The organism is Streptomyces tuirus (assembly GCF_014701095.1).
Classification (GTDB): domain Bacteria; phylum Actinomycetota; class Actinomycetes; order Streptomycetales; family Streptomycetaceae; genus Streptomyces; species Streptomyces tuirus.
The window spans coordinates 3094070-3150570 of the sequence record NZ_AP023439.1; the positions used below are offsets into that span (position 1 = coordinate 3094070).

Consider the following 56501-nt stretch of genomic DNA (forward strand, 5'->3'; position numbering starts at 1 on the left):
TGTCCTCGGGCGGGCACGTCACGCTGCCGACGGACGCGGCGTACGTGGTGCACCCGCCGGTCGGCAAGTACGTCATCGGGCTCGGCGAGCTGATGTTCGGGTTCGACCCGTTCGGCTGGCGGTTCATGACGGCGCTGCTCGGCACGCTGTCGGTGCTGCTGCTGTGCCGGATCGGCCGCCGCCTGTTCCGCTCCACCTTCCTGGGGTGTCTCGCGGGCGCGCTGATGGCGGTGGACGGGCTGCACTTCGTGATGAGCCGCACGGCGCTGCTCGACGGCGTGCTGATGTTCTTCGTGCTGGCCGCGTTCGGCTGTCTGCTGGTCGACCGGGACAAGGCCCGTGAGAAGCTCGCCGCCGCGCTGCCGCTGGACGAGGACGGCCGGGCCCGGCCCGACCGGCACACGGCGGAGACGGCCCGCCTGGGATGGCGCCCCTGGCGCTTTGCGGCGGGCCTGATGCTGGGCCTGGCCATCGGCACGAAGTGGAACGGGCTCTACATCCTGGCCGCGTTCTGCCTGATGGCGGTGGTGTGGGACGTCGGTTCGCGGCGGGTCGCCGGTGCCCGTCACCCGTACGCGGCGGTCCTCAAGCGCGACACGGGCCTCGCGTTCCTCGCCACGGTCCCGGTCGCCCTGCTCACCTACGTCCTGTCCTGGACCGGCTGGATCCTCTCCGCGACGAACGGCTCCGGCGGCTACTTCCGCAACTGGGCCGCGACCGGCGGCAAGGGCGGCAGCTGGACGTTCCTGCCCGACTGGCTGCGCAGCCTGTGGCACTACGAGCACCAGGTGTACGAGTTCCACGTGGGCCTGTCCTCGCCGCACACGTACCAGTCCAACCCGTGGAGCTGGCTGGTCCTCGGCCGCCCGGTGTCGTACTTCTACGAGTCCCCGGCCCCCGGCAAGGACGGCTGCCCCGCCGACGCGGGCGAGAAGTGCGCCCGCGAGGTCCTCGCCCTCGGCACGCCGATGCTGTGGTGGGTCGCCTGCTTCGCGGTCCTCTACGTGCTGTGGCGCTGGTTCTTCCGCCGCGACTGGCGCGCGGGCGCCATCGCCTGCGGCATCGCGGCCGGCTACCTCCCCTGGTTCATGTACCAGGAGCGCACGATCTTCTTCTTCTACGCCGTCGTCTTCCTGCCGTTCCTGTGCCTGGCGGTGGCGATGCTCCTCGGCGCGATCATCGGCCCACCCCGCTCCTCCGACACCCGCCGCGTCGCGGGCGCCACGGGCGCGGGCGTCCTGGTCCTGCTGATCGCCTGGAACTTCATCTACTTCTGGCCGCTGTACACGGGCCAGGCGATCCCGATCGACGACTGGCGGTCGCGGATGTGGCTGGACACGTGGGTTTGATCGGTGTTCGGTCAAAAATCGAAACTCCCGTCCCCGTGGTAACCGCTTGCGCATAGAGTGCTCCCGGGATCGAGCTTTCTGAACGCGTTCAAAGGAAGCGCGGGGGGCTCAACGGGGAGGGGACCACCCGATGAACAAGGGGGTCAAAGCCGCCGTCATAGGCGGGGTGTTCGCGGTGATGGTGGGTGGGGCCGGGTACGGCACCTACAACGTCGTGAACGCGCTGAACGGTGGCGGGGGCGGCGCCGGCGGGGTCGCCTCGGAGAAGCGGACGGGGCCGCCCGGGGAGGACGAGGTCGAGGAGACCACCGCCAAGTTCTTCGCGGCCTGGCGGACGGGAGCCGCCGCCGAGGCGGCGTCGTACACGAACAACGACGCGGCCGCCGAGCAGCTGCTCGGCGCCTTCGCCGACGACGCGCACATCACCGACGTGAAGATCACACCCGGCGCGGCCCGCGGCACCACCGTGCCGTACACGGTGAAGGCGAAGGTCGCCTACGGCGGGAAGTCCGAGCCGCTGAGCTACAAGAGCGAGCTGAAGGTCGTGCGCGGGCTGACCACGGGACGGGCGCTGGTCGACTGGCAGCCGTCCGTCGTGCATCCCGAGCTGAGGAAGGACGACACCCTCGTCACCGAGCAGTCGGCCACGGCGCCCATCGAGGCCGTGGGCCGCGACGGCACCGAGCTGACGAAGGAGAAGTTCCCCTCCCTCGGCCCGGTCCTGGACGCCCTGCGCGACAAGTACGGCGAGAAGGCCGGCGGCAGCCCGGGCATCGAGCTGGTCATCCGGCACGAGGGCGACGGCGCCCCCGACACCCCGCTGCTCACCCTCGCCGAGGGCAGGCCGGGCAAGCTCACCACCACCATCAGCCCGAGCGCGCAGGCGGCGGCCGAGAAGGGGGTCAAGCGGTTCGCCCAGTCGTCGGTGGTGGCCGTCAAGCCCAGCACGGGCGAGGTGCTGGCGGTGGCCAACAACCGTACGGACGGCTTCAACGCGGCCTTCGAGGGCCAGGCCGCACCCGGCTCCACCATGAAGATCATCACCGCCGCGATGCTCATCGACAACGGCGTGACCTCGATGAACGGCCCGGCCCCCTGCCCCGACACCGCCGTGTGGCAGAGCCAGACCTTCAAGAACCTCACGACCATGAAGCCCAACGAGAACGCCACGCTCGCCAACAGCTTCCTGCGGTCCTGCAACACCGCCTTCATCAAGCTCATCGACGAGAAACCGCTCACGGACGCCTCACTGACCCAGGAAGCCGAGGAGCGCTTCGGTCTGGGGCGGGACAACTGGAAGACCGGCATCGTGTCGTTCGACGGCCGCGTCCCCGCGGTCGACGGGCCGGACCGGGCGGCGGGCGCCATCGGGCAGGGCCAGGTCCAGATGAGCCCCCTGAACATGGCGTCGGTCACGGCGACCGCGATCACCGGCGCCTTCCGCCAGCCCTACCTGATCTCTCCGGAGCTGGACGACCGGGAGCTCGCCCGGGCCCGGGGCCTGCGGTCGGGCACCGCCGCCCAGCTCAAGCAGATGATGCGGCTCACCGCCACGCAGGGCACCGCCGCGCAGGCCATGGCAGGACTCGGCGGCGACATCGGCGCCAAGACCGGTTCCGCCGAGGTCGACGGCAACGCCAAGTCCAACAGCTGGTTCACCGGCTTCCGGGGCGACGTCGCGGCGGCGGCCATGACGGAGGAGGGCGGCCACGGCGGCGACGCGGCCGGGCCGATTGTCGCAGCCGTGCTACGAACAGGTGGCTGATCTCACCTCAGCGGGACGGGACTCTAGGGTGGTGGCCGTCGTTTGATGAGACAGCTGAGGGCAACGGGGACCCTGGGGAATCGCGGAGGAACGAACAGCAGTGGGCAACAGGAGGCGCGTCGCCGAGCGACGGAAGACGAGACCCGCCGTGATCGGCGGGATGATCGCCGTGGTCGTCGTGGGCGCCGGGGCCGGTGCCTACGCGCTGTACGGCGGTGGCGCGTCCGCCGACGACGGAACGCGGGCGTCGGACGGGAAGGCCGAGGTGAAGACCGGCCCGCTGTCACGCGCCGAGGTCACCACCACTGCCCGCGCCTTCCTCACCGCCTGGCAGTCCGGAAAGATCCCCGAGGCCGCCGCGGTCACCGACGACCCCACCGCGGCCAGGCCGCTGCTCACCGGCTACACCAAGGACGCCCACGTCAAGGACGTCACCCTCACCCCGGGCAAGCCCACCGGCGACAAGGTGCCGTTCTCCGTCAAGGGCACGGTCTCCTACAAGGGCACCGACAAGCCGCTGGCGTATGACAGCGCCCTGACCGTCACGCGCCGCACCGCCGACGGAAAGCCCCTGGTCGACTGGCACTCCGCGGTCGTCCACCCGGACCTGAAGGACGGCGACGAGCTGGTCACCGGCGAGGCGGGCACGCCCCCGGTCAAGGCCCTCGACCGGGACGGCGGCGAGCTGACCAAGCAGAAGTACGCGTCCATCGGCCCGATCCTGGACGGACTGCGCGAGAAGTACGGCAAGGAGGCCGGTGGCAAGGCCGGTATCGAGCTCCGGGTCGTGCGCGGCAAGGCCGCCAAGGCGAAGGACCTCTCCGACAAGACCCTGCTGGAGCTGAGCAAGGGCACGCCCGGCACGGTGAAGACCACGCTGGACCCGGCCCTGCAGGCGGCCGCCGAGAAGCAGGTCGGGAAGAAGGCGCGCTCGTCGGTGGTCCTGCTGCGCGCGTCGACCGGCGAGATCCTGGCCGCCGCCAACGCCTCACCCAACTTCAACACCGCCTTCCAGGGCTCCCTGGCACCCGGCTCCACGATGAAGGTCATCACCTCGTCGCTGCTGCTGGAGAAGGGCCTGGCCTCCGCGGACAAGAAGCACCCGTGCCCGAAGTACTTCACGTACGGCCACTGGAAGTTCCAGAACGACGACAAGTTCGAGATCAAGGACGGCACCTTCAAGGCGAGCTTCGCCCGCTCCTGCAACACGGCCTTCATCAGCCAGGCGCCGAAGCTGAAGGACGACGACCTGACCAAGGAGGCCCAGCAGGTCTACGGCCTGGGGCTGAACAACTGGGCGGTCGGTGTGCCGAGCTTCGACGGCGCGGTGCCGGTGCAGTCGGCGGCCCAGATGGGTGCCTCGCTGATCGGGCAGGGCGGGGTCCGCATGAACCCGCTGAACATGGCGTCGGTGTCGGCGACGGTCAAGTCCGGCACCTTCCACCAGCCCTATCTGGTCTCCCCGGACGTGGACGGACGCACGCTGGCGAAGGCCTCGCGCACGATGCCGGCGAGCACCCTGTCCCAGCTGCGTGAGCTGATGTCGTACACGGCCAGGTACGGCACGGCCGCGGAGGCGATGGCCGGGGTGAGCGGCGATGCCGGGGCGAAGACCGGTTCGGCCGAGGTCGACGGGCAGAAGAAGCCGAACGGCTGGTTCACGGCCTACCGGGGCGACCTGGCCGCCGCGGGCGTCGTCCAGCAGGGCGGGCACGGCGGCTCCACGGCCGGCCCGCTGGTGGCGGCGCTGCTGAAGACGGGCGGCTGAACGCCGTAGCGCAGGGGGTCAGTGCGTCACGGGTTCCGCGGCGGCCATGTACGTCCGCCGCAGGAACCGCAGCAGCGCCTGCCGCTCGAACTGCACCACCGACACGCTCTGGGCGGAGTGGAACTCCACGACGACCTGCACCCGGCCGCACGGCCACACCCGTATCTCGCCGCTCCCGGTGGGGGATCGCATTCCCTCCTCCAGCAGATCGCGGCCGAAGATCCACTCATGTCCCCCGGTGCCGGGCAGGGTCATGCGCACCGAACGGGGATCGTGGTCGGGGTCGTACCTCAGGGTGACCGGAACCGCCTCCAGCTCGTCGACGAGCGGCACAGCCGCGTCCGAGACGATATGGGCTCGCGCGTACTGCTCGACTACGGACATCGGACGGCCCCTTCACCGTGCGCAATCCGGGTGGAAACTCTCCGTCCACCCTTCCTCCAATGTCGCATATTTTCCGTATTGCGGCTCTTGGGCGCGTATATCGAGAGTGAGATAAAACGATAGACGCGCTCTTGCAAACCATTCGCATCAAGCCACATCATCGAAGGGTGCATGTACCTGACGGATTCATCAACGCGCCCACCTCGGCCGCCACCGGCGTGATCGCCGCGGGCGCCGTCGCCGTGAGCCTGCGCGGCGCACGCCGCGAACTCGACGAGCGCACGGCGCCGCTGGCCGGACTGGTCGCGGCGTTCATCTTCGCCGTGCAGATGCTGAACTTCCCCGTCGCGGCGGGCACCAGCGGCCATCTGCTGGGCGGCGCGCTGGCGGCGATACTCGTCGGCCCCTTCACCGGGGTCCTGTGTGTCTCCGTCGTCCTGCTGATGCAGGGCATCCTGTTCGCGGACGGCGGTCTGACCGCGCTCGGCGTCAACATCACCAACATGGCGATCGTCACGACGGTCGTCGCCTACGCCCTCTTCCGCGGACTGGTGAAGGTGCTGCCCCGCACCCGCCGGTCGGTCACGGTGGCCTCGTTCACGGCGGCCCTGGTCTCCGTCCCGGCCGCCGCGCTGGCCTTCACGCTGATGTACGCCATCGGCGGCACCACCGACGTCTCCATCGGCAAGGTCGCCACCGCCATGGTCGGCGTGCACGTCCTCATCGGCATCGGCGAGGCCGTGATCACCGCACTCACCGTCGGCGCGGTCATCGCCGTACGCCCGGACCTGGTGTACGGGGCACGCGGACTGACGCGGAAGCTCAAGCTGCGGGTCGGCGGCGAGCTCGTCGACGCGCCCGGCGCCGAGCCCGCGCCCGCGCCGGTGGCCGCGCGGACCTCGCATCGCAAGGTGTGGGCCGGCGGTCTGGTCACCTCCCTGCTCCTGGCCGGATTCGTCAGCTTCTACGCCTCCGCCGATCCCGACGGCCTGGAGAAGGTCGCCGGTGACCACGGCATCGACAAGAAGGCCGAGGAGCACGCGGTGGCCGGCTCCCCGCTCGCCGACTACGGCGTCGAGGACGTCGACGACGCCCGCCTGTCCGGGGGGCTGGCGGGCGTCATCGGCGTGGGCGTCACGGTCGTCGCGGGCACCGGCGTGTTCTGGGCCGTGCGCCGCCGCCGTACCGACGACGCCTCCCCGTCGGAGACGACCAGCACGACGAGCGTCTGACATGGGCGCCGGGCACGCGCACAAGCTGTACCGGCACGGGCACTCGCCCGTGCACGGCCTGCCGCCGCACACCAAGCTCGCCGCCGTGTTCGCCTTCGTGGTGGTCGTGGTGTCGACGCCGCGCGAGGCGATGTGGGCGTTCGGGCTGTACGCCGCACTGCTCGGGGTCGTCGCGTACGTCGCGCGCGTGCCCGCCGGCTTCCTGCTCCGGCGGCTGCTGATCGAGGTGCCGTTCGTCGCGTTCGCGGTGCTCATGCCGTTCGTGGCGGAGGGCGAGCGGGTCGACGTCCTCGGCCTGTCCCTGAGCGTGAACGGCCTGTGGGGCGCCTGGAACGTGCTCGCCAAGGGCACCCTCGGCGTCGCCGCCTCGGTGCTGCTCGCGGCCACGACCGAGCTGCGCGAACTGCTCCTCGGCCTGCAGCGCCTCAAGCTCCCGCCGCTCCTCGTACAGATCGCGTCCTTCATGATCCGCTACGGCGACGTCATCACGGACGAGATGCGGCGCATGCGGATCGCCCGGGAGTCACGGGGCTTCGAGGCGAAGGGCGTCAAGCACTGGGGCGTGCTCGCCAAGTCGGCCGGCGCGCTGTTCATCCGCTCCTACGAGCGCGGCGAGCGCGTGCACCTGGCGATGGTCAGCCGCGGCTACGCCGGTTCCATGCCGGTCATCGACGAGGTGACCGCGTCCCGGGCGCAGTGGTCGTACGCCCTCGCCCTCCCCTGCGCCGCCCTCCTCGTCTGTCTGCTGGGATGGTCCCTGTGACTGCTTCTCTGGAGGTCTCCGGCCTCGCCTTCGCCTACCCCGACGGACACCAGGCCCTCTTCGGCGTCGACTTCTCGGTCGCGCGCGGTGAGCGGGTCGCGCTGCTCGGGCCGAACGGCGCCGGCAAGACGACCCTCGTGCTGCACCTCAACGGCATTCTGACCGGCGGCGCCGGCACGGTGCGGGTCGCCGGGCTGCCCGTGGACAAGCGGAACATGGCCGAGATCCGGCGCCGGGTCGGCATCGTGTTCCAGGACCCGGACGACCAGCTGTTCATGCCGACGGTCCGCGAGGACGTGGCGTTCGGGCCCGCGGCGGCCGGGCTGAAGGGTCCCGCGCTGGAGGAGCGCGTGGACCGGGCGCTGGAGCGGGTCGGCATGGCGGAGTTCAAGGACCGCCCGCCGCACCACCTGTCCTTCGGGCAGCGCCGCCGGGTGGCCGTCGCGACGGTGCTGGCGATGGAGCCGGAGATCCTCGTCCTGGACGAGCCCTCCTCCAACCTCGACCCCGCCTCGCGCCGCGAACTGGCGGACATCCTGCGGTCGCTGGACGTGACCGTGCTGATGGTCACGCACGACCTGCCCTACGCCCTGGAGCTGTGCCCGCGGTCCCTGATCCTCAGCGACGGGGTGATCGCGGCCGACGGGCCGACCGGCGAGCTGCTGTCCGACGAGGAGCTGATGCGGGCGCACCGCCTGGAGCTGCCGTTCGGTTTCGATCCGCGTTCCGTCCCGGCGGCCGCTGGCCCGTCCGTGACAATGGGCGCGTGACGAACGAGGAGAGCGACGGATCGCCGCTGCTGGACGAGCAGCTGTGCTTCGCGCTGTACGCCGCCCAGCGCGCGGTGACGGCGGCGTACCGCCCGTTCCTCGACGAGCTGGGCCTCACCTACCCCCAGTACCTCGTGCTGCTGGTCCTGTGGGAGCGCGGCGAGATCACCGTGAAGGAGCTGGCCGCGGCCCTGCGTCTCGACTACGGCACGGTCTCGCCGCTGCTGAAGCGGCTGGAGGCGGCCGGCCTGGTCCGGCGTGAGCGGTCGGCGCGGGACGAGCGGTCGGTGCTCGTGGCCGTGACGGGGCGCGGGGAGGAACTCCGGGAGCGCGCGGGGCGGGTGCCCGGCGCGCTGCTCACGGCGACCGGTCTCGACGCGGCGGAGACCGGGCGGCTGCGTGCCGAGCTGTGGCGGCTGGCCGAGCGGGCGGAGTCGGCGGCGGACCGGGCCCGCTGAGGGTTACCCCCGGTTTACACCCCCTGGTATCACCCATGCACTACCGGCCAGTACCTTGTGCACGATGTGTTTGTGCACACCTGGTTCCCGGGGGAGGACAACATGACTGACGGCCCCGCCGTCGACAGCCGCCCGACGAAGATCATGTACGTGGCGGAGGCCACCGCCCACGGCGGTCGCGAGGGTTACGTCACCAGCCAGGACGGCCAACTCGAACTCAAGGTCGCGATGCCCCCCGCGCTCGGCGGCGACGGCAACGGCACCAACCCGGAACAGCTCTTCGCGGCCGGTTACAGCGCCTGCTTCCACAACGCCCTGATCCTCGTGGGCAACCGCGAGGGCTACGACCTGGCCGGCTCCACGGTCGCCGCGAAGGTCGGCATCGGCCCCAACCGGCAGCGCGGCTACGGCCTCGCGGTCGCCCTCAGCGTCTCCCTGCCGGTCGTCGACCCGGACCTCGCGACCAGGCTGGTGGACGCGGCCCACGAGATCTGCCCGTACTCGAACGCGACCCGCGGGAACATCGACGTGACCATCCTGCTTGGCTAGGGGGGATCACCACAGGCACAGCGGTCATACGAGGAGTACGGACGTGGACGTGAACGGCACGGTCGCCGAGGGCTTCGAGCCGGTCAGGGAAGCGTTCCTACGGAACTTCGAGACGCTCGGGGACCGGGGCGCCGCGGTCGCCGTCTACCGGGACGGGCAGAAGGTCGTCGACCTGTGGGGCGGCACCAGGGACGTCGACGGCACGGCTCCCTGGGAGCGCGGCACCGCCCAGGTCGTGCGCTCGGCGACGAAGGGTGTCGCGGCGGCCGTACCGCTGTTGCTGCACCAGCGCGGGCAGCTGGACCTGGACGCGCCGGTGGGGCACTACTGGCCGGAGTTCAAGGCGCGGGGCAAGGAGCGGGTGCTGGTCCGGCACGTGCTGAACCACCGGGCCGGGCTGCCGGTCCTCGACCGGCCGCTCACCCCGCAGGAGGCCCTCGACCCGCTGCGGGGACCGGCGGCGGTCGCGGCGCAGGCCCCGGCCTGGGAGCCCGGCACCGACCACGGCTACCACGCGCTCACCTACGGCTGGCTGCTCGACGAACTGGTGCGGCGCGTCACCGGACAGGGCGCGGGCCAGTGGCTCGCGTCGCAGGTCACCGGCCCGCTGGGCCTCGACCTCTGGCTCGGTCTGCCGGCGTCGGAGGCCGGCCGCGTCGGGCGCGTGGGCCGCGTCGAGGGGGCCGAGCCGACCGGGGGTCTGCGGGCCCGCCCGAAGCGCTCGGTCACGGAGGCCTACGAGGACCCGGCCTCCCTGACGCGCCGGGCGTTCGCCGCGATCTCCCCGTTCCCGGACCAGAACGGCCCCGCCTACCGGGCGGCCGCCCTCCCGGCCACCAACGCCATGGCGACGGCGGACGGACTGGCCCGCTTCTACGCGACCCTGATCGGCGACACGGCCGGCTCCGCCCGCCTCTTCACGCCTCAGACGGTGGAACTGGCCCGGGCCGAGGAGTCGGCGGGCCCCGACCGGATCCTGGTGGTCGGCACCCGCTTCGGCCTCGGCTACATGCTGCACGGCAGCGCTTCGCCGCTGCTCACCCCGGGTTCCTTCGGCCACCCGGGCCGCGGCGGCGCCCTCGGATTCGCCGACCCGGAGACGGGGATCGCCTTCGGCTACGTCACCAACGGCTTCCGCAGGACGGTGACGGCGGACCCGCGGGCGCAGGGGCTGGTGCGGGCGGTGCGGGGAGTGCTGGGGCTGTAGCGGGTCGCTGTGACTCCGCCCCCTTGTGGGCCCTAGACGTGGATGGGGTGGGAGATCCGGCCGGACGCCTGGTCGATCTCCTCGTGGGCCTTGGTCAGCAACGCCATGGCGAGTTCGTTGAGTGCCCGGGCCCCGGCGATCTCCTCCCCGACGCGCGGCTGATTCGCGTCGGTCTGGTGCCGGCTGGCGTGCCCGTGCGCCCGTACCTCGCTGCCGTCGGGAAGGCGCACCATCGCGGCCGCCTTCGTGTGCTGGTCGTCCTCCGAGAACTCCATCTCGACGTGCCACCCCACGGTGGTGTGCATCATGACGATCACCTCCGGAACGCTTAGTTCCAGGGTGCTCCTCGCAGGGGCCGGCCGCACCCGTCTGACGGCGGCCTATCCGGCGTGCAGCATCAGTCCGATGCCGACCACCAGCAGCCCGGCCGCCGCGATCCTCGGCGCCCCGAACCGTTCCTTGAAGAACACGGCCCCGATCGCCGCGCCGACGATGATCGACGACTCGCGCAGGGCCGCGATGGGGGCCAGTTCGGCCTTGGCCTGCGCCCACAGGACGAGGGCGTAGGCGGCGACGGACAGCGCGGCGCCGATCAGTCCGACCCCGGCGAACGGCCGCAGCAGGGCGACGGTCCTCCCGCGCCAGTGCCACGCGGCGTACGCGGGGATGACGACCCCCTGGACCGCCATCAGCCAGGCGATGTACCCGAGGGAGGACCCTGAGGCCCGCACGCCCAGCCCGTCGACGACGGTGTACACCGCTATGGTCAGCCCGGTCGCCAGGGCCGCGCCGATCGCCGCCCAGTCGGGCCGCCGTCCGCGCAGTCCCCACAGGGCGACACCGGTCAGCCCGGCGCACGACAGGGCGATCCCGGCGGCGGCCCACCCGTCGGGCACCTCGTGGGCGAAGAGGGCGGCGAGCACGGTCACGACGAGGGGCGCGGTGCCCCGGGCGATGGGGTAGGCCTGCCCGAAGTCGCCCAGCCGGAAGGACTTCATCAGCAGGGCGTAGTAGGCGATGTGGACGGCGGCGGAGGCGAGCAGATACGGCCATGCCGCGGCGGCCGGGAACGCCACGAAGGGCGCGAGGGCCAGCCCGATCAGGACGCCGCCGCCCGAGATCAGCGCGAACCCGGCCAGCTTGTCGGTGATCTTGTGGGCGATGGCGTTCCAGCTGGCGTGGGTGACGGCGGCGAGCAGAACGGCGGTGGTGACCACAGGGGTCACGAGGTGCGCTCGCGCACGTCCACCAGGGTGCCGCCGGCGTGGGCGACGAGGTCCTCGGGGGCGATGGGGAACACGGCGTACGGCGTCCCGGCCGCGGCCCAGACGACGTCGTGCTCCAGCAGGGAGCGGTCGGCGAGCACGCGGGTCCTGGTCTTGTGCCCGAAGGGGGGCACGCCGCCGATGGCGTACCCGGTGGTCTCCCGGACCACGTCCACCTTGGCCCGGGTGACCTTGTCGGCGCCGAGCTCCTCGCGGACGAGCTCCAGGTCGACCCGGGAGGCCCCGTCCATGAGCACGAGCACCGGGACCCCGTCCGCGGCGAAGATCAGCGACTTGCAGATCTGGCTCAGCTCGCAGCCGACCGCGGCGGCGGCCTCGGTGGCGGTGCGGGTGGCGTCGGGGAACCGGCGGACCTGCTCCACGAGGTGTCCGAGCCCGAGCTCCCGCAGGGCTTCGGCGAAGCGGGGGTGGGCTCCGGAGTTTCCGGCGTCAGTGGCGGCTGTCGTCGTCATGCCCTGCACGCTAGCGGTACGTGTAGGAGACACGCGAGGCCGTTTCAGCTGGTGGTGTCCTCCGGCCGGACGTCCGCGAACTCCCACCAGGCGAGCGGCAGCCAGTCACCGTCGACGAAGCCGTCGACGGATCCGCCGTTGCCCCGGATGGCCACGCGGGTCCCGACCGGGTAGGTGGTGCCGGACAGCCCGGAGACCGCCACGAGAAGGGTGCCGATACGACGGGACAAAACCCTCACGTCCTTTCTCCTTTAGATGCAAATCGTCTCATCATGCACCAGCCTGGTATATGAGCCACGGCACAGACGGAGGTGCTTGACGATGAGGGCTGTCGTATACAAGGGGCCCTTCGAGGTAGCGGTAGAGGAAGTGGAGGACCCACGGATCCAACACCCGAACGATGTGCTCGTCCGGGTCACGTCAACGGCCATCTGCGGCTCCGACCTGCACATGTACGAGGGTCGCACGGCCGCGGAGCCGGGCATCGTGTTCGGCCACGAGAACCTCGGAGTGATCGAGGAGACAGGAGAGGGGGTCACCAGCCTCAGCAAGGGCGACCGGGTGGTCATGCCGTTCAACGTGGCCTGCGGGTTCTGCAAGAACTGTTCGGCGGGTTTCACGGGCTTCTGCCTGACGGTGAACCCGGGCTTCGCCGGCGGCGCCTACGGCTACGTCGCGATGGGGCCCTACACCGGAGGCCAGGCGGAGTACATCCGCGTCCCGTACGCCGACTTCAACTGCCTCAAGCTTCCGGAGGGCAACGAGAAGGAGACCGACTTCGTCCTGCTCGCGGACATCTTCCCGACGGGCTACCACGGCAACGAACTGGCCGACGTGCGCCCCGGTGAGTCGGTCGCCGTCTACGGCGCCGGCCCGGTCGGGCTGATGGCGGCCTACTCCGCGCTGCTGCGCGGTGCGAGCAAGGTGTTCGTGGTCGACCGGGTGGCGGAACGCCTCCAGAAGGCGCGGGAGATCGGAGCGATCCCGATCGACTTCACCCAGGGCAACCCGGCGGAACAGATCAAGGAGCAGACCGGCGGCGAGGGAACCGACAAGGGCATCGACGCCGTGGGCTACCAGGCACAGGCCCAGGGCGAGGACCGCGAGGAACCGGCGATCGTACTGAACTCCCTGGTCGACACGGTCCGGGCGACAGGTGCTCTCGGGGTGCCCGGCCTGTACGTCCCGAGCGACCCGGGCGGTCCGGACGAGCATTCCAAGCAGGGCATGCTGATGGTGGCCGTCGGACGCCTCTTCGAGAAGGGGCTCCGCATGGGCACCGGGCAGTGCAACGTCAAGCGGTACAACCGCCACCTGCGGGACATGATCATCGAGGATCGCGCGAAGCCCAGCTTCGTCGTCTCGCACGAACTGCCCCTCGACCAGGCGCCGGCGGCATACGAGAAGTTCGACAAGCGCGTCGAGGGCTACACGAAGGTGGTCCTCCACCCACAGGCGGCATAGGAGACCCGGCCGGGCCGGCCGTCACTCGGTGACGTACGCGAGGAACGACTCCCACGTGGCGGACGCGACCGTCACGTGGGGAGTCGCCGGGGTCTTGGAGTCCCGGACGTGGACCGCGGCGGGGGTGTGGGCGACCTCTAGGCAGTCGTTTATGTCGCTGCTGCTGCTGTAGCTGCTCTTGAACCAGTGGAGTTCCGGGGCACTCATAGTTCTCCCAGCTGCCGCTCGATGAAGGCCAGCGACTCCCTCGGCGTGAGAGCCTGTGCCCGGATCATTCCATAGCGCAACTCAAGGATGCGAAGATCCCGAGGACTTGAGACCGGGCGGCCGTTGAACGCGCCTTCGGAACGTCCGACCGCCGTGCCATCGGCGAACTTCAGCACCTCGATCAGGCCCTGGACTCCCGCGTGCTCCTCACGGTCGGTCGGCATGACCTGGAGCGTGACGTTCCTCAACTGCCCTATCTCCAGAAGATGTTCGAGCTGTCGCCGCAGGACCATCCTCCCACCGTGAGGGCGCTCCAGCGTCACCTGCTCCTGGACGAAACTGAGCGTGGGAGCGGGCTCCCGCTCGAAGACCGACTTCCGGGCCGCACGCGCGGCGACTCCCCGCTCGACCTCGCTCGGCGCGTATACGGGCTGGTGCATTTCGAACAACGCCCTCGCGTACTCCGGCGTCTGGAGCAGTCCGTGGATGTTGTGGTGGCTGTAGAGCAACATCTCCACCGCCCGCTCCTCCAGCTGCGCCAGCTCCCGCACCCGCTTCGGATACCGGGCCCTCTCCATGTCCTTCGTGAACGCCCGCAGATGCCCCTGGGCGTTCAGCACTTGGTCCGCCCTGTCCAGGTACTCCGGCCGGGGGATCCGCGCCCCCCGCTCCATCTTGCGGATCATGTCCTCGCCGTAACCGAGCACCTCGCCCAGCTCGGCGACCCGCAGGCCCGCCGCCTCCCGGCACACCTTGAGCAGCTTCCCCACCGCCTGGACCAGCGGCTCGATCTCGTCGCCCGGCTCGACATCCCAGCCGGCCTCGTCGACAGCCTCGTTCATGCCCCACCTCCATCGCGCAGCCGTACCCGCACAACGACCGGGACAGCCGAGACAGCACGAGACAAGCCCCGGACAGTAGCCATACGCAGACCCGCTGCCGCCGGTCACGGTGCGCCGACTCCGCCACGCTGAGTCACATGGACCAGGAGACCACCATCCGCAACCTCAGCCTTCTGCTCTCCCCCACACCTCGCGGGGCGCGGCTCGCCCGGCTCCTCGCCACGGAGCAACTCCGGTCGTGGGGAGTGCCATTGGACCCGGCCGGCCAGATCGTCGCCGAGCTCGCGGCCAATGCCGCCACTCACGGGCGCGTCCCCGGCCGGGACTTCCGGCTGACGCTCTACGTCGTCGGCCGCACCCTCCGTATCGAGGTCACGGACACGCGCGGTGACCGGCTCCCCCACCTCACCCGGCCGGCCCCGGACGCCACCACCGGCCGGGGGCTCCTCGTCGTGGCCGCCCTCGCCGACCGCTGGGGCGTGGCACCGGGTCCGCATCCGCGCAAGACGGTGTGGGCCGAAGTCGACGCGGCCATGTGACGGGCCGGTGAGGGCGCTCCGTCCCCACGGTGCCCTCACCGGCCGGTCCCTCCCGAGCGGTCAGACGCGGACCAGTTCCCTGTCTCCGTCGTCGTCGCCGGAGGCGGTGCGCAGGCCCTCGCCCTCCACGTCGACGTTGGGCAGCGCGCGGTCGAGCCACTTCGGGAGCCACCAGGCCGTGCGGCCGAGGAGGGCCAGGACGGCAGGGACGATGGCCATGCGGACGATGAACGCGTCGAAGAAGACCGCGATCGCGAGGCCGAAGCCGATCATCTTGACCATCGACTCGGACGAGCCGATGAAGCCGGCGAAGACCGCCATCATGATGACCGCGGCGGCGGTGACGACCCGCGCGCCGTGCCGGAACCCGGTGACGACGGCCTGCGCCGGCTTCTCACCGTGGACGTAGGCCTCCCGCATCCGGGTCACGAGGAACACCTCGTAGTCCATCGCCAGGCCGAAGACCACGCCGACCATGAAGATCGGCATCATCGACATGACCGGCCCGGTCTGCTCGACGCCCATCAGGCCGGACAGCCAGCCCCACTGGAAGACGGCGACGACCGCGCCGAGGGCCGCCATCACCGACAGCAGGAAGCCGAGGGCCGCCTTCAGCGGGACCAGGACCGAGCGGAAGACCACGATCAGCAGCAGGAAGGCCAGGCCGACGACCAGCACCAGATAGGGCACGAGCGCGTCGTTGAGCTTCTCGCTGACGTCGATGTTCATCGCCGTGCTGCCGGTGACCAGGACGGTGGCGTCCGTGCCGGCCTTGATGTCCGCGCCCGCGTCCCGGATGCCGTGCACCAGGTTCTCCGTGGTGATGGAGGAGGGCTTGGAGCCGGGGATGACGGTGATGGTGGCGGTGTCGCCGGCCTTGTTGGGCTGTGCCGGTGTGACGGTGACGACGTCTTTCAGGCCCTTGATCTCGTCGCCGGTCTGGGTGAAGACCGCCTTGGGGTCGTCGCTGTTCTTCGCGTCGACGACGACCATCAGCGGGCCGTTGAAGCCCGGCCCGAAGCCCTCGGACAGCAGGTCGTAGGCGCGGCGCTGGGTGGTGGAGGTGGGCTGGGAGCCGTCGTCGGGCAGGCCCAGTTCGAGGGAGGTCGCCGGGACGGCCGCCGCGCCGAGGCCGATGACGCCGAGCAGCAGGACCGCGAGCGGGCGGCGGACGACGAAGCTCGCCCAGCGGGTGCCCAGGTTGGGGCGCTCCGGCTTCTGCTTCGGGGTCCGGCCGAGGAGCTTGCCCTTCTCCCCCATCGGCTTCACCCTGCGGCCCGCGTAGCCGAGCAGCGCCGGGATCATCGTCAGGGCGATCAGCACCGCGATGGCCACCGTGCCGGCCGCCGCGATGCCCATCTTCGTGAGCATCGGGATGTTGACGACGGACAGGCCGACCAGGGCGATCACCACGGTCAGGCCCGCGAAGACCACCGCGGAGCCCGCCGTGCCGACGGCCCGGCCGGCCGCTTCCTCGCGCTCGCGGCCCTCGGCCAGTTCGGCGCGGTAGCGGGAGACGATGAACAGCGCGTAGTCGATGCCGACGGCCAGGCCGATCATCATCGCCAGGGTGGAGGTGGTCGTGCCCAGGTCCAGCGCACTGGCCAGGCCCGTGATCGCCGAGACGCCGATGCCCACGCCGATGAGCGCCGTCAGCAGCGGCAGCCCGGCCGCGACCAGCGAGCCGAAGGTGATGACCAGGACGACCGCGGCGACCGCGATGCCGATGACCTCGCTGGAGCCGGTGTGCGGCACGGCCTGGAGGGCGTCGCCGCCGATCTCGACGGTCAGCCCGGCCTTGCGCGCGTCCTGCGCGCTGTCCTCGAGGGCGTCCTTCGCGGCGTCGTCCAGTTCCATGCCGGAGACCTTGTACGACACCTGCGCGTACGCGATCCGGCCGTCCTTGCTGACGGCTTTCGCCTGGTACGGGTCGGTGACGCGGACGACCTCGGAGCCGTCGGACAGCTCCTTCACCGTGTCCTGGACCGTCGCCTTGTTGCCGGGGTCGGTCATCTTCTCGCCGCTCGGCGCCTTGAAGACGACGCGTGCGGTGGCCCCGTCGGCGCTGGTGCCGGGGAAGCGCTGCTCCAGCAGGTCGAAGGCCTTCTGGGCCTCGGTGCCGGGGATGGAGAACGAGCTGTTGCCCGCGGCTGGGGCACTGGCGGCGCCGACACCGGCGAGGGTCAGCAGGGCCACCCATATCAGGGCGACGAGGTGCCGCCGCCGGAACGAGAGCCGGCCGAGTTTGTAGAGGAATGTGGCCACGAGGGCGTACTCCCGGTCAGTCGTGGGATGTTCAGGGCAGGGGTGATCGGCCCGACGACGTGAGCGGATACGTCAGGTAGGGGCTGGCTCAGGGGACTAGTCGGTGGTGCGTACGCCGAGGGCGGGGAGGACCACGGCGTCGATGTACGAGGTGAGGAAGGCCTGTGTCGGTGGCTGGTCGTCGATCAGCGTGCGGGTCGCGAAGGCCCCCACGAGCATGTGCACGACGAAGTCGAGTGCCGGGCGGTCGGCGCGGATCTCGCCGCGGTCGACGGCCCGCTGCACCACCCGCCGGAACTCCTCCATCTCCGGCTCGATGAGCAGTTCCTTGAAGGCCTGGAGGAGGTCCGGGTTGGCGTGCACCGCCATGAACAGGCCCCGCATCAGCGCGGCGTTCTGCTGCATGGCGCAGTCGTCCTCACGTGCGGTGAGGGCATGCAGGTCGCCCCGCAGGGACCCGGTGTCGACGTCGGCGATGTTGCCCGGCTTGTTGTGCCGGATCGCCTTCGCCACCAGCTGCGGCTTGCCGCCCCACTGGCGGTAGAGCGTGGCCTTGCTGGACCGGGTGCGGGCTGCCACGGCGTCCATGGTGAGGGCGTCGTAGCCGACTTCCCGGAGCAGGTCGAGCACGGCCGCGTACAACTCGGCCTCACGCTCGGGGGTGATGCGACTGCGACGCGCGGCGGCGACCTCAGCCATCTCTCTCACCTTCCTGCTTCCGAACGACACTGTTTCGTACGCCACCAAGGTAGCGCACTCCGTCATAGAAACGAAACGGTTTCGTACGTGCGCTGGGTCACGGCCGTGGAATTGCCTGGACTTGCCCCGGTCCGTCCCCCGGCAAAGCATGAGGACGTGACCTATCTGCGCCTGCCTCACCTCCATGACGACCTGCTGTGCTTCGTGGCCGAGGACGACCTCTGGCTCGCCCCGCTCGACACGCCCGCCCGCGCCTGGCGGCTCACCGTCGACCGCACCAAACTGGGCCACCCGCGCTTCTCCCCCGACGGCCGCCACCTCGCGTACACGAGCTGGCGCAGCCTGGTGCCCGAGGTCCATGTCGTCCCGGTGGACGGCGGCCCGGGCCGCCAGGTGAGCCACTGGGGCAGCGCCGACACCCGGGTCTGCGGCTGGACCCCGGACGGCGAGATCCTGGCCGTGGCCTCACACGGCGAGCCGTTCTCCTACTTCACCTGGGCCTACAAGGTCGCCCCGGCCGGCGACCCGGGCCGCAAACTGCCCTGGGGGCCGGTCTCCGACATCCAGGTCGCCGACGTGGACGGGGAGCGCAGATCCCTCCTCCTCACCGGCACCCCGCCGCACGAACCGGCCTACTGGAAGCGCTACCGCGGCGGCGCCATGGGCAGGCTCTGGCTGCACGGCGAACGGCTGCTGGAGGGCATCGGCGGCCATCTGCACTCCCCCATGTTCGTCGGCGGCCGCATCGCGTTCCTCTCCGACCACGAGGGCGTCGGCAACCTCTACTCCTGCGCCCCCGACGGCTCCGGCCTGCGCCGGCACACCGACCACGACGCCTTCTACGCCCGGCACGCCGCCAGCGACGGCACCCGCGTCGTCTACCAGTGCGCGGGCGATCTGTGGATCGTCGACGACCTGTCGCCGGACTCCGTGCCGCACCGGCTGGACGTACGGCTGAGCGGGGCGCGGGCGGGGCGGCGCCCCTACCAGGTGGCCGCGTCCCGGCACGTCGACGGGCTCTCGGTCGACGAGACGGGGCGGGCCAGCGCCGTCGTCGTGCGCGGCAGCCTGTACTGGCTGACCCACCGCGACGGCCCGGCCCGCACCCTCACCGACACCCCGGGCGTCCGGGTCCGGATGCCGGAGATGCTCGGCGCGAGCGGGCGGGTGGCGTACGTGACGGACGCCGAGGGCGACGACGCCATCGAGATCGCCTTCCTGCCCAGGGCGAGCGGCGACCGCGCGCCCCGGCGGCTGGCCCCGGGTGAGCTGGGCCGGGTGCGCGAGCTGATCTCGGACCCCGACGGCGAGCGGCTCGCGGTCGCCTCGCACGACGGCCGGCTCCTCCTCGTCGACGTCACCGAGGACTCCGGAGGCGAGGTCACCGAGCTGATCCGGTCGATCAACGGGCCCGTGCGCGACCTCGCCTTCTCCCCGGACGGGGCATGGCTCACCTGGTCCCACCCGGGCATCGGACGGAGCCTGCGGCAGATCAAGATGGCCCGGCTCGCCGACCGGGTCGTCGTCGACGTGACCAACGGCCGCTTCGAGGACGAGAACCCGGTCTTCACCCGCGACGGCCGCTACCTCGCCTTCCTGTCCTGGCGCGGCTTCGACCCCGTCTACGACGTGCACACCGGCGACCTGTCCTTCCCGCTGGGCTGCCGCCCCTACCTCGTGCCGCTGTCCTCCGCGACACCCTCCCCGTTCGCGCTGAACCCCGAGGGCCGCCCGGCCGCCGGAGGCCTGGACCCGGTCGAGGACGACGACAACGGGGACAGCGGAGCCGTGACCGTCGAGGTCGAGGGGCTGGAGAGCCGCGTCACGCCGTTCCCGGTGGCCGCCTCCAAGTACTCGGCGCTGCACCCGGTCGCCGGCGGCGGGCTGGTGTGGCTGCGCTGGCCGATCTCCGGCGCCCTCGGCGAGACCTTCGCCAACCCCGACGACACCAGCGGCCGCCCCACCCTGGAGCACTTCTCCATCACCAAGGCCAAGAAGTCCGAACTCGCCCAGCACCTCGACTGGTTCGCGGTCAGCGGCGACGGCAGCCGGCTGGTGATCGTGGACGAGGGCGAACTGCGCGCGGTGCCGGCCAACGAGCCGGGCGACAGCGACTCCACCGTGTGGATCGACGCCCGCCGCATCCTCCACACGGTCGACCCTGCGGCGGAGTGGCGGCAGTCCTACGCGGAGGCCGGGCGGCTGACCCGGGCCTACTTCTGGGAGCCGGGCATGTGCGGCATCGACTGGGACGGGGTGCTGGACCAGTACCGCCCACTGGTCGAACGGGTCGCCTCCCCCGACGAGTTCGCCGACCTGCTCCGCGAGGTCCTCGGCGAACTGGGCACCTCACACGCCTACGTCACCGCCGCCCGGCGCAACGAGGGCCCGCCGCACTACCAGCGCCGGCAGGGCCTGCTCGGCGCCAACTTCGTACGCCGGGACGGCCGCTGGGTGGTCAAGCGGATCCTGCCCGGCGACTCCTCCGACTCCAAGGCCCGCTCCCCGCTGGCCGGCACGGGCATCCGGGAGGGCGCGATCCTCACCCATGTCGACGGCCGCCCGGTGGACCCGGACACGGGCCCCTATCCGCTGCTGGCCGGCGCGGGCGGCACGACGGTGGAACTGACCTTCGTCCCGGCCGAGGACTCGGCGCAGGGCCAGGGGCCACCGCGCCGGGTCGCCGTCGTCCCGCTCATCGACGAACGGCCGCTGCGCTACCAGGACTGGGTGGCCAAACGCCGTGCCGTGGTGCGCGAGTTGAGCGGCGGGCGCTGCGGCTACCTGCACATCCCGGACATGGGCGGTTCGGGCTGGGCACAGTTCAACCGCGACCTGCGCATGGAGGTGTCCCGCCCGGCGCTGATCGTGGACGTGCGCGGCAACGCGGGCGGCCACATCAGCGAGCTGGTCATCGAGACACTGAGCCGGACGATCGTGGGCTGGGACCTGACCCGCAACGCCCAGCCGGTGTCCTACCCCTCGAACGCGCCGCGCGGCCCGCTCGTGGCGCTGGCGGACGAGGCGACCTCCTCCGACGGCGACATGATCACCGCCGCGTTCAAGCTGCTGAAGCTCGGCCCGGTCGTGGGGCAGCGCACCTGGGGCGGCGTGGTCGGCATGACCGGCCGCCACGAACTGGGCGACGGCACGGTGATCACGGTGCCCATGAACGCCGCCTGGTTCGACGCGTACGGCTGGTCGGTGGAGAACAAGGGCGTCGCCCCCGACATCGACGTCCTGCGCACCCCGCTGGACTGGGCCGAGGGGCGGCACGCCCAGCTGACCGACGCGGTGGAGCTGGCACTCGGGCTGCTGGAGATCAACCCGCCCGCTACACCGCCGACCTACAGCGACGTACCGGACCGCTCCCGCCCGAAGCTGCCGCCCAGGCCCTGAACGCCCGGGCGGGACAAGGGAAAAGGGGCGCCCCGCTCAGGGGAGCCCCTTCCCTTCGGCACGCAACGTCAGGCGTCGTAGTCCTGGTCGAAGCGGTCCTCCTGGTCACGCTCACGCTCACGGTCGCGCTGCGGCTCGGAGTGCTCGCGGTCCCGCTGCGGGTGCGAGGGGTCCATGTCCTCGTCACGCCGGCGACCGCGGCCCTGCACCTGCTCGCGAGCCTGGTCCGCCTTCTGGCGGGCCTGGTTCTGCCACTGCTCGGACTTCTCCTGGAACTGGTCCTTCATACCCATGTGGGTTCACTCCCGTTGGGGGTGAGGGGATCTGGCTCGATCAGATTCACACGGGCCATGACGCTGCGCATGTCGATCACTTACGCAGCGTAGTCCGCTGCTGTTCGTCGGCCGCTCCGCCCGCTCCGACCAGGCCCGTGCGCATGCCCGTCAGCCGGTCCGCGAACCGCCGCATCTCGCGCTGGCCGACCGTCCCGATGACCGCCGGCAGATAGCCGCGCACGCCCTGCATGCCGCGCAGCCACCACTGCCCGTACACATGGCTCGAGCGGCGCTCGATCCCCTCCACCAGCCGGTCCACGGCCGGCCCCAGCGGATACGTCTTGTTGGACGGCCAGGGCAGCCGCTGCCTCAACTCCCGCATGACGTCGTCCTGATCGGCCCCGCGCACCATGTCGGTGTCGGTCCAGGACAGATACCCGACCCCCACCTTCACGCCCCGGTGCCCGACCTCGGCCCGCAGACTGTGCGCGTACGCCTCCACGCCCGACTTGGACGCGCAGTACGCGGTCATCATCGGCGCCGGGGTGATCGCGGCGAGGGACGCGATCTGCAGCAGATAGCCCCGGCTCTCCGTCAGCAGCGGCAGAAAGGCGCGGCCGGTCACCGCCGAGCCGATCAGGTTGACCTCGATCACCCGCCGCCAGGACTCCGGGTCGGAGTCGGCGAACGGACCGCCGGTGGCGACACCGGCGTTGGCGACGACGATGTCGACCCGGCCGAAGCGCTCCTTGACCTCACCCGCGACACGGACCATCGCCTCGTGGTCGGTGACATCGGCGTGCCAGTGGTCGCTCTCGCTGTGCAGCCGCCCGGAGACCTGCTTCAGTTCGTCCGGCTCCAGGCCGACCAGCGCCACCTTCACGCCCCGCGCGGAGAGCTTGCGGGCCAGCAACTCCCCGACGCCGCGCGCCGCCCCGGTCACCACGGCGACCTTGCCTTCGAGGCTCACCCTGCTCATGCGCTCTCCTCGGATACGACCTGAATGTGTGCGTGGACGAGTTCCCGAATGGTGCCGGTGACCAGTTCGGGCGCCTCGATGGGCGTCATGTGCCCGATGCCCGGCAGTTCGACGATCCCGGTGCACCCCGGCAGCGCCGCCGCCAGGGCCCGGGCATGCACCGGCGGTGTCAGCCGGTCCGCCGTGCCGACGATCACTGCCGTGGGCACGTCCAGCTCCCGCACGCCGTGGTCGAGGTCGAGCAGGTCCAGCACCTGCGACCAGGAGTAGCGGACCTTGCGGGGGCAGGCGTGCACGATCCGGGCACAGGCCTCGACCATGTGCGGGGCCGAACCGGGGCCCATCGTGCCGTACTTGAGGATCCGGCGGGCCAGCGGCGTGACCGGCCCGAGCGGGGCGCGGGAGCCGAGGATCCGCCCGGTCAGCCAGGTCCGTACCCGCCCGGCCCGCATCGGCACGACGGTGGAGGCGGCGACCAGCTGCGAACTGCCCGTGCTGCACAGCAGGACGGCGGCCGCGTGCGCCCGGAAGGCGGCTCTCCCGGAGGCCGCCATCACCGTCATCCCGCCCATGGAGTGCCCGGCGATCACGGCCTGTTCGCCGGGCGCGAGGGTGGCCTCCAGGACGGCTTCCAGATCGTCGGCGAGCGCGTCGGAGCTGCACGCGGGGCTCGCGGGACTGCGTCCGTGGCCGCGCTGGTCGTAGGCGATGACCCGGTGGTCGGCCGCCAGGTCGCGGATCTGCGCCGCCCAGAAGGCGGTGGAGCAGGTCCAGCCGTGGGCGAGGACGACGGCGGGCGCGCCCTCGGGCCCGTGCACCTCCACGTGCAGCCGGGCGCCGTCGGCGGACACGGCGGTCAGTTCACGCGCCGGGGAGGGCGGGGCGTAGGGCCCGGAGTCGACGTGAAGCAGGCGGCTCACGCGTCCACCTCCGCCTTCTCGGCGGCGGCGGTCTTCTTCGCCGCGGGCGCCCGCAGGACGTCGTACTCGGTGAGGTCGACCCGCCGTGTCGCCCGCCGGAACTCGGCGGTCGTACCGGGCCAGATGGTGGTGTTGCGGCCGCTCGCGTCGAGGTACCAGCTGGTGCAGCCGCCGGTGTTCCACACGGTGCGCTTCATACGCTCCTGCACCCGGTGGTTCCAGGCGCGCACGGCGTCCGGGCGGGCGTCCAGGGCGACCCGGCCACCGAGGACGTCGAGCTGACGGACATAGTCGGCGAGGTAGTTCAGCTGGGACTCGATCATGAGGATCATCGAGGAGTTCCCGAGGCCGGTGTTGGGACCGATGACCGTCATCCAGTTGGGGAAGCCGGCCGCCGAGGCGCCGCGCAGGGCCTCCATGCCGCCCTTCCAGGTCTCGGCCAGGGTCCGCCCGTCGGCGCCCACCACCCGGTCGGCGATGGGCATGTCGGTGACGTGGAACCCGGTGCCGAAGACGATCGCGTCCACCTCGGCCTCGCTGCCGTCGGCGGCGACCAGGGTCGAGCCGCGCACCTCGGCGAGGCCGCTCGCGACGACGTCCACGTTGGGCTGCGCAATCGCCGGGTAGTACGTGCTGGACAGCAGGATCCGCTTGCAGCCGATGCGGTAGTCCGGGGTGAGCTTCGCCCGCAGAACCGGGTCCTTGACGGAGCGGGCCATGTTGCGCCGGGCCAGCTGCTCGACGAAACCGAGCTCGTTCGGGCGCTTGGTGAACGCCTGCACCTGCAACTCCCGGATGCCCCACAGCAGTCCGCGACGGACCTGCGAGGTGAAGGGCAGCCGCCGGTGGACCCAGCGCTCGGCGTCGCTGATGGCCCGGTCGATGCGGGGCATCACCCACGGCGGGGTGCGCTGGAAGAGGGTGAGCTCGGAGACGTCGGGCTGGATGGCCGGCACGATCTGGATGGCCGAGGCGCCGGTGCCCACCATGGCGACGCGCTTGCCGCGCAGGTCGTAGTCGTGGTCCCAGCGGGCGGAGTGGAACACCTGGCCCGGGAAGGACTCCAGGCCCGGGATGTCCGGCACCTTCGGATCGGACAGCGGCCCGGTCGCCGACACGACGAAGTCCGCCGAGAGACTGCCGCTGCTGGTCTCGATGTCCCAGCACAGCCGCTCACCGTCCCAGGACATCCGCTTCACCTCCGAGTCGAAGCGGATGTGCGGCCGCAGCCGGAACACGTCCGTCACGTGCTCCAGATAGGCGCGGATGTGCTCCTGCCCCGAGAAGGTGCGCGGCCAGTCGGGGTTGGGCGCGAAGGAGAACGAGTACAGATGGGAGGGCACGTCACAGGCACACCCCGGGTAGCTGTTGTCCCGCCAGGTGCCGCCGACACTGCTCGCCCGCTCCAGGACGACGAAGTCGGTGACACCCTCGCGGCGCAGCCGCACGGCGGCCCCCAGCCCGCCGAACCCGGACCCGACCACCGCGACCCGCACATGTTCGTGTTCGCGCTCGCCCATGCCGACACCTCCACACACCACGAGAACCGCGCCAGTGAACACTGGCGCAATGGGAGCGTAGGGCAGCGGCGTACCGATGGGTAGGGGGCGGGCCGGGAAAGTTACCCCTGGTACGCCTTAAGGTGCCCAGGTGGCCGAGAAGCGTGAATACCGCATGGAAGAGCTGGCCCGCCTCGCCGGGATCACGGTGCGCACCCTGCGCTTCTACCGCGAACGCAAACTGATCCCGCCACCGCGCCGCGAGGGCCGCATCGCCTGGTACGACGACCACCACCTGGCCCGCCTGCGCACGATCACGGCCCTGCTGGAGCGCGGCCACACCCTCAGCGGCATCGCGGAACTGGCGGAGGCCTTCGACCACGGCCGCGACGTCGGCGACCTGCTCGGCGTCGGCGGCCCCACCGAGGAGGAGCCGGTCCACCTCACCCCCGAGGAACTCGCCGACCACTTCGCGGGCGAGGCCACCCCGGAGAACCTCGCCGCCGCGATGGACCTCGGCTACCTCGGCACCGACGGCGAGGAGATCGTCCACGTCAGCCGCCGCCTCCTCGACGTCTCCTCGGCCCTGGTCCACGAGGGCATCCCCCTCGCCGCGGTCCTCGCCGCCGCCAAACAGGTCCGCACCCACGCCGACGCCCTCGCCGAACTCTTCACCGACCTGGTCCTCGCCCACGCCACCCCCGAAGACCTCCCCCGCCTGCGCCCCCTGGCCCGCAGCGTGGTGGAGGCGGAACTGTCATTGGCGCTGGACCGGAGGATGCGCAGGCCCTAGCGGGCGGCCCTGCTAGCGGTCGTAGACCACGGTCACGGGAGCATGGTCGGACCACCGCTCGGCGTGCGTGGCGGCCCGCTCGACGAACCCCTTCACCGCCCGCTCGGCGAGCCCGGGGGTGGCCACGTGAAGGTCGATCCTCCAGCCTGAATCGTTATCAAATGCCCGCCCCCGGTACGACCACCACGAGTACGGCCCCTCGGTGTCCGGGTGCAGTGCACGGACGACATCGACGTATCCGCCGTCCGCGAGATCGAAGACCCGGGTCAGCCACTCCCGCTCCTCCGGCAGGAACCCGGAGCTCTTCTGGTTCCCACGCCAGTTCTTCAGGTCGGCCTGCTGGTGGGCGATGTTCCAGTCGCCGCAGACGAGCACCTCGCGCCCCTCGGCGGCGGCGCGCTCCCGCAGCACCTTGAGGTAGGCGAGGAACTCGCCCATGAAGCGTTCCTTCTCGTCCTGCCGCTCGGTGCCGACCTCGCCGGAGGGCAGGTAGAGGGAAGCGACGGTGACCCCCGGCAGGTCGATCTCCACATACCGACCGCTGCCGTCGAACTCTTCCGACCCGAAGCCGACCTGCACCCGGTCGGGCTCGCGGCGGCTGTACAGGGACACCCCGGCCCGTCCCTTGGCGGCCGCCGGCGCGTGCACCACGTACCACCCCTCGGGCGCACGGACGTGCTCCGGCAGCTGCTCCGGCTCGGCCCGCACCTCCTGAAGGCACAGCACGTCGGCTTCGGTCTCCGCGAGCCACTCCACGAAGCCCTTCTTCGCGGCGGCACGGAGCCCGTTCACATTCACAGAGGTCACAGTGAGCACCCCGGCACAATACCCCCACACTGGACAAGGTCCAGTTCCGGATCGAATACGGTAGCGGCCATGCACATACGCCGGGTCTCCTTCGACCACCCCGACGCCTTGAAGCTGAACGACCAGGTCCAGGCCGAGTACGCCGTCCGCTACGGGGACGACGGCGACGCCACGCCCATGGCCGCGGCGGACTTCGACCCGCCGAACGGCACCTACCTGATCGCGTACGACGAGGACGGCACCCCCGTGGCGTCGGGTGGCTGGCGTGCCCAGGACGCCAACGACGAGGGCAACGTCGACGGCGACGCCGAGCTCAAGCGCATGTATGTGATCGACGGCATGCGCGGCCGGGGCCTCGCCCGCCGCATCCTGGCAGCGCTGGAGGAGGACGCCCGCACGGCGGGCCGCGTCCGGATGGTCCTGGAGACCGGCACCAAGCAGCCGGAGGCCATCGCCCTGTACACGTCCAGCGGCTACGAGCCGTGCGCCAAGTTCGGCTACTACCGTTTCCACGAGGCGAGCCGCTGCTTCGCCAAGGACCTGCGGTCCGCGGGCTGACGGGGGCTCAGGGTTGGCCAGAGGGACTGTGACGGACCTGGATGGTTGCGACTGGCGTCTCTTCCGGCATCCTGTCCGACGTGACATTGATCCGTGCGGTGGCGATCGGCTTTCTTGCAGGGGGCGCAGGAGCCCTGATCTTCGACCCCAGAGGTGAGGGACTCGACCACCTTCGTCTCGCCATGCTGACGGGGCTGCTTGTCGGTCAGCTCCTCACGGTCCCGGTTTCACTGGTGTGCGGGGTCGTCCGGTCGCGGCCACGGAAAGGGAACCCGAGTCGCCCTTACGACTTTTCCATGGGCTCCCTGCTCATGGCCTTGGGCGTTCTGGTGGTGATCCAGGCGCGGGCAGCGGTGACTTGGCTCAGCACCGAGCCGACCCCCGGTGGCGTCGGCGATCCGGATGGAGAGACATCCATAGCGGGGTTGGCCGGCCTCTCCGGATGTCTGATGGTCCTCGTCGGCCTGACGTTGCTGGCGAATGGCGTCTGGACGAGTACGCGGACAGGTGCCCTGCGGCCCGTCATGGAAGCCTCTCAGGACTAGCATGCGCGTTCCTGGGCCATCCGCCGAGACTCCCCGCTGCTCCCCGTTGGCCGCCTCCCTGTCGGGCACGCCGGGGGCACGGATCACTGGGTGGAAGCTGATCGCTATGGTGCAATGTCATGTCCCTGGCGATGAAGTTGACGGCGATCACTCTCGACTGCCCAGACCCTGAGGCCCTGGTCGCGTTCTACCAGCAGGCCACCGGCCTTGAGCTGCACCCGAAGTCCAATGGCGATTTCGCTGGACTCAACTGCGACGACGGGCTCTTCATCGGGTTCCAACGGGTCGATGACTATCAGGCTCCGCGCTGGCCCGACCAGGCCGTGCCGCAACAATTCCACCTCGACTTCGAGGTCGACGATCTCGACGAGGCCGAGGCTCTGCTGCTGGCACTGGGCGCACTCAAGCCCGAGTACCAACCGGGTGGCGCCAGGTGGCGGGTCCTCACCGACCCGGCCGGTCACCCCTTCTGCCTGACCAGACGGAAGGTCTAGGTACCCACGCGGTCGGCGTGGCGACTCGCAAAAGGAACGGGACTTGGCCAAGCGAGCGGCGGGTGAGCTGTGGTCAGACTCCGGCTTCGTGTTCACGACGCGCTACGGCACGCTGCGAACCGCGCAACTTCAACCGCCGGTTCGTGGACCGGTCGGTCCGCGCCGGCGTCCGTCAGGTCCGGCTGCACGACACCCGGTACGTCGCTGCCGTACGACACGTCAAAGCCCCGGTCGGGAGATCCCTACCGGGGCTTTGAGCTGCGTGGACCTGAGGGGATTTGAACCCCTGGCCCCCTCGATGCGAACGAGGTGCGCTACCGGACTGCGCCACAGGCCCTTGCAACGAGTGAAACTTTAGCACCCCGATCGGCCTGCTTGGAAATCCGTTCCCGAGGGGCGGTCACCTGCGGCTTCGCGGGACTACTCGTTGGCGGCCCGGGGGCGATCCCCGTCCTCGTACTGGTCGAAAAGCGGGGTGCGGCCGCGCTCCCGGGCCCGTCGGGCGGAGGCCGCCCGGCGCGCGTCGGTGCGCCCGTCCCCGTCGTCCGTGTCGGGCGTGGAGGGGTCCGGCTCGCCCGGGTGGTGATCCACGGCAGCCGCCTCGCTCTCCTCGTTCGGGGCGACCGTGCTCGACCGGGCCGCGCTCCAGGTGTCGGGGGCGCCGAGGTCCACGTCACTGGTGGCCCGCGGGGCGACCGGGGCCGTCACGTAGGTCGGCAGGGGCACCGGCACCGGCTCCCAGCTGTCACCGCCCTGCCCGGGGCGCCGCTGCCGCTCGCGCTGCTGGTCGACCCACTCCGCGTGGTCGGTCTGCTCGACGAGGGCGCGCCGGTCCGCCGCGAGGGCAGACAGGCCGGGGTCGGTCACCGGCTCGGGTCCTTCCTCCGGTTCGTCGTTCTCGTCGGCGGCCTGGGCGCGCCGGCGGGGCTGGCGCTGGCGCTCCCGCAGGCGCTGGGCCGCGGCCTCGGCCATGCGGCGGTCCATCTGGTAGGCGAAGCGGCGGCGCTCCTGGGAGCGCAGATAGGCGATGTAGACGCTGAGCATGACCGCGGGCACGCCGGGGGCCCAGAGGAACGCCAGGCCGCCGACCGCCGCGACGATCGCGCCGAGGGTGAAGGCGAGGAACAGCATGGTGGTGGTGCGCCGACGGCGCGCGAGCACCTTCGAGCGCCGGGCTCGTGCTGCGGCCGCCTCGTTCGCCTGGGCCGATGCGGTGCGCCGGGCGGCCGGTACCCGTTCCCGGGGGCGGCCGGAAGCGGCCGCGTTCGGTGCGGGCGACTGGCGGGCGGGGGGTTCGGGCGCCGCCGGCCGGGCCTGGGGCTCGGGGGCGGGCGACGGTACGGGTGCCTGGGTCTGCGGGCGGGTCTTGGACACGGCGAAGGCCCGGACGTCCACCGAGTCGGTGACGGCGTCCAGGTCGTCGGCGTCCTGCTCCCCCTCGTCGGTGGAGCGCGCCCGCAGGTCCTTGGCGTACCGGCGCTCCATTCCCGCCCGTCCGGACAGCAGCCGGATGGCGGTGCTGAAGCGTTCCGTCGGACGGGCCTCGTTCAGCTCGTCCTGCCTACGGAGCCACATCGGCACCAAGTAGGCGGCCCAGGCCCCGACAATGACTGCGTAGATGAGGCCGCTGCTGCTCACGCTCACACCGTAGAGGGGTTTGCGTGAGGCCATCTGCCAATTGAGCCGGTGTGTCGCACGATCTGGCTGATATTTCGAACTTTTCTTGTGACCGATGCGATCAGCAGACCGCCCAGGCCGGGAATTGATTGCCCTGAGACGGTCACCGGCCGATCAATTTCGAACACTTATTCAATTTCCGGGGTGCTGCCGCATTCCCGGATTACTCTGCGACCGTGCCCGCTGCCAGCGCCTGAGCAACCCGTCCGGGACCTCTTCCGCGGTGAGGGCGAAGACGAGATGGTCGCGCCAGGCCCCGTCGATGTGGAGATAACGCGGCCGCAGCCCCTCCTCGCGGAATCCGAGTTTTTCCACGACCCGGCGGCTGGGCCCGTTCTCCGGGCGAATGCAGACCTCGATGCGGTGCAGTCCGACGGTGCGGAAACAGTGGTCCGTGACCAGTGCCACCGCCGTCGGCATGACACCGCGTCCCGCCACCGACTCGTCGACCCAGTAGCCGACGTGGCCCGAGCACATCGAGCCCCAGGTGATGCCGGCGACCGTCAACTGCCCGACCAGCCGCCCCTGGTACTCGATGACGAAGGGCAGCATCCGGCCCGCGTTCGCCTCCGACCTCAGGTGGCGGACCATCTGGCGGAAGGTCGGGCGGTGCGTCATCGGCCCGCCCGGCGTGGGCGGCGGGATCGTCGCCTCCCAGGGGCGCAGCCAGTCGCGGTTGCGCCGGTTGACCTCGCGCCACGCCCGCTGGTCGCGCAGCTTTATCGGCCGGAGGACGATGTCGCCGTCCACCAGCTCCACGGGCCAGGAGGGGCTGTTCAGCTCGCACCCCCGCTGCCGGGTCTGGGGTGGTCGCCGCCCCGGAGCTGCTCGACGGCGTGGATCAGCAGCGGCTCCAGGACGGCGAGGCCGTCCTTCACGCCGCCGCTGGAGCCGGGCAGATTGACGATCAGCGTGCCGCCCGCCACTCCGGCCAGGCCCCGGGAGAGCGCCGCCGTCGGCACCTTCTCCCGGCCGAACGCCCGGATCGCCTCGGCGATGCCCGGCACCTCGTGGTCGATCACGCGGCGGGTCGCCTCGGGGGTGCGGTCGGTGGGCGAGATGCCGGTGCCGCCGGTGGTGACGATGACGTCGTAGCCGGCGTCGACACCGGCGCGCAGGGCCGCCTCGACGGGGTCGCCGTCGGGGACGACCTGGGGGCCGTCGACCTCGAAGCCGAAGCCCTTCAGGCCATGGGCGATCATCGGGCCGCCCTTGTCCTCGTAGATCCCGGCGGCGGCCCGGTTCGAGGCCGTGACGACGAGAGCGGTGTACGGCGCGGTCGGTGCAGCGCCGATCGGCGTGTCCGGTGTCATGCCCTGCTCCAGTCGCCCGACTTGCCGCCCGTCTTCTCCTCCACCCGTACGTCCGTGATGACCGCTCCCTTGTCGACCGCCTTGACCATGTCGATCACGGTGAGCGCGGCGACGGAGACCGCGGTGAGGGCCTCCATCTCGACGCCCGTGCGGTCCGTCGTCTTCACGGTGGCCAGGATCTCCACGGCGTCGTCCGCGACCGACAGGTCCAGTTTCACACCGGACACCGACAGCGGGTGGCAGAGCGGGATCAGGTCGGGGGTGCGTTTGGCGCCCATGATCCCCGCGATCCGAGCGGTCGCGAGGGCGTCGCCCTTGGGGACGCCCTCGCCGCGCAGCAGTTCGATGACGCGGGGCGAGACGAGGACGCGTCCGCTGGCACGGGCGGTGCGCGCGGTCACGTCCTTCTCCGACACGTCGACCATGCGGGCGGCGCCGGCCTCGTCGATGTGCGTCAGCCGGTCCGGCGTGCGGCCGTCGGGCGGGGATGGGTCCTGCGTGCTCATGCTGTGTGGCGCTCCCGGTCCGGGCCCGTCGCGGTGCGGCGCACGGGCCTGTTGTGCGCGACACGGTACCCCCAACCAGCGGCTATCGGCCGAGCAGGACCACCTCGACCTGGGTGCCGGGCTCGACGGAGACGGTGTCCTCGGGGACGGCGATCAGGGCGTCCGCGTGGGCGAGGGCGGCGACCAGGTGGGATCCGGCCCCGCCGACCGGGGTGACCTTGCCGTCGGCGTACGTGCCGCGCAGGAACTGGCGGCGGCCCTTCGGGGAGGTCAGCGCCTTGTCGGCGGTCAGCGTCGCCCGGGTCGTGGGGCGGTGGACGTCCTGCAGGCCCATCAGGGTGCGGATCGCGGGGCGGACGAACAGCTCGAAGGAGACGTACGACGACACCGGGTTGCCGGGCAGGGCCAGCAGCGGGGTGTGGTCGGGGCCGATGGAGCCGAAGCCCTGGGGCTTGCCGGGCTGCATGGCGAGTTTGCGGAAGTCGATGCCGCTGCCGGGCTCGTCCTCGTCGCCGACGTGCGACAGCGCCTCCTTGACCACGTCGTACGCGCCCACGCTCACCCCGCCCGTGGTGACCATCAGGTCGGCGCGGACCAGCTGGTCCTCGATGGTGGAGCGCAGGGTCTCGGCGTCGTCGGCCACGGCGCCCACGCGGTAGGCGATGGCGCCGGCGTCACGGGCGGCGGCGGTGAGGGCGAAGCTGTTGGAGTCGTAGATCTGACCGGGGCGCAGTTCCTCGTCGGGCTGGACGAGTTCGCTGCCGGTGGAGACCACCACCACGCGCGGGCGCGGGCGGACCCGGACGGTGCCGCGGCCGATCGCGGCGAGCAGGGCGATCTGGGGCGGGCCGAGGACGGTGCCGGTCTCCAGGGCGCGGTCGCCGGCCCGCACGTCGCTGCCCTTGGCGCGCACATGCGCGCGGGCCTCGGCGGGGCGGTAGACCTGCACGTGCCCGGTGGCGCCCTCGGGGCCGAGGCTGCGGGCGAGCATGCCGCGCACCGGGCCCTCGCCGAGCCCGCCGTCGGTCCACTCGACGGGCACGACCGTCTCGGCGCCGGGCGGCAGGGGGGCGCCGGTCATGATGCGGGCGGCCTGGCCGGGGCCCACGTGGAGCAGTCCGGCCTGGCCGGCGGCGACGTCCCCGACGACCTCCAGGGCCGCCGGGAACTCCTCGCTCGCGCCCGCGACGTCCGCGACCCGTACCGCGTAACCGTCCATCGAGCTGTTGTCGAAGGGCGGCAGGGACACCGGCACCGTGATGTCCTCGACGAGGACGCAGCCCTGGGCGTCGAGCAGGTGCAGCTCGATGGGCTCCAGGGGCCGGACGGTGGCGAGGATGTCCTCCAGGTGCTCGTCCACCGACCAGAGGTGGTCGGAGCCGGAGTGGTCCTGGCCGGTGACGTGGGGCGCGGCGCTGCTCAACGTGCTACATCTCCTCGGCTACGTAACTGCGGAGCCAGGTCCGGAAGTCCGGGCCCAGGTCTTCACGTTCGCATGCGAGTCGGACAATGGCACGCAGGTAGTCACCGCGGTCGCCGGTGTCATAGCGGCGGCCCTTGAAGACGACGCCGTGCACGGGGCCGCCGATCTTTTCGTCCTCGGCGAGCTGCTGGAGGGCGTCGGTGAGCTGGATCTCGCCGCCGCGGCCGGGCTCGGTCCGGCGGAGTATGTCGAAGATGTGCGGGTCGAGGACGTAGCGGCCGATGATGGCGTAGTTGGAGGGGGCGTCCGCCGGGTCGGGCTTCTCGACGAGGCCGCTGACCTGGACGACGTCGCTGTCCTCGGTGGTCTCCACGGCCGCGCAGCCGTAGAGGTGGATCTGCTCGGGGGCGACCTCCATGAGCGCGACGACGCTGCCGCCGCGCTGCTCCTGGACCTCGACCATGCGCTGCAGCAGCGGGTCGCGGGGGTCGATGAGGTCGTCGCCGAGGAGGACCGCGAAGGGCTCCTCGCCCACGTGCGGGGCGGCGCACAGGACGGCGTGGCCGAGGCCCTTGGGGTCGCCCTGGCGGACGTAGTGCATCGTCGCGAGGTCGCTGGACTCCTGCACCTTGGCGAGACGGCCGGCGTCGCCCTTCTTCTGCAGGGCCGACTCCAGCTCGTAGTTGCGGTCGAAGTGGTCCTCGAGGGGGCGCTTGTTGCGGCCCGTCACCATGAGGACGTCGTCGAGACCCGCGGCGACCGCCTCCTCGACCACGTACTGGATCGCGGGCTTGTCCACGACCGGCAGCATCTCCTTGGGAGTGGCTTTGGTGGCCGGCAGGAACCGGGTGCCGAGGCCTGCTGCGGGAATGACAGCCTTGCTGATCCGAGGGTGCTGAGTCATGTCCGCCACCCTATCCGGTGCCTTTGGTTGGAATCTGCGGCTCCGGTTCATAGGCGCTCATATGAGCGTATTGCCATAGTTCGGGAGCAACCATTGAGGCCTATCGCACGTCCGGGCGAGCCTGACAAGCGGAGTTTGCGGCGCGAGATCCTCGCGGTGAGGAACAGGTTGACGGCGAATGACCTGCGGGAAACGTCGGCCGCGCTGGCCGGGCGGGCGCTGGAGCTGCCCGAGTTGGGGCAGGCCGGGACGGTGGCGGCGTATGTCTCGGTGGGGAGTGAACCCGGCACCCGCGCGCTACTGGACGCGCTGCACGCCCGGGGCGTGCGCGTGCTGCTGCCGGCCCTGCTGCCCGACAACGACCTGGACTGGGGGCCGTACGAGGGCGAGGGGTCCCTGGCGCGTGTGCAACACGGCGGCCGGATGGCCCTCTTCGAACCGGCGGGCGAGCGCCTCGGGCCGGACGCCGTGACCACCGCCGACGCGGTGCTGCTGCCGGGGCTCGCGGTGGACGCGCGCGGGATGCGGCTCGGGCGCGGCGGCGGCTCGTACGACCGGGTCCTGGCGCGGCTGGAGCGGGCGGCCGCTCATCCCGCCCTGGTGGTGCTGCTGTACGACTCCGAGGTCGTCGGGCACGTCCCGGAGGAGCCGCACGACCGGCCGGTGCACGCGGTGGTGACACCGTCGGGCGTACGGCGGTTCCTCCGGGAGCCGTGACGCGGAACGGCCCTCCACGCACGCGTGGAGGGCCGTTCGTCGTACTGGCGTCAGTGGCTCACGGTCTGAGCACCAGCTTGTCGCTCGTGCTCTTCTCGACCGCCTGGTCCGAGAAGGACCACGGCAGCAGCTCGCCGTCGGCCCACTTCTCGGTCTGGTCGACGTAGTGGGCGCTGTAGGCGTGCCCGGAGGCACCGGTGAGGTTGATCCACTTCGACTTGTCGAGGTCGCCGAGGTTCACCACCATCCGCATGGACGGCACCCACACCACCCCGTAGCCGCCGGCCGCGTTCCAGCCGGTCGCGTTGACCGTGGCCTCGCCGCCGCCGAGCTCCCAGGGGCCGCGGTTGAGGGCGTACTGGATGAAACCGGGGCCCGAGGTGCCGAGGGTCTGGTTCTTCAGGAACAGGCGGTGCAGCCGGCCCCAGCTCCAGGAGTCGATGTCCTTGCCGAGCTTGGCGGTCAGCTCCCAGCGGGCGTCGATCATGGCCCGCTTGAACAGCTGGTCGCGGTTGTGGGCGGCGGGGCGGGTGCCCACCTTGGGGGTGCTCCACCAGTCGCTGTCCGGCTGGTCCATCAGCTTGCGGACCACCTCGAACCACCGGTCGCCGCCGTCCGGCTGCGCCTTGTCGGGGTCGCGCTGGCCGCACTCGCGGACCTTCTCGGCCTCGTCGGCGGGGCCGGTGGTGTTGACCGGCTCGACCCACAGGCACTGACCCTTGGGACGCAGCTCCTTGGGCAGCTTGTTGCCGAAGGCGAGCTTGAGGACGTTGCGCCAGACCGCGTTGAAGTAGGCCGCCGCCGCGGAGTCGGCGTCCTGGGTGTAGTCCCAGCCCTCCAGGAGCTTCTGCGCCTCGCGGACGTCCCTGTTCTCGGGGTCGATCTTCAGCAGCGTGGGCACCAGCAGCCGGGCGACCTCGCTGCTGTTGTCCAGCTGCATCTGGCGCATGTCGTCCGTGGAGATCTTGCCGCCGTCCTTGATCTTCGACTGGATCAGGTCGGTGATCCGCTGGCTGCGCGCGCCGTAGCCCCAGTCCGCGGTGAGCGTGTACGGGTACGTCTCCGGGTCGATCACGGCCTGGTTGGCGGTGACGATGTAGCCGCGCTCCGGGTCGTACTCGTAGGGCAGCGCGTCCTGCGGGACGTAGCCGGTCCAGCGGTACTTGGAGTCCCAGCCGGGCGCCGGGATGGAGCCGTTGTCACTCTCCTCCCGCAGGGGGATCCTCCCCGGCAGCGTGTAGCCGATGTGGTTCTCGCTGTCGGCGTAGATCAGGTTCTGCGACGGCACCTCGAACTGCGAGGCGGCCTTGCGGAAGTCGGTCCAGTTCTTCGCCCTGTTCATGGCGAAGACGGCGTCCATGGTGGTGCCGGGCTGCAGGGCGGTCCAGCGCAGCGCGACGCCGTAGCCGTCGCCCCTGTCGGGGGCGGCGGTGTCGACGGTGGCCTTCTTGCCGACCTTCACGAGCTCCTCGTCGCGGTCGGACAGCAGGGGCCCGTTGTTGGTCTCCCGGACGACGATCTTCTTGGGTGAGCCGCCGGCGACCTTGATGGTCTCCTCGCGCGTCTCGAAGGGCTTGACCTTGCCGTCGTACAGGTAGCCGTCGCCGGTGATCTTCTCCAGGTAGAGGTCCGTGACGTCGACACCGGAGTTGGTCATGCCCCAGGCGATGTCCTGGTTGTGACCGATTATCACACCGGGCATGCCGGCAAAGCTGTAGCCGCTGACGTCGTACTGGCAGGCGCTGGAGACGCTGCGGCAGTGCAGGCCCATCTGGTACCAGACGGACGGCAGGGAGGGCGACAGGTGCGGGTCGTTGGCCAGCAGCGGCTTGCCGGTGATGGTGTGCTCCCCGCCGACGACCCAGGAGTTGGATCCGATGCCGTCGCCGTTCACGCCGACGGCCGGCGGGAGGTCGTCCAGGACCCGGGTGAGGCCGCCGAGCTGGCTGTCCAGGCCCGCGGTGCCGGAGGCGCCGGAGGCGGTGCCGCTCGTGCCGGAGCCGCCTGGCGCCGTGCCGGTGGAGGTGCCACCCGTTCCGCTCGTCCCGGAGGTGCCGCTCGTGCCGGAGGTGCCGCTCGTGCCGGACGCGCCGGTCGTGCCGCCCTGCTGGAACGCCCCCGCCAGTTCGCTGTACTGGCCTTCCTGGACGATCGCCTTGTTCCTGCTGTACGGGTACTGCGGGTACAGGTCGGCGATCTGCTTCGGGCCGAGGCGGCTGGTGAGCAGGGCGCGGTCGATCTCGTCCTGCATGTTGCCGCGCAGGTCCCAGGCCATGGCCTTCAGCCAGGAGATCGAGTCGACCGGGGTCCACGCCTGCGGCTTGTAGTCGTTGGTGAAGCCCAGCGCCGCGTACTCCAGGGAGATGTCCTCGCCGTCCTTGCCCTGGAGGTAGGAGTTGACTCCCTCGGCGTAGGCCTGGAGGTACTTCTTCGTGGAGGCCGACAGTTTGGTGTCGTACTCCTGCTTGGCGACCCGGTCCCAGCCGAGGGTGCGCAGGAACTCGTCGTTGTCGACCTGGCTCTCGCCGAACATCTCCGACAGCCGCCCGGAGGCCATGTGGCGGCGGACGTCCATCTCGTAGAACCGGTCCTGCGCCTGGACGTAGCCCTGCGCCATGAACAGGTCCGCGTCGGAGGACGCGTATATCTGCGGGATGCCGTAGTTGTCGCGTTTGACCTCGACGGGACCCGAGAGGCCCTTCAGCGTGAGGGTGCCCTTGGTCTGCGGGAAGGAGGCCCGGACGGTACTGATGGACCAGTACGACCCGTAGGCAGCGCCTCCGATGAGGGCCAGCACCAGGACGAGCACGATAAGTCGGGCTTTGCGCCCCTTTCTCCTGCCGGACTTGCCGGGCTGCTGACCCGTGGAGGCGGTGGTGTTGGGGGGCATCGCTGTCCTTGCTGTCCTAACGCGAGCGGCAGGTTCGGCTGTGCTTTTAACTGAGCGCTGGAGCAACGATAGGCGCAGGGCCTTGCGCCCCTTGACGCGGAGTCGGGAACCGGCGCGGACTGACGTTCGATCTTGCCCCCGGAAGCGTCAAGAAATCGTCAAGAGTTAGGTAAGGTAACGAAGTAGTTGGCGCGGTGCGCCACAGCTTCATGTGCGATGTACGTGAGCCCACGCGCGCGTGCGTGCGGGCCAGGGAAGGATTCGGCCGCTGACTGTTCACCAGCTCAACCAGCTCCTGCTCGTCTGCTCGCTCGTCCTGCTCGTCGCCGTGGCAGCGGTACGGATCTCCTCGCGCAGCGGGCTCCCCAGCCTGCTCGTGTACCTGGGGATAGGCGTCGCCATGGGCCAGGACGGCGTGGGCGACATCCACTTCGACAACGCCGAGCTGACCCAGGTCATCGGATACGCGGCCCTGGTCGTGATCCTGGCCGAGGGTGGTCTGGGCACGAAGTGGAAGGAGATCAAGCCGGTCCTGCCCGCCGCCATGACACTGGCGCTCGCCGGTGTCGCGGTGAGCGTCGGGGTGACGGCGGCGGCCGCGCACTATCTGATCGGGCTGGAATGGCGGCAGGCGCTCATCATCGGGGCGGTCGTCTCCTCGACCGACGCGGCGGCCGTGTTCTCCGTGCTGCGCAAGATCCCCCTGCCCGCGCGCGTGACGGGCACGCTGGAGGCGGAGTCCGGATTCAACGACGCCCCCGTGGTCATCCTCGTGGTCTCCCTGTCCACGGCGGGGCCGGTCGAGCACTGGTACTCGCTGCTGGGCATGATCCTGCTGGAGCTGGCCATCGGCGCGGCCATCGGGCTCGCGGTGGGCTGGCTGGGCTCCTGGGGGCTGCGGCACGTGGCGCTGCCGGCCTCCGGCCTCTACCCGATCGCCGTCATGGCGATCGCCGTGGTGGCGTACGCGGCGGGCGCTCTGGCCCACGGCAGCGGCTTCCTCGCGGTGTACCTCGCATCGATGGTGCTGGGGAACGCGCGGCTGCCGCACTGGCCGGCGACGCGCGGGTTCGCCGAAGGGCTCGGCTGGATGGCCCAGATCGGCATGTTCGTCCTGCTCGGCCTGCTCGTCACGCCGCACGAGCTGGGCGACGACATCGTGCCCGCGCTGGTCATCGGGCTGGTGCTGACCATGGTGGCGCGACCGCTCAGCGTGGTGCTCTGCCTGACCCCGTTCCGCGTGCCCTGGCAGGAACAGGCCCTGATGTCCTGGGCGGGACTGCGCGGGGCCGTGCCCATCATCCTGGCGACGATCCCGATGGTGGAGGGCGTGGACTCCACCCGCCGGATCTTCAACATCGTCTTCGTGCTGGTGGTCGTGTACACCCTGGTCCAGGGGCCGACGCTGCCCTGGCTGGCCCGCAAGCTGGGCCTCGGCGACGGGTCGGAGGCCGCCGACCTCGGCATCGAGTCGGCACCGCTGGAGCGGCTGCGCGGGCACCTGCTGTCCGTGGCGATCCCCGGCGAGTCGAAGATGCACGGCGTGGAGGTGGCCGAGCTGCGGCTGCCGCACGGCGCGGCCGTGACACTCATCGTGCGCGGGGGCGAATCGTTCGTCCCGCTGCCGACGACGATCCTGCAACGAGGGGACGAGCTCCTGGTGGTCGCCACGGATCCCGTCCGGGACGCAACCGAGAGCCGGCTGCGGGCCGTGGGACACGGCGGCAAACTGGCCGGCTGGCTGGGGACGGACGGGGCGGGACGGTAGGGGAGGTTTGTCCCCTTTGCGATTTACAAGGCAGACCGGCCCGTGGTGCTCACTTTCACAGGCACGTACCCCTTGATCCCTGTACGATGAAGGCGTTACCCCAGATCGAACCAACTCTGCCTGACGCAGAGCTGGCGCGACCGTATGGCGGTCGGGACACCCCTCCTCACCGGGCCCCGGCATCTACCGCAGTTCCGCGCAAGAGGACAGCTCTCGGCGCCGCCCGCTACGGGGCCGCGCTACCAGGCGGCAGAAAGGCACGGGCCGTGGCGTCCACGGTCACCTCGAAGGCGTCGGAGAACCCGACGCCTTCCGCCCGCCCGGGATACGGCCGGCTGCTGCGCACCCGCGGCGCCTGGACGTTCCTGCTCCCCGGCTTCGCGGCACGCCAGCCGTTCGCGATGCTGACCATCTCCATCGTGCTGCTGGTGCAGCACACCACCGGCTCGTACGGAGCGGCGGGCGCCGCCGCGGCCGTCACCGGTGTCTCCATGGCGCTGTTCGCGCCGTACAGCGGCCGCCTCGCCGACCGCTACGGGCAGCGCGCCGTGCTGATCCCCGGCGTGCTGCTGCACGCACTGTCCGGGCTGACGCTCACCGCGCTCGCGCTGCTGGACGCGCCCCTGTGGGCGGTGTTCGCTGCGGCCGTCCCGACCGGCGCCTCGGTGCCGCAGGTCGGCCCGATGGTGCGGGCCCGCTGGGGCGTGAAGCTCAAGGACTCGCCGCTGATGACCACCGCGGCGGCCTTCGAGTCCGTCACGGACGAGCTGACCTTCGTGGTCGGACCGCTGCTGGCCACCGCCCTGTGCACGGCCGTCGACCCGGCCGCCGGACTGGTCACGGAGGCCTCGCTGACCCTGATCGGCGGCCTGCTGTTCGCCGCGCAGAAGAGCACACAGCCCTCCGTCGCCACCGACGGGCACGCGCGCGTGGAGCACGCTTCGGCCCTGCGCGTCCCCGGGGTGCGCGTGCTGATCGTGACCTTCCTGGGCATCGGCACCGTCTTCGGCGGCATGCAGGTCTCGCTGGCCGCGTTCACCGAGTCGATCGGAGAACCGGGCATGAACGGCGTCCTCTACGGCGTCTTCGCCGCGGGCAACATGCTCTCCGGCGTGGTCTGCGGCGCGATCGCCTGGAAGGCGCCCCCGCAGCGGCGCCTGGTCGTCGGCTACACGGCACTCGCCCTGACCGCGTCGGGCCTGTGGGCCGCCCACTCGGTACCGGTCCTCGCCGGCCTCGGCCTGCTGGTCGGCATGTGCATCGCGCCCGCCCTGATCACCGGCTACACCCTGGTCGACAGCCTGGTCCCGGCCGGTGCCCGCACCGAGGCCTTCACCTGGCTGACCGGAGCGGTGGCGCTCGGCCAGGCCGCCGCCGTCACGGCCGCCGGGCAGCTGGAGGACCGCTTCTGGTCGGGCGCCGGTTTCCTGGTGCCGATGGGCGGCACGGTGCTCGCCCTGGCGACCCTCCTGGCCCTGCGGTCCCGGCTGGTGGCACGGGGCAGCGGCCGGACGGTCGCACGTGGCGTGGGTCACCGCGTGCCGGTGGCAGTGGACTGAGCGGCCGGAATACGTCACTATGGATCGTCGTTAGCACTCAACGAGTGAGAGTGCCAGGAGGAAGACAGTGCCGACCTACCAGTACCAGTGCACCGAGTGCGGCGAAGGCCTCGAGGCGGTGCAGAAGTTCACCGACGACGCCCTCACCGAGTGCCCCGCCTGCAAGGGCCGCCTGAAGAAGGTGTTCTCGGCGGTCGGCATCGTCTTCAAGGGCTCCGGCTTCTACCGGAACGACAGCCGCGGCTCCTCGTCGAGCAGCTCCCCTGCCGCGAAGTCGTCGAGCACCTCGTCCTCGGGCTCGTCGTCCGACTCGGGCTCGTCGAGCTCCGGCTCGAGCTCGTCGTCGAGCACCAGCGGCTCCTCCAGCAGCACCGCCGCGTAAGACCTGATTCTTACGGGACCCTGTCACCTTCGGGCGACGGGGTCCTCGGCGTCTCCGCCTGCGGTTAGGGTGCGGGCATGGCGAACAAGGCGAACGTGACCGACCCGGCAGGCGCCGGGATCGGCGTCATCGGCGGCTCGGGGTTCTACTCCTTCCTCGACGACGTGACCGAGATCCAGGTCGACACCCCGTACGGGCCGCCGAGCGACTCCCTCTTCCTCGGTCAGGTCGCCGGCCGGCGGGTCGCCTTCCTGCCGCGGCACGGCCGGGGCCACCACCTGCCGCCGCACCGGATCAACTACCGGGCCAACCTGTGGGCGCTGCGCTCGGTGGGCGTGCGCCAGGTCCTCGCCCCCTGCGCCGTGGGCGGTCTGCGCCCCGAGTACGGGCCGGGCACGCTGCTGGTGCCGGACCAGCTGGTCGACCGCACGAAGTCCCGCGCCGGCAGCTACTTCGACGGGCTGCCACTGCCCGACGGCTCCGTGCCGAACGTGGTGCACGTGTCGCTGGCCGACCCCTACTGCCCGTCCGGGCGGGCCGTCGCGCTGAAGGCGGCGCGCGGCCGGGACTGGGAGCCGGTGGACGGCGGCACGCTGGTCGTCGTCGAGGGGCCCCGCTTCTCGACCCGTGCGGAGTCGTTGTGGCACCAGGCGCAGGGCTGGTCGGTGGTGGGCATGACCGGCCACCCGGAGGCGGCGCTCGCCCGTGAGCTGGAGCTCTGCTACACGTCCCTGACCCTGGTCACCGACCTCGACGCGGGTGCCGAGACGGGCGAGGGGGTCTCGCACGACGAGGTGCTGCGCGTGTTCGCGGCGAACGTGGACCGGCTGCGGGGGGTGCTGTTCGACGCGGTGGCCGGCCTGCCCGGGGAGGGCGAGCGGGACTGTCTGTGTGCGAGTGCGCTGGGTGGGATGGATCCGGGGTTCGTGTTGCCGTAGCCGGCAGTCCCCGGTCTGTGGAGGAGAGCGGAACTTGCCGTTCGGGTGAGGGAGTTGTCCACAGGCCGGCGGTGGGTCCACAGGCCTGAGCGGGCGGCGTCGGAAAGCCTCATCGTGGGGAGCGCAAGCCGGTCCCTCGTCGCAGGTGGTGGTCTCCGTGTCCCTCGCTCGTTCCTCGGTCGTGCCCTCGTCGCCCTCCTGGTCGCTCGCCTCGTGCCCGCCCGGGGCCGAGGTGCCCGCGACCCGTGAGGTCCCCCGGTTCGATCCGGTGCGGGTGCGCGGCGGTCACCGGTCCGGCCGGCTGGTCCGGCACCGGCGGCGGGCCGTGGCCGTCGGACTCGCCGTCACCGCGACGGCCCTCGTGGCGGCGGGCCCGCGCGATACCGACGGGGCCCGTGGACATCCCCGGGCCCGGCCTCCCGCGCACACGGCCTCCCTGTCCGGGGAGCAGTCCGCGCTGCCGGGCCGCGCCACCGGGTCGGTGACGGCCCCGGTCCGCATCTCCGACGCGGCCACGGTGCGGCTGCTGCGGCCCGGGGACCGGGTGGACGTCGTCGCCGTCGTCGCCGCGGAGGGGGCGCTGCCGGGCGGCGACGCCCGGGTGGTCGCGCGCGGGGCCAGGGTGACGAAGGTGCCCGAGCCGGTGGCGGACGCGGGCGACAGCGGGGCGCTGGTCGTGCTGTCGGTGCCTCGGTCCACCGCGGCGCGGCTGGCCGGCGCGAGTGCCACGGGGCGGCTGGCGGTGACGTTGTGGTGATGCTGTGTGTGATCTGGTCAAGGCCCTCGTTCGAGGGACCCGAGTACTCGGTTCGGCCCAGGCGTGACGTAGGTTGCGGAGCGTTTTGTTCCACAAGCTGCTCGTACGAGGAGAGGCCCCGAGGTGAGCGAGAACAAGGAACCGAGCGTCTGGCAGGGCTTCAAGGCCTTCCTGATGCGCGGGAACGTCGTCGACCTGGCGGTGGCGGTGGTGATCGGTGCCGCCTTCACCAACATCGTCAACGCCGTGGTGAAGGGCATCATCAACCCGGTCGTCGGAGCCATCGGGACCAAGAACCTCGACCATTACAGCTCGTGCCTGAGCTCGACCTGCCAGGGCGACCAGGGCATCCAGATCCTGTGGGGTTCCGTTCTCGGCGCCGCCCTGAGCTTCGTGATCACCGCGGCGGTCGTCTACTTCCTGATGGTGCTGCCCATGGCGAAGTACCTGGCCCGGCAGGAGGCGCGCAGGAAGGCGAAGGAGGGCACGCAGGAGGTCCTCGAAGTCACCGAGCTGGAGGTCCTGAAGGAGATCCGGGACGCCCTGGTCGCCCAGCGCGGCTCGGGGCACGACCGGCAGTAGCGGCGTCACGGGCGGTTCGGTGGGCCCGGGCGGTGCGGTGGCCCCGGGCGGTTCAGAGGTGGTGGGGCGGCTTCTCGTCCAGGAAGCGCTTGAGGTCCGCCGCACTGCCGCCGGAGTCGGTGCGCTCGCCCCAGCCGCGGTCGATGTCGTCGGAGGACTGCTGGTCGAGCGGGTCGTCGAAGACCAGCGCGGGCTTCGGCTCGCGCGGCTCGGGGGCGGGGACGGTACTCATGCAACCAGGGTACGGTCGCGAAGAAATTCCCCGCGCCTTCTGCTGTGCTGGGATCCATGACGTCCAGCCCCCCTCCCCCACCCGTCCCCTCCGGCGTGCCCGGCGGCCACGCGCCCGTGCGCAGGCTCCGGGCCCGTGGCCGCGACGAGGCGCACCGGACGGCCTCGCCGCTGGAGCTCTTCTTCGACCTGTGCTTCGTCGTGGCCGTCGCCCAGGCGGGCATCGAGCTGGTGCACTCCGTCGCCGAGGGGCACGCGGGCCAGGGGATCCTCGACTACGCGATGGTGTTCTTCGCCCTGTGGTGGGCGTGGATGAATTTCACCTGGTTCGCCTCGGCGTACGACAACGACGACGTGCTCTACCGGGTCGTGACGCTGGTGCAGATCGCCGGTGTGCTGGTCCTCGCGGCGGGGGTGTCGCGGGCGTTCGAGGACCACGAGTTCCTCGTGGTCTGGCTGGGTTACGCGATCATGCGGGTGGCCATGTCGGCGCAGTGGCTGCGGGCGGCCCGTGCCGCCGAGGGCCCGGAGCGGACGACGGCCCTGCGCTATGCCGGCGGCGTGCTGGCGTGCCAGGTCGGCTGGCTGGGGCTGCTGTTCCTGCCCGAGGGGGCCCGGCCCTGGTGGTTCCTGGTGATGGCGCTGCTGGAGATGTGCGTGCCGCCCCTCGCGGAGAGGGGGCACAGCACGTCCTGGCATCCCCGCCACATCGCCGAGCGGTACGGGCTGTTCACCATCATCGTGCTCGGCGAGACGATCGCGGCGGCCACGGTCGCGGTGAAGTCCGGCATCGACGAGAACGACGCGCTGGGCGAGCTCCTCCCCATCGCGGCGGGCGGGCTGCTGATCATCTTCGCCGCGTGGTGGATCTACTTCGTGGTGCCGATCCACGGCCATCTGCGCTCCAACCGGCAGGCGTTCCTCTGGGGCTACGGCCATTACGTGGTGCTCGCGTCGGCGGCGGCGATCGGGGCCGGGCTGGAGGTGGCGGTGGAGGAGACGGTCGGCAAGGCGCACATCTCCACGCTGGCGGCGTCGGCGGCCGTGACCCTGCCGACGGCCCTGTATCTGCTCACGGTGTGGGTCCTGCACTCGCGCCATTTCAAGCGGGGCATCACCCAGCAGCTGGTGCTGCCGACGACGGCCCTGCTGGTGATCTGCTGCACGTTCCTGGGGCACTGGGCGGTGTTCGCGGCGGGTGTGGTCTGCGCGCTGTCGGTGGTGGCCGGAGAGACGCTGGCGGCCACGCACCCGAGGTGATCCCCACGCGCATCGACGGCTGACGCGGCGTCCACCGGCTCGACGCATCGACCGGCTCGGCATGCCCGTCGGGGGCGACGACCTGGACGAGACTGTGCGTCATGACAGTTGACGCACTGACGGATGTCTCCGGCCTGCGGGTGGGGCACGCGACACGTACCGGCGACGGTTGGCTCACCGGCACCACGGTCGTCCTCGCGCCGGAGGGCGGGGCCGTGGCCGCCGTGGACGTGCGGGGCGGCGGGCCCGGCACCAAAGAGACGGACGCGCTGGATCCGCGCAACGTGGTGCGGACGGTGGAAGCGGTCGTGCTGACCGGGGGCAGCGCCTACGGACTCGACGCGGCGTCGGGGGTGATGGCCTGGCTCGAGGAACGGGGGCGCGGCATCCGGGTCGGGGCGGACCCGGCGCATGTCGTGCCGGTGGTGCCCGCGGCCTGCGTCTTCGACCTGGGGCGGGGCGGCGACTTCCGGGCCCGGCCGGACGCGGCGACCGGCCGGGCCGCGGTCGAGGCGGCCGCGGCCAGCGAGCCCGGCGCGCCGGTGCCCCAGGGGTGCGTGGGCGCGGGCACCGGAGCGGTGACCGGGGTGGTGAAGGGCGGTGTCGGCAGCGCGAGCACGGTGCTCGGCTCGGGGATCACGGTGGCCGCGCTGGTGGTGGCCAACGCGGCGGGGTCGACGGTGGATCCGGAAACGGGGGTGTTGTACGGGGAGTTGTTCGAGGGACGGGTGGAGTACCCGGGGGCGGAGGTCCACGCGGCAGCGCGGCGGCGTCTGGCGGAGACGGCCGCACGGAGCACGCCGCCGCCGCTGAACACCACACTCGCGGTGGTCGCCACGGACGCGGATCTGTCGAAGGCACAGGCGCAGAAGCTGGCCGGTACGGCGCACGACGGCATCGCCCGGGCGGTGCGTCCGGTGCATCTCCTCAGCGACGGGGACACGGTGTTCGCGCTGGCGACGGGTGACCGCGCGCTGGACGCCGCGAACCCGCTCGCCCTGAACGAGATCCTGGCGGCGGGCGCGGACATGGTGACGCGGGCGATCGTCCGGGCCGTACGGGCCGCGGAGCCGGTGGACGGTCCGGGCGGGGCGTGGCCGTCGTACGGGGAGTTGTACGCGGGCCGCTGAACAGGGCTGCGGCGCAGGGCGGTTCCACGGCCGGCCGGGAATTTGTCGCGGTTCTGTCACGTGACGGCCTTCATGGGGAACGGACGGAACCCGACCGGCTCCCCCGCCCCTCTTCTCCCACGTACCGGAGCGGATCACGCAACATCACACGAACTGGGAGCAGCCCGTGACAACGCCGAACATTTCAGCGCGGCGCACTCTGGGGGCCTGTGCCGCCCTGATGGTCGGCGCCCTGACGCTCACCGCCTGCGGTGGCAGCGCCAACGCCGAGGACGACGGGAAGGACGGCAAGGGCGGAGCCAAGACGTCCGTCGCGAAGATCGCCATCTCGGCCAAGGACGGTTCGACCGGCGCGTCCATCAACGCGACCGGCGTGAAGGTCAGCGACGGGAAGCTGACCGACGTGAAGATGACGGTGGCCGGCAGCGGGCAGACCGTTGCGGGCTCGGTCTCCGGCGACGGCAAGGTGTGGAAGCCGAAGGAGCAGCTGGAGCGCGGGACCAAGTACCGGATATCGGCGACCGCGGAGGACGCGGACGGCCGGACGGCCGCGGCCAACTCGATCTTCACGACGGTGACGACGTCGAACAGCTTCATCGGGACGTACACGCCGGACAACGGCACGACGGTCGGTGTGGGCATGCCGGTGTCGTTCACCTTCGACAAGGCCATCACCGCGCGCAAGGACGTGCAGTCGCACATCACGGTGACCTCCAGCAGCGGGCAGAAGGTCGTCGGGCACTGGTTCAACGGGCAGCGGCTCGACTTCCGGCCGGAGGAGTACTGGAAGGCCGGCTCCAAGGTCACGATGAACATCGACCTGGACGGGGTCGAGGGCGCCGACGGCGTCTACGGGGTGCAGAAGAAGACGGTCACCTTCACGGTGGGCCGTTCACAGGTCTCCACGGTCGACGTCAACACCCAGACCATGACGGTCGTGCGGGACGGCAAGACCGTCAAGTCGGTCCCGATCTCGGCGGGCAGCCCGGAGCACACCACGTACAACGGGCAGATGGTGATCTCCGAGAAGTTCGTGCAGACCCGCATGAACAGCCGGACGGTCGGTCTCGGCGGCGAGTACGACATCCCGGACGTGCCGCACGCGATGCGTCTGACGACGTCGGGCACCTTCCTCCACGGCAACTACTGGTACAACAAGTCCAACCCGCCCTTCGGCCGCCAGGGCACCAGCCACGGCTGTGTGGGTCTCGCCGACGTCCAGGGCGCGGGGGGCAGCACGTCCGCGAAGTGGTTCTACGACAACTCCCTCATCGGGGACGTGGTGATCGTGAAGAACTCCCCCGACAAGACGGTGGCGCCGGACAACGGGCTCAACGGCTGGAACATGCCGTGGAGCCAGTGGGTCTCGGGAGCATGACCTGCCGAAAGTCCGCCCCTGCTGGGGTTTTTGACTGAACCGACCGGGCCGCGCGGGAACTTTTCGCGCGGCCCGCGCGTTTTCCCGGACGTACGTTTTCTCGGTTCCCGGACATGATGTCCGACCGAGGGGCTACGGTATGCACCCACAAGGTGACATGCAGCAACGCCGGGAGAAACCTTGAGCGTTCCGTACGAGACGGCAGCGTACGAACCCCACGACTCGCCCGAGTCTCCGGAGGAGCACCTCGCGCGACTCCTCGGCCGCGCCCTGAACTCCTTCGAGCTACCGGACGAGGCGATAAGGCGCCTGGACTGCGCGCTGGCGCACGACGGTTCGCTGCACTCCGCACATCACAGCGCGGGCCTGCACCGGGAGACGTACCGGCACACGTGGCTGCTCGCCGACGGTTCGGCGCTCACCCTCTGGGAGCTCGTCCACAACACCGCGCCCGGCAGCGAGCCGCAGCATGAGGTGTATGTCGACGAGGAGGAGCTGCGCGCCGCCACGCTGCGGCTGCCGCTGCCCCCGGACACCCCGGACTTCGAACTGCCGGTGACGGTCCAGCTCTCCCCGGTCCCGGCGCCCCGGCACGCTTACGCCGCGGAGAACTCCGCGGACCACGCGCGCAGGTTACTGCGCCGGGCGGAGAACACGGACCGGCCGGGCGCCGACACGGCGGACCTGCTGACCACGGCGTCCGGGCACCAGATCACCCAGGCCTTCGGACGGCCGTGCCGCGCGGGCCGGGCGGGGCTGTGCTTCTCGCTCTACGAGCACGCCTTCCTGCTGCGCGACGGTGTGGAGGTCTCCCTCTGGGAGGTCGAGCACACGGCGACGCCGGACGGTCGGCACATGTGCGAGGTGTACGTCAGCGAGGACGCGGCGCGCGAGGCGATGGAGCGGCGGGCGGCGCAGCTCTCCTGAGGCGCGCCCGTGGAGCCGGCGCGTGCCGGGTCCTAGACCTCTCTGTCGCCGAGTTGACGCACCAGCTCGGCGAAGGCGTTTCTCTCCTCGGAGGTCAGTTCCACGGACTCCGACCGGGGGCCCGTCTGCCGCTGTTGCGGGAGGGCGGGGAGAGGGTGGCCTTCGGGCCATCGGGAGGCGTGCTCGGGCATGCGCCCCAGTAGACACCACGGCCCGGGACTTCGGTCCCGGGCCGTGATTTTCGTGATCTATCTCGCAGGTGGCATGAACGGTTCACACACCCCGAAAGGGGCGAACCTCCAGCCGGTTCAGAGCCTCCACCGTCTTCCAGCCGCGACGGACTGCTTCAGGCCGCGCTGGGCTGCGCCAGGCCGCGGCGGACTGCTCCAGGCCGAGACGGGCTGCTCCAGGCCGAGACGGGCTGCTTCAGGCCGCCACGGGCTGCTTCAGGCCGCCACGGGCTGCTTCGCCTCCGCCGACTGGACCGCGCCGCCCTCGCCGGCGGCCGGTGCGGCACCCGGGGCCGGCTTGCGCATGCCCTTCAGGACGACGACCAGGGCCGTCGTGACGCAGACGCCCGCGGCGATGGCCAGCAGATAGAGGAACGGGTTGCCGATCAGCGGGACCACGAAGATGCCGCCGTGCGGGGCGCGCAGGGTCGCGCCGAAGGCCATCGACAGCGCGCCGGTGACCGCGCCGCCCGCCATGGAGGCCGGGATGACGCGCAGCGGGTCGGCCGCGGCGAACGGGATGGCGCCCTCGGAGATGAAGGAGGCGCCGAGCACCCAGGCGGCCTTGCCGTTCTCGCGCTCGGTCTGGGTGAAGAGCTTGCCGCGGACGGTCGTCGCCAGGGCCATGGCCAGCGGCGGGACCATGCCGGCCGCCATCACCGCTGCCATGATCTTCATGGCCGAGTCGCTGGGGCTGGTCACCGCGATGCCGGCCGTGGCGAAGGTGTAGGCGACCTTGTTGACGGGGCCGCCCAGGTCGAAGCACATCATCAGGCCGAGGAGCGTGCCGAGCAGGATCGCGTTGCTGCCGGACAGGCCGTTCAGCCAGTCGGTCATGCCCTTCTGGGCCTCGGCGATGGGCTTGCCGATGACGACGAACATCAGGAACCCGACGATCGCCGAGGAGATCAGCGGGATCACCACCACGGGCATGATGCCGCGCAGCGCCGCCGGGACGTTCACCTTCTGGATCGCCATCACCACGCCACCGGCGATCAGACCGGCCGCCAGACCACCGAGGAAGCCGGCGTTGATGTTGAACGCGATCATGCCGCCGACGAAGCCGGGCACGATGCCGGGCCGGTCGGCCATGCCGTAGGCGATGTAGCCCGCCAGGACCGGGACGAGGAAGCCGAAGGCGACGCCGCCGATCTGGAAGAGCAGGGCGGCCCAGCTGTCGGCCTGGGTCCACAGGAAGTGGTCCATCACCGACGGGGCCTTGTCGATCTTGTAGCCGCCGATCGCGAACCCGAGGGCGATGAGCAGACCGCCCGCGGCGACGAACGGCACCATGTAACTGACGCCGGACATCAGCCACTTGCGCAGCTTGGTGCCGTAGCCCTCGCCGGACTCGCCCGCGCGCTCCACGGGAGTGGCGGGGGCGGATCCGGAGGACACCTCGCCGCGCGCGGCCTTCTCACGGACTTCGGCGATGAGTTCGGCGGGGCGGTTGATGCCCGCCTTCACTCCGACGTCGACGGTGGGCTTGCCGGCGAACCGCTCCTTCTCCCGTACGGGCACGTCGTGGGCGAAGATCACGGCGTCCGCCGCCGCGATCACCTCCGGGGCGACCCGGGTGAAGCCGGCGGATCCCTGGGGTTCGACGGTGAGTTCGACGCCCGCCTCGCGGCCGGCGTTCTCCAGCGACTCGGCCGCCATGTAGGTGTGGGCGATGCCGGTGGGGCAGGAGGTGACGGCGACGATGCGGAACGGCCGCTCCGGGGAGGGCGCTTCGGCGGCGGTGTCGGCGTCGTCGGCGTGGTCGGCGTGGTCGGCGTCGTCGGTGACCGTGGCGGCGGCGGGAGAGGCCGCTCCCGCCGACGCCACGGTGTCCTCGGAACCCGCCGGGGCGGGTGCGTCCGGATCGTCGCCGCGGATCAGGGCCGCGGCGGCGGAGGCGTCGCCCACCGCGCGCAGGGCGTCGGTGAACTCGCTGTTCATCAGCTGCCGGGCCAGCGACGACAGGATCGTCAGATGGGCGTCGTCCGCACCGGCGGGCGCGGCGATCAGGAAGATCAGGTCGGCGGGGCCGTCCGCCGCGCCGAAGTCGATGCCGGCGGCGCTGCGTCCGAAGGCGAGCGTCGGCTCGATGACGTGCTCGCTGCGGCAGTGCGGGATGCCGATGCCGCCGTCGAGGCCGGTCGGCATCTGGGCCTCGCGGGCGGCCACGTCGGCGAGGAAGCCGTCCAGGTCGGTCACCCGGCCCAGGGCCACCATGCGCTCCGCGAGGGCGCGCGCCGCCGCTTCCTTGGTGTCGGCGGACAGGTCGAGGTCGACCAGGTCCGCCGTGATCATGTCGCTCATCGCGGGCTCCTTAGCACGCGTATCGCCCGGTGGGAGGGGTGGGCGGGGAGGGGGACGGGGGTGCGGTGGGGGGTGAGAGGGGTGCGGTGGGGGGTGACGGGGAGGGTGGCGGAGCCGGTGAGTAACGGGGAGGGGGCGCGGTGTTCGCGCGTCGGTCCGCGCCGCTCGCGTGTCGCTCCGCGCCGCTCGTCGTGGGTCATGAGAACGGCCCGGTGGGTCATGAGGCCCGCTCCGTGGGTCATGAGGCCCGCTCCGTGGATCAGGAGGCCCGCTCCGTGGGTCATGAGGCCGGCTCCTTCAGCGCACGGTCTGACGGGATCTCTGCCGTGACCGTCACCGCCGCCGGGTCCAGGTCGCCCGGCGTCGGCATCACGCTGCCGGGCAGCTGGACGGCCGCGGCGCCGTGCGCCACCGCGGAGGCCAGGGCCTCGGGGCCGTTGCCGCCGGCGATCAGGAAACCGGCGAGGGAGGAGTCGCCGGCGCCCACGTTGCTGCGGACGGCGGCCACGCGGGCGCTGCCGAACCAGGCGCCCTCGTCGCAGACGAGCAGCTGCCCGTCGGCGCCGAGGCTCGCGAGGACGGCCCGGGCGCCCATCTCCCGCAGTTCCTCGGCGGCCTTGACGGCGTCTGCGACGGTGGTGAGGGGGCGGCCCACGGCTCCGGCGAGCTCCTCGGCGTTGGGCTTGACCACGTCGGGCCGCTCGCGCAGGGCCGCGAGCAGCGCGGGCCCGGAGGTGTCCAGGGCGATCCGTGCCCCGGCGGCGTGCGCGCGGGCGACCAGCTCGGCGTACCAGGAGGGGGCCAGTCCGCGGGGGAGGCTGCCGCAGCAGGCGATCCAGGAGGCGTCGCGGGACTGCTGGCGCACGGCCTCCAGGAGCAGTTCCCGTTCGGCGCCGGAGAGTTCGGGGCCGGGGGCGTTGATCTTCGTCAGGACGCCGTCGGACTCTACGAGGGCGATGTTGGAGCGCGTGGCCCCGGCGACCGGGACGGGCGCGACCTCGATGCCCTGCTGGTCGAGGAGATCGGCGACGAGTGCGCCGGGGGCGCCGCCCAGGGGCAGGACCGCCACGGTGCGCTGTCCGGCCGCGGCGACGGCACGCGAGACGTTCACGCCCTTGCCGCCCGGGTCCATCCGCTCGCCGGTGGCGCGGATGACCTCACCGCGGTCGAGGGACGGCACCTCGTAGGTGCGGTCCAGGGACGGGTTGGGGGTGACGGTGAGGATCATGCGCGCACTACTTCCGTGCCGCCGCGCTCGATCGCGACGGCGTCTTCGGGGCTCAGCCCGCTGTCGGTGATCAGCAGGTCCACATCGCTCAGGTCACCGAAGCGGGCGAAGTGCTCCTGGCCGTGCTTGGAGGAGTCGGCGAGCAGCACCACGCGGCGGGCGGCGGCTACGGCCGCGCGCTTCACGGCGGCCTCGGCGAGGTCGGGGGTGGTCAGGCCGTGCTCGGCGGAGAACCCGTTGGCGGCCACGAACAGCACGTCGGCGCGGATCTCGCCGTACGCCCGCAGCGCCCAGGCGTCCACGGCGGCGCGCGTGCGATGCCGTACGCGCCCTCCGATGAGGTGGAGCTGGATGCCGGGGTGGTCGGCGAGGCGGGCCGCGATGGGGAGGCTGTGCGTGACGACGGTGAGGGAGGCCTCCAGCGGGAGGGCGGCCGCCATCTTGGCCACCGTCGTCCCGGCGTCGAGGATCACTGTGCCCTCGCCGGGCAGTTCGGCGAGGGCAGCCTTGGCGATGCTGTCCTTCTCGTCGGCGGCGGTCGTCTCGCGCTCGGCGAGGTCCGGCTCGAAGTCGAGGCGCCCGGCCGGGATGGCCCCGCCGTGCACCCGGCGGACGAGTCCCGCGCGGTCGAGGGCTTTCAGGTCGCGGCGGATCGTCTCCGCGGTCACCTGGAACTGCTCGGCCAGCGACACGACATCCACTCGGCCGCCGTCACGGGCGAGCCGGAGGATCTCCTGCTGCCGCTCCGGTGCGTACATGTCCGTTCGCCTCCGCCTCATGCCCGAACGTGTGGTTTCAGCGGGAGGCTACGCCGAGATTTCCGCGAAGTAAACAGGTTCGGACGCAATCGGGCACAGGCAGAAATGCGGGCGGGCTCGGCATCCGAGGGTGCCGAGCCCGTACTCCCTGTTAATGTTCGCCGCTGCTCCCAGGGAACCGGCTCGCCTGTTCGCCGCTGCTCCTAGGGAACCAGCTCGCCTGCTCGCCGCTCCTACGGGACCAGCACCGGCTCCGTGTTTCCGACCGGCGCCTGCTCCCCCTCCACGCGCTGCGCGGGCCGCTTCGGCAGCGCGAACATCAGCAGGAAGATGGCGCCCATCACCGCGGCGACGTAGCCGAGCGCGTTCTGGAAGGCGTCCGCGAAGGCCGGGCCGATCTGCTCCGGCCGCAGGTGGTCGGAGATCGTGCCGAAGAACACCACCGACACCAGAGCGAGCCCCAGCGCGTTGCCCATCTGCTGCACGGTGTTGATCAGCCCCGATGCCGAGCCGGCGTGCTCGCGCGGCACCTCCGAGAGGATCGCGTCGGTCAGCGGCGCGACGATCAGCCCCATGCCGACGCCCATCACGACGAGCGGGAGAGCCATCTGCCAGGGAGCTATGGCGAGGCCGTAGTGGCCGGACTCCCAGATGTAGAGCAGCACACCGGACGCCATCACCAGCGAGCCCGCCTGGAGCACCTTGCGGCCGAAGCGCGGGACCAGCTTCTGCACCGACACCCCGGCGGCCACCGACACCGCGATCGAGAACGGCACCCCGGTCAGCCCGGCCTTCAGCGGGCTCCAGCCCAGCCCGAACTGCATGTACAGCGTCCACACCAGGAAGAACACGCCGAGCGCGACACCGAAGACGGTCTGCACGGCGATCCCGGCCGCGAAGCTCTTGACCCGGAACAGCGACAGCTCGACCAGCGGGGAGCCGTCCCGCGCGGACTTGCGCTTCTCGAAGGCCACCAGCACCGCGAGGACGACGAGCGAGCCGGCCATCGAGACGTACCCCCACACCGGCCAGTCCAGCTCGCGGCCGCGGATGAGCGGGTAGAGCAGCATGAGCAGGCCCAGCGTCACGAGCGCGACGCCCACCAGGTCCAGCTTCAGGGCGCGCGGCGCCCTGGACTCGGTGATGAAGCGACTGCCGAGGACCAGTCCGGCGACACCGACGGGCAGGTTGATCAGGAAGATCGACCGCCACTCCCAGCCGAACAGGTTCCACTCGGTCAGCAGCGCGCCCAGCAGCGGACCGGACACGGCCCCGAGACCGACGACCGCGCCGAACAGCCCGAACACCTTGCCCCGCTCGTGCGCCGGGAAGGTGGCGTGCACGATCGACAGCACCTGCGGCACCATCAGCGCCGCCATGCCGCCCTGCAGGAACCGCGAGGCGACCAGCATCTCCGGGTTCACCGCGAGGCCGCACAGCGCGGAGGCCACCGTGAACCCGCCGATGCCGACGAGGAAGATCCGCTTGCGGCCGTGGATGTCGCCGAGCCGTCCGCCCGTGATCAGGCCCGCGGCGAAGGCGAGGGCGTAACCGGCGGTGATCCACTGGATCTGGCTGAAGGAGGCGCCGGACTCCCGCTGGATCGACGGGATGGCGATGTTGACGATCGTCACGTCGACGAGATCCATGAAGGCCGCGGTCATCACGATCGCGAGGGCGAACCAGCGCCGGCGGTCGGTCCGGCCGCCCGCCGTGACGGGAGTGGTGTCGGTGGAGTTCATGCTCCGAAGGTAGGCCCCCATTAGGTCAGATCGTGTCCTACTGGTGCGGCATCCTCATCGGTATGACGACGGACACTCCGGCTCGGCTGCTGACCCTCCTCTCCCTCCTTCAGACGCCCCGCGAATGGCCCGGCGGCGAGCTCTCCGAGCGACTCGGGGTCTCCCGCCGCACGGTGCGGCGGGACATCGACCGGCTGCGGGAGCTCGGCTATCCCGTACAGGCGACCAAGGGCGCCGACGGCGGTTACCGGCTGGTCGCCGGCAAGGCCATGCCGCCGCTCGTGCTCGACGACGAGGAGGCCGTGGCCATCGCCGTCGGGCTGCGCGCCGGGGCAGGGCACGCGGTGGAAGGCCTGGACGAGGCGTCGGTACGGGCGCTGGCCAAGCTGGAGCAGGTCCTGCCGGGCCGGCTGCGCCACCGCGTGACCACCCTCCAGGCCGCGACGACACCATGGACCAGCGGAGACGGGCCGAGCATCGCGCCCGAGACCCTGACCGTCATGGCCTCGACGGTGGCCGGGCACGAGCGGCTGCGGTTCGCCTACCGGGCGGCGGACGGCACCGAGACGCGGCGCCTGACGGAGCCCTACCGGCTGGTGTCGACGGGCCGCCGCTGGTACCTGGTGGCGTACGACATCGACCGGGACGACTGGCGCACGTTCCGCGTCGACCGCGTCAGCGAGCCCTTCGCCACCGGGGCGCGCTTCGCGCCGCGCGAGCTGCCGACGGGGAACGCGGCGGAGTACCTGCGGCGCTCCATGCAACGGCAGCAGCAGGTCTACGACTTCGAGGTCACGTTCGCCGCCCCGGCCGACTTCGTCGCGGCCCGGGTGCCCCACTGGCTGGGCACGCCCGAGCCGTTGGACGACGGCAGCTGCCGGCTGCGGGGATCCGTCGGGGACACCGCGCAGTGGGTGGCGTTCCGGCTGGCGATGCTGGAGTGCGACTTCGTGGTGCACAAGCCGGAACAACTCGTCACGGCGGTGAGGGAGTTGGGGGTGCGATTGAGCAGGGCGGCGGCCGGAGGGGACACGGGTGGGGGGTGAGCGGTGGGGTGTGAGCGGCCGGGGGGCAGCGAGGTGTGAGCCCTCGCCGCGCGTCGACCGCGGGAAGCCTCGCGTCCAACGCGGGAGGCCTCGCGTCGGCCTCGGGAAGCCTCACATCAGTCGCGCGAGGCCGCGCGCCGACCCCGGGAAGCCTCACATCCAACGCCACGCATCCCTCGCGGGAAGCCTCACGGCCCCACGGGGCGCCTCACCGCCCCCACGGGAAGTCCCGCAGCGCCGCGAGATTGCGCAGGGCGAGTTCCGCGGGCCCGTCCGGACCCTCGGCGGGGCCGTCCCCCGCGGCCCACGCCTCCAGTGCGGCACGTACGGCGGCGCTGGCCACCGCGGCGGCGAAGCGCAGCTCGGCGGTGGCGGCGTGGGGCGGGCGCGGGGTCCCGGCGGGGGACGGGTGAGGGGTCTCGGCGGGGGGCGTGTGAGAGGTGTCGGCGGGCGGCGTTCGAGGGGGCGCAGTAGGGGCCAGGTCAGGGTCGGCGGCAACGTTGTCGCGGCCTTCCCCGGAGACCTTCGGAACCCCGGCCGCCCCAGGAGCCCCGGCACCTGTCACCCGTTCCGCCAGCACCTC

Annotated in this window: 55 protein-coding genes and 1 tRNA gene (2 of these 56 running past the window's edge); 28 read left to right on the forward strand and 28 right to left on the reverse strand. The window is 71.4% G+C overall.

What is annotated here, in order from left to right:
- The 3 genes from IGS69_RS14090 to IGS69_RS14100 all read left to right on the forward strand — a co-directional run.
- Positions 1 to 1349, forward strand: partial view of a dolichyl-phosphate-mannose--protein mannosyltransferase gene (locus tag IGS69_RS14090; protein WP_190899724.1) — the 3' portion only. 400 nt of this gene lie to the left of the window's left edge; the window shows 1349 of its 1749 coding nt (coding positions 401-1749); its start codon lies off the left edge, out of view; its stop codon occupies positions 1347 to 1349.
- A 130-nt stretch (positions 1350 to 1479) separates the two neighbouring features.
- Positions 1480 to 3114 (forward strand): penicillin-binding transpeptidase domain-containing protein, encoded by a 1635-nt coding sequence (locus IGS69_RS14095; RefSeq protein ID WP_190899726.1) that lies wholly within the window; start codon positions 1480 to 1482, stop codon positions 3112 to 3114.
- A 100-nt stretch (positions 3115 to 3214) separates the two neighbouring features.
- A complete protein-coding gene (locus IGS69_RS14100) occupies positions 3215 to 4882 on the forward strand; it encodes a penicillin-binding transpeptidase domain-containing protein (protein WP_190899728.1) in 1668 nt (555 codons plus the stop codon).
- Between the two features lie 18 nt (positions 4883 to 4900).
- On the opposite strand, the gene IGS69_RS14105 is transcribed toward IGS69_RS14100, so the two are convergent.
- Positions 4901 to 5266 (reverse strand): SsgA family sporulation/cell division regulator, encoded by a 366-nt coding sequence (locus tag IGS69_RS14105; protein ID WP_190899730.1) that lies wholly within the window; start codon positions 5264 to 5266, stop codon positions 4901 to 4903.
- 167 nt (positions 5267 to 5433) lie between these two features.
- Between IGS69_RS14105 and IGS69_RS14110 the strand changes: the two genes are divergently transcribed.
- From IGS69_RS14110 to IGS69_RS14135, 6 genes are all read left to right on the forward strand, one after another.
- Positions 5434 to 6498 (forward strand): energy-coupling factor ABC transporter permease, encoded by a 1065-nt coding sequence (locus tag IGS69_RS14110; RefSeq protein ID WP_190899732.1) that lies wholly within the window; start codon positions 5434 to 5436, stop codon positions 6496 to 6498.
- 1 nt (position 6499) lies between these two features.
- A complete protein-coding gene (gene cbiQ / locus IGS69_RS14115; RefSeq protein ID WP_190899734.1) occupies positions 6500 to 7261 on the forward strand; it encodes a cobalt ECF transporter T component CbiQ in 762 nt (253 codons plus the stop codon).
- Positions 7249 to 8031, forward strand: coding sequence for an energy-coupling factor ABC transporter ATP-binding protein (locus IGS69_RS14120; protein ID WP_190899736.1), 783 nt, complete (start codon positions 7249 to 7251; stop codon positions 8029 to 8031). Before cbiQ ends, IGS69_RS14120 begins: the two co-directional genes overlap by 13 nt.
- Positions 8028 to 8489: a MarR family winged helix-turn-helix transcriptional regulator gene (locus IGS69_RS14125; protein ID WP_190899738.1), complete on the forward strand. Its 462-nt coding sequence runs from the start codon at positions 8028 to 8030 to the stop codon at positions 8487 to 8489. Before IGS69_RS14120 ends, IGS69_RS14125 begins: the two co-directional genes overlap by 4 nt.
- Positions 8490 to 8591: 102 nt before the next feature.
- Positions 8592 to 9038 (forward strand): organic hydroperoxide resistance protein, encoded by a 447-nt coding sequence (locus IGS69_RS14130; protein ID WP_190899740.1) that lies wholly within the window; start codon positions 8592 to 8594, stop codon positions 9036 to 9038.
- Between the two features lie 43 nt (positions 9039 to 9081).
- Entirely contained in the window at positions 9082 to 10245 is a 1164-nt protein-coding gene (locus IGS69_RS14135) for a serine hydrolase domain-containing protein (RefSeq protein WP_190899742.1), read from the forward strand.
- 32 nt (positions 10246 to 10277) lie between these two features.
- Here the strand turns inward: IGS69_RS14135 and IGS69_RS14140 are convergent, their stop codons facing one another.
- From IGS69_RS14140 to IGS69_RS14155, 4 genes are all read right to left on the reverse strand, one after another.
- A complete protein-coding gene (locus IGS69_RS14140) occupies positions 10278 to 10553 on the reverse strand; it encodes a DUF1876 domain-containing protein (RefSeq protein WP_190899744.1) in 276 nt (91 codons plus the stop codon).
- A 72-nt stretch (positions 10554 to 10625) separates the two neighbouring features.
- Positions 10626 to 11471 (reverse strand): DMT family transporter, encoded by an 846-nt coding sequence (locus IGS69_RS14145; RefSeq protein ID WP_190899746.1) that lies wholly within the window; start codon positions 11469 to 11471, stop codon positions 10626 to 10628.
- Positions 11468 to 11983 carry a YbaK/EbsC family protein gene (locus IGS69_RS14150; protein WP_190899748.1) on the reverse strand — a complete coding sequence of 172 codons (516 nt, stop codon included), beginning with the start codon at positions 11981 to 11983 and terminating at the stop codon, positions 11468 to 11470. Before IGS69_RS14150 ends, IGS69_RS14145 begins: the two co-directional genes overlap by 4 nt.
- A 44-nt stretch (positions 11984 to 12027) precedes the next feature.
- A complete protein-coding gene (locus tag IGS69_RS14155) occupies positions 12028 to 12213 on the reverse strand; it encodes a hypothetical protein (RefSeq protein ID WP_190904492.1) in 186 nt (61 codons plus the stop codon).
- A 91-nt stretch (positions 12214 to 12304) separates the two neighbouring features.
- Here IGS69_RS14155 and IGS69_RS14160 point away from each other — a divergent pair, with 91 nt between their 5' ends.
- On the forward strand, positions 12305 to 13447 hold the full coding sequence (locus tag IGS69_RS14160) for a glutathione-independent formaldehyde dehydrogenase (RefSeq protein ID WP_190899750.1): 1143 nt from the start codon (positions 12305 to 12307) through the stop codon (positions 13445 to 13447).
- Between the two features lie 21 nt (positions 13448 to 13468).
- On the opposite strand, the gene IGS69_RS14165 is transcribed toward IGS69_RS14160, so the two are convergent.
- Entirely contained in the window at positions 13469 to 13654 is a 186-nt protein-coding gene (locus IGS69_RS14165) for a DUF397 domain-containing protein (RefSeq protein WP_190899752.1), read from the reverse strand.
- A complete protein-coding gene (locus IGS69_RS14170) occupies positions 13651 to 14496 on the reverse strand; it encodes a helix-turn-helix domain-containing protein (RefSeq protein ID WP_190899754.1) in 846 nt (281 codons plus the stop codon). The genes IGS69_RS14165 and IGS69_RS14170 overlap by 4 nt, the downstream gene beginning before the upstream one ends.
- A gap of 137 nt (positions 14497 to 14633) precedes the next feature.
- Here IGS69_RS14170 and IGS69_RS14175 point away from each other — a divergent pair, with 137 nt between their 5' ends.
- A complete protein-coding gene (locus tag IGS69_RS14175) occupies positions 14634 to 15035 on the forward strand; it encodes an ATP-binding protein (protein WP_190899758.1) in 402 nt (133 codons plus the stop codon).
- Between the two features lie 60 nt (positions 15036 to 15095).
- On the opposite strand, the gene IGS69_RS14180 is transcribed toward IGS69_RS14175, so the two are convergent.
- Both IGS69_RS14180 and IGS69_RS14185 read right to left on the reverse strand, forming a co-directional pair.
- Positions 15096 to 17300, reverse strand: a complete 2205-nt coding sequence (locus IGS69_RS14180) for an MMPL family transporter (RefSeq protein ID WP_190899759.1) — start codon at positions 17298 to 17300, stop codon at positions 15096 to 15098.
- Between the two features lie 96 nt (positions 17301 to 17396).
- Positions 17397 to 17999, reverse strand: coding sequence for a TetR/AcrR family transcriptional regulator (locus IGS69_RS14185; protein WP_190899761.1), 603 nt, complete (start codon positions 17997 to 17999; stop codon positions 17397 to 17399).
- 156 nt (positions 18000 to 18155) lie between these two features.
- Between IGS69_RS14185 and IGS69_RS14190 the strand changes: the two genes are divergently transcribed.
- Positions 18156 to 21398, forward strand: coding sequence for a S41 family peptidase (locus IGS69_RS14190; protein ID WP_190899763.1), 3243 nt, complete (start codon positions 18156 to 18158; stop codon positions 21396 to 21398).
- 68 nt (positions 21399 to 21466) lie between these two features.
- Here the strand turns inward: IGS69_RS14190 and IGS69_RS14195 are convergent, their stop codons facing one another.
- The 4 genes from IGS69_RS14195 to IGS69_RS14210 all read right to left on the reverse strand — a co-directional run bounded on the left by IGS69_RS14195 (position 21467) and on the right by IGS69_RS14210 (position 25092).
- Positions 21467 to 21691 carry a hypothetical protein gene (locus tag IGS69_RS14195; protein WP_190899765.1) on the reverse strand — a complete coding sequence of 75 codons (225 nt, stop codon included), beginning with the start codon at positions 21689 to 21691 and terminating at the stop codon, positions 21467 to 21469.
- Between the two features lie 76 nt (positions 21692 to 21767).
- Positions 21768 to 22652 (reverse strand): SDR family oxidoreductase, encoded by an 885-nt coding sequence (locus IGS69_RS14200; protein ID WP_190899767.1) that lies wholly within the window; start codon positions 22650 to 22652, stop codon positions 21768 to 21770.
- Entirely contained in the window at positions 22649 to 23572 is a 924-nt protein-coding gene (locus tag IGS69_RS14205) for an alpha/beta fold hydrolase (RefSeq protein ID WP_190899769.1), read from the reverse strand. Before IGS69_RS14205 ends, IGS69_RS14200 begins: the two co-directional genes overlap by 4 nt.
- On the reverse strand, positions 23569 to 25092 hold the full coding sequence (locus IGS69_RS14210) for a flavin-containing monooxygenase (protein ID WP_190899771.1): 1524 nt from the start codon (positions 25090 to 25092) through the stop codon (positions 23569 to 23571). The genes IGS69_RS14205 and IGS69_RS14210 overlap by 4 nt, the downstream gene beginning before the upstream one ends.
- A 154-nt stretch (positions 25093 to 25246) precedes the next feature.
- On the opposite strand from IGS69_RS14210, the gene IGS69_RS14215 reads away from it, so the two are divergent.
- Positions 25247 to 25864: a MerR family transcriptional regulator gene (locus IGS69_RS14215; RefSeq protein ID WP_190904493.1), complete on the forward strand. Its 618-nt coding sequence runs from the start codon at positions 25247 to 25249 to the stop codon at positions 25862 to 25864.
- Positions 25865 to 25876: 12 nt separating this feature from the next.
- Here IGS69_RS14215 and IGS69_RS14220 read toward each other — a convergent pair whose 3' ends face one another.
- Complete coding sequence (locus tag IGS69_RS14220; RefSeq protein ID WP_190899773.1) at positions 25877 to 26680, reverse strand: exodeoxyribonuclease III; 804 nt, start codon at positions 26678 to 26680, stop codon at positions 25877 to 25879.
- Positions 26681 to 26740: 60 nt separating this feature from the next.
- Here IGS69_RS14220 and IGS69_RS14225 point away from each other — a divergent pair, with 60 nt between their 5' ends.
- The 3 genes from IGS69_RS14225 to IGS69_RS14235 all read left to right on the forward strand — a co-directional run bounded on the left by IGS69_RS14225 (position 26741) and on the right by IGS69_RS14235 (position 28268).
- Entirely contained in the window at positions 26741 to 27229 is a 489-nt protein-coding gene (locus tag IGS69_RS14225) for a GNAT family N-acetyltransferase (protein WP_190899775.1), read from the forward strand.
- Positions 27230 to 27309: 80 nt separating this feature from the next.
- Positions 27310 to 27774 (forward strand): hypothetical protein, encoded by a 465-nt coding sequence (locus tag IGS69_RS14230; RefSeq protein ID WP_190899777.1) that lies wholly within the window; start codon positions 27310 to 27312, stop codon positions 27772 to 27774.
- A 119-nt stretch (positions 27775 to 27893) separates the two neighbouring features.
- Positions 27894 to 28268: a VOC family protein gene (locus IGS69_RS14235; protein ID WP_190899779.1), complete on the forward strand. Its 375-nt coding sequence runs from the start codon at positions 27894 to 27896 to the stop codon at positions 28266 to 28268.
- Between the two features lie 263 nt (positions 28269 to 28531).
- Here IGS69_RS14235 and IGS69_RS14240 read toward each other — a convergent pair.
- The 7 genes from IGS69_RS14240 to galU all read right to left on the reverse strand — a co-directional run bounded on the left by IGS69_RS14240 (position 28532) and on the right by galU (position 34091).
- A tRNA-Ala gene (locus IGS69_RS14240) sits at positions 28532 to 28605 on the reverse strand.
- 83 nt (positions 28606 to 28688) lie between these two features.
- Positions 28689 to 29906 (reverse strand): divisome protein SepX/GlpR, encoded by a 1218-nt coding sequence (sepX, locus tag IGS69_RS14245; RefSeq protein WP_190899781.1) that lies wholly within the window; start codon positions 29904 to 29906, stop codon positions 28689 to 28691.
- Positions 29907 to 30077: 171 nt separating this feature from the next.
- Entirely contained in the window at positions 30078 to 30704 is a 627-nt protein-coding gene (locus IGS69_RS14250; RefSeq protein ID WP_232543516.1) for a GNAT family N-acetyltransferase, read from the reverse strand.
- Positions 30705 to 30721: 17 nt separating this feature from the next.
- Positions 30722 to 31258 (reverse strand): MogA/MoaB family molybdenum cofactor biosynthesis protein, encoded by a 537-nt coding sequence (locus IGS69_RS14255; protein ID WP_190899783.1) that lies wholly within the window; start codon positions 31256 to 31258, stop codon positions 30722 to 30724.
- Positions 31255 to 31764 carry a cyclic pyranopterin monophosphate synthase MoaC gene (gene moaC, locus IGS69_RS14260; RefSeq protein WP_190899785.1) on the reverse strand — a complete coding sequence of 170 codons (510 nt, stop codon included), beginning with the start codon at positions 31762 to 31764 and terminating at the stop codon, positions 31255 to 31257. Before moaC ends, IGS69_RS14255 begins: the two co-directional genes overlap by 4 nt.
- Positions 31765 to 31846: 82 nt before the next feature.
- Positions 31847 to 33187, reverse strand: coding sequence for a molybdotransferase-like divisome protein Glp (gene glp / locus IGS69_RS14265; protein WP_190899786.1), 1341 nt, complete (start codon positions 33185 to 33187; stop codon positions 31847 to 31849).
- Positions 33188 to 33191: 4 nt separating this feature from the next.
- Positions 33192 to 34091 carry a UTP--glucose-1-phosphate uridylyltransferase GalU gene (gene galU / locus IGS69_RS14270; RefSeq protein WP_190899789.1) on the reverse strand — a complete coding sequence of 300 codons (900 nt, stop codon included), beginning with the start codon at positions 34089 to 34091 and terminating at the stop codon, positions 33192 to 33194.
- 93 nt (positions 34092 to 34184) lie between these two features.
- On the opposite strand from galU, the gene IGS69_RS14275 reads away from it, so the two are divergent.
- Positions 34185 to 34808, forward strand: a complete 624-nt coding sequence (locus tag IGS69_RS14275; protein ID WP_190899791.1) for a 5-formyltetrahydrofolate cyclo-ligase — start codon at positions 34185 to 34187, stop codon at positions 34806 to 34808.
- Between the two features lie 58 nt (positions 34809 to 34866).
- Here the strand turns inward: IGS69_RS14275 and IGS69_RS14280 are convergent, their stop codons facing one another.
- Positions 34867 to 37698 (reverse strand): penicillin acylase family protein, encoded by a 2832-nt coding sequence (locus IGS69_RS14280; protein WP_190899793.1) that lies wholly within the window; start codon positions 37696 to 37698, stop codon positions 34867 to 34869.
- A 238-nt stretch (positions 37699 to 37936) separates the two neighbouring features.
- Here IGS69_RS14280 and IGS69_RS14285 point away from each other — a divergent pair, with 238 nt between their 5' ends.
- From IGS69_RS14285 to mscL, 6 genes are all read left to right on the forward strand, one after another.
- Positions 37937 to 39466 (forward strand): potassium/proton antiporter, encoded by a 1530-nt coding sequence (locus tag IGS69_RS14285; RefSeq protein ID WP_190899795.1) that lies wholly within the window; start codon positions 37937 to 37939, stop codon positions 39464 to 39466.
- Between the two features lie 266 nt (positions 39467 to 39732).
- The gene (locus tag IGS69_RS14290; protein WP_190899797.1) at positions 39733 to 41025 is read left to right on the forward strand and encodes an MFS transporter; all 1293 of its coding nucleotides are present in this window, start codon (positions 39733 to 39735) and stop codon (positions 41023 to 41025) included.
- Between the two features lie 67 nt (positions 41026 to 41092).
- Positions 41093 to 41407 carry an FmdB family zinc ribbon protein gene (locus tag IGS69_RS14295; protein ID WP_190899799.1) on the forward strand — a complete coding sequence of 105 codons (315 nt, stop codon included), beginning with the start codon at positions 41093 to 41095 and terminating at the stop codon, positions 41405 to 41407.
- A 77-nt stretch (positions 41408 to 41484) separates the two neighbouring features.
- On the forward strand, positions 41485 to 42345 hold the full coding sequence (locus IGS69_RS14300; protein ID WP_190899801.1) for an S-methyl-5'-thioadenosine phosphorylase: 861 nt from the start codon (positions 41485 to 41487) through the stop codon (positions 42343 to 42345).
- Between the two features lie 232 nt (positions 42346 to 42577).
- Positions 42578 to 43102, forward strand: a complete 525-nt coding sequence (locus IGS69_RS14305; RefSeq protein WP_190904495.1) for a hypothetical protein — start codon at positions 42578 to 42580, stop codon at positions 43100 to 43102.
- A gap of 123 nt (positions 43103 to 43225) precedes the next feature.
- Positions 43226 to 43684 carry a large conductance mechanosensitive channel protein MscL gene (gene mscL, locus IGS69_RS14310; RefSeq protein ID WP_190899803.1) on the forward strand — a complete coding sequence of 153 codons (459 nt, stop codon included), beginning with the start codon at positions 43226 to 43228 and terminating at the stop codon, positions 43682 to 43684.
- 52 nt (positions 43685 to 43736) lie between these two features.
- On the opposite strand, the gene IGS69_RS14315 is transcribed toward mscL, so the two are convergent.
- Complete coding sequence (locus IGS69_RS14315; protein WP_190899805.1) at positions 43737 to 43916, reverse strand: hypothetical protein; 180 nt, start codon at positions 43914 to 43916, stop codon at positions 43737 to 43739.
- A 56-nt stretch (positions 43917 to 43972) separates the two neighbouring features.
- Between IGS69_RS14315 and IGS69_RS14320 the strand changes: the two genes are divergently transcribed.
- The 4 genes from IGS69_RS14320 to IGS69_RS14335 all read left to right on the forward strand — a co-directional run bounded on the left by IGS69_RS14320 (position 43973) and on the right by IGS69_RS14335 (position 48610).
- A complete protein-coding gene (locus IGS69_RS14320) occupies positions 43973 to 45175 on the forward strand; it encodes a low temperature requirement protein A (RefSeq protein ID WP_190899807.1) in 1203 nt (400 codons plus the stop codon).
- Between the two features lie 101 nt (positions 45176 to 45276).
- Positions 45277 to 46305: a P1 family peptidase gene (locus tag IGS69_RS14325; protein ID WP_190899810.1), complete on the forward strand. Its 1029-nt coding sequence runs from the start codon at positions 45277 to 45279 to the stop codon at positions 46303 to 46305.
- A gap of 166 nt (positions 46306 to 46471) precedes the next feature.
- Complete coding sequence (locus IGS69_RS14330) at positions 46472 to 47683, forward strand: L,D-transpeptidase (RefSeq protein WP_190899812.1); 1212 nt, start codon at positions 46472 to 46474, stop codon at positions 47681 to 47683.
- A 180-nt stretch (positions 47684 to 47863) separates the two neighbouring features.
- On the forward strand, positions 47864 to 48610 hold the full coding sequence (locus IGS69_RS14335; protein ID WP_190899814.1) for a DUF6227 family protein: 747 nt from the start codon (positions 47864 to 47866) through the stop codon (positions 48608 to 48610).
- A 446-nt stretch (positions 48611 to 49056) separates the two neighbouring features.
- Here the strand turns inward: IGS69_RS14335 and IGS69_RS14340 are convergent, their stop codons facing one another.
- The 4 genes from IGS69_RS14340 to IGS69_RS14355 all read right to left on the reverse strand — a co-directional run bounded on the left by IGS69_RS14340 (position 49057) and on the right by IGS69_RS14355 (position 54872).
- Positions 49057 to 51144, reverse strand: a complete 2088-nt coding sequence (locus IGS69_RS14340) for a PTS fructose transporter subunit IIABC (RefSeq protein WP_190899816.1) — start codon at positions 51142 to 51144, stop codon at positions 49057 to 49059.
- Positions 51145 to 51424: 280 nt separating this feature from the next.
- Positions 51425 to 52372, reverse strand: a complete 948-nt coding sequence (gene pfkB, locus IGS69_RS14345) for a 1-phosphofructokinase (RefSeq protein ID WP_190899818.1) — start codon at positions 52370 to 52372, stop codon at positions 51425 to 51427.
- A complete protein-coding gene (locus IGS69_RS14350) occupies positions 52369 to 53130 on the reverse strand; it encodes a DeoR/GlpR family DNA-binding transcription regulator (RefSeq protein WP_142163097.1) in 762 nt (253 codons plus the stop codon). Before IGS69_RS14350 ends, pfkB begins: the two co-directional genes overlap by 4 nt.
- 233 nt (positions 53131 to 53363) lie before the next feature.
- Entirely contained in the window at positions 53364 to 54872 is a 1509-nt protein-coding gene (locus IGS69_RS14355; protein WP_190899820.1) for an MFS transporter, read from the reverse strand.
- Between the two features lie 62 nt (positions 54873 to 54934).
- Between IGS69_RS14355 and IGS69_RS14360 the strand changes: the two genes are divergently transcribed.
- Positions 54935 to 55918: a helix-turn-helix transcriptional regulator gene (locus IGS69_RS14360; protein WP_190899822.1), complete on the forward strand. Its 984-nt coding sequence runs from the start codon at positions 54935 to 54937 to the stop codon at positions 55916 to 55918.
- A gap of 208 nt (positions 55919 to 56126) precedes the next feature.
- Here IGS69_RS14360 and IGS69_RS14365 read toward each other — a convergent pair whose 3' ends face one another.
- On the reverse strand, positions 56127 to 56501 hold the final stretch of the coding sequence (locus IGS69_RS14365; RefSeq protein WP_190899824.1) for a TetR/AcrR family transcriptional regulator. It continues 441 nt past the right edge of the window; 375 of the gene's 816 nt are visible here — the last part of the coding sequence; its start codon lies beyond the right edge, outside the window; its stop codon occupies positions 56127 to 56129.

Excerpts from the sequence above, each read along its gene's own strand:
- IGS69_RS14105 (WP_190899730.1), bottom strand. The coding sequence starts at position 5,266 with ATGTCCGTAGTCGAGCAGTACGCGCGAGCCCATATCGTCTCGGACGCG.
- IGS69_RS14255 (WP_190899783.1), bottom strand. The coding sequence starts at position 31,258 with ATGACACCGGACACGCCGATCGGCGCTGCACCGACCGCGCCGTACACC.
- IGS69_RS14300 (WP_190899801.1), top strand. The coding sequence starts at position 41,485 with ATGGCGAACAAGGCGAACGTGACCGACCCGGCAGGCGCCGGGATCGGC.
- IGS69_RS14150 (WP_190899748.1), bottom strand. The coding sequence starts at position 11,983 with ATGACGACGACAGCCGCCACTGACGCCGGAAACTCCGGAGCCCACCCC.
- IGS69_RS14360 (WP_190899822.1), top strand. The coding sequence starts at position 54,935 with ATGACGACGGACACTCCGGCTCGGCTGCTGACCCTCCTCTCCCTCCTT.
- IGS69_RS14355 (WP_190899820.1), bottom strand. The coding sequence starts at position 54,872 with ATGAACTCCACCGACACCACTCCCGTCACGGCGGGCGGCCGGACCGAC.
- IGS69_RS14160 (WP_190899750.1), top strand. The coding sequence starts at position 12,305 with ATGAGGGCTGTCGTATACAAGGGGCCCTTCGAGGTAGCGGTAGAGGAA.
- moaC (WP_190899785.1), bottom strand. The coding sequence starts at position 31,764 with ATGAGCACGCAGGACCCATCCCCGCCCGACGGCCGCACGCCGGACCGG.
- IGS69_RS14225 (WP_190899775.1), top strand. The coding sequence starts at position 26,741 with ATGCACATACGCCGGGTCTCCTTCGACCACCCCGACGCCTTGAAGCTG.
- IGS69_RS14215 (WP_190904493.1), top strand. The coding sequence starts at position 25,247 with ATGGAAGAGCTGGCCCGCCTCGCCGGGATCACGGTGCGCACCCTGCGC.
- pfkB (WP_190899818.1), bottom strand. The coding sequence starts at position 52,372 with ATGATCCTCACCGTCACCCCCAACCCGTCCCTGGACCGCACCTACGAG.
- IGS69_RS14120 (WP_190899736.1), top strand. The coding sequence starts at position 7,249 with ATGGTCCCTGTGACTGCTTCTCTGGAGGTCTCCGGCCTCGCCTTCGCC.
- IGS69_RS14200 (WP_190899767.1), bottom strand. The coding sequence starts at position 22,652 with ATGAGCAGGGTGAGCCTCGAAGGCAAGGTCGCCGTGGTGACCGGGGCG.
- IGS69_RS14320 (WP_190899807.1), top strand. The coding sequence starts at position 43,973 with ATGACGTCCAGCCCCCCTCCCCCACCCGTCCCCTCCGGCGTGCCCGGC.
- IGS69_RS14095 (WP_190899726.1), top strand. The coding sequence starts at position 1,480 with ATGAACAAGGGGGTCAAAGCCGCCGTCATAGGCGGGGTGTTCGCGGTG.
- IGS69_RS14280 (WP_190899793.1), bottom strand. The coding sequence starts at position 37,698 with ATGCCCCCCAACACCACCGCCTCCACGGGTCAGCAGCCCGGCAAGTCC.
- cbiQ (WP_190899734.1), top strand. The coding sequence starts at position 6,500 with ATGGGCGCCGGGCACGCGCACAAGCTGTACCGGCACGGGCACTCGCCC.
- IGS69_RS14170 (WP_190899754.1), bottom strand. The coding sequence starts at position 14,496 with ATGAACGAGGCTGTCGACGAGGCCGGCTGGGATGTCGAGCCGGGCGAC.
- IGS69_RS14210 (WP_190899771.1), bottom strand. The coding sequence starts at position 25,092 with ATGGGCGAGCGCGAACACGAACATGTGCGGGTCGCGGTGGTCGGGTCC.
- IGS69_RS14165 (WP_190899752.1), bottom strand. The coding sequence starts at position 13,654 with ATGAGTGCCCCGGAACTCCACTGGTTCAAGAGCAGCTACAGCAGCAGC.
- IGS69_RS14195 (WP_190899765.1), bottom strand. The coding sequence starts at position 21,691 with ATGGGTATGAAGGACCAGTTCCAGGAGAAGTCCGAGCAGTGGCAGAAC.
- IGS69_RS14130 (WP_190899740.1), top strand. The coding sequence starts at position 8,592 with ATGACTGACGGCCCCGCCGTCGACAGCCGCCCGACGAAGATCATGTAC.
- IGS69_RS14175 (WP_190899758.1), top strand. The coding sequence starts at position 14,634 with ATGGACCAGGAGACCACCATCCGCAACCTCAGCCTTCTGCTCTCCCCC.
- galU (WP_190899789.1), bottom strand. The coding sequence starts at position 34,091 with ATGACTCAGCACCCTCGGATCAGCAAGGCTGTCATTCCCGCAGCAGGC.
- IGS69_RS14185 (WP_190899761.1), bottom strand. The coding sequence starts at position 17,999 with ATGGCTGAGGTCGCCGCCGCGCGTCGCAGTCGCATCACCCCCGAGCGT.
- IGS69_RS14340 (WP_190899816.1), bottom strand. The coding sequence starts at position 51,144 with ATGAGCGACATGATCACGGCGGACCTGGTCGACCTCGACCTGTCCGCC.
- IGS69_RS14350 (WP_142163097.1), bottom strand. The coding sequence starts at position 53,130 with ATGTACGCACCGGAGCGGCAGCAGGAGATCCTCCGGCTCGCCCGTGAC.
- IGS69_RS14235 (WP_190899779.1), top strand. The coding sequence starts at position 27,894 with ATGTCCCTGGCGATGAAGTTGACGGCGATCACTCTCGACTGCCCAGAC.
- IGS69_RS14315 (WP_190899805.1), bottom strand. The coding sequence starts at position 43,916 with ATGAGTACCGTCCCCGCCCCCGAGCCGCGCGAGCCGAAGCCCGCGCTG.
- IGS69_RS14325 (WP_190899810.1), top strand. The coding sequence starts at position 45,277 with ATGACAGTTGACGCACTGACGGATGTCTCCGGCCTGCGGGTGGGGCAC.
- IGS69_RS14140 (WP_190899744.1), bottom strand. The coding sequence starts at position 10,553 with ATGATGCACACCACCGTGGGGTGGCACGTCGAGATGGAGTTCTCGGAG.